The 56663-nt window shown below is 66.0% G+C and carries 50 protein-coding genes and 1 riboswitch (1 of these 51 running past the window's edge); of the genes, 19 read left to right on the forward strand and 31 right to left on the reverse strand.

Annotation, left to right across the window (positions count from 1 at the left end; all coding sequences use genetic code 11):
• Positions 1-150: 150 nt before the first annotated feature.
• A complete protein-coding gene (locus ACFW0B_RS16425) occupies positions 151-1566 on the reverse strand; it encodes an aminotransferase-like domain-containing protein (protein ID WP_449149940.1) in 1416 nt (471 codons plus the stop codon).
• 187 nt (positions 1567-1753) lie between these two features.
• On the opposite strand from ACFW0B_RS16425, the gene ACFW0B_RS16430 reads away from it, so the two are divergent.
• Positions 1754-1987, forward strand: a complete 234-nt coding sequence (locus ACFW0B_RS16430) for a DUF1127 domain-containing protein (protein WP_449149942.1) — start codon at positions 1754-1756, stop codon at positions 1985-1987.
• On the opposite strand, the gene ACFW0B_RS16435 is transcribed toward ACFW0B_RS16430, so the two are convergent.
• From ACFW0B_RS16435 to ACFW0B_RS16480, 10 genes are all read right to left on the reverse strand, one after another.
• Positions 1984-2874 carry a hypothetical protein gene (locus ACFW0B_RS16435; RefSeq protein WP_449149944.1) on the reverse strand — a complete coding sequence of 297 codons (891 nt, stop codon included), beginning with the start codon at positions 2872-2874 and terminating at the stop codon, positions 1984-1986. The two genes, ACFW0B_RS16430 and ACFW0B_RS16435, sit on opposite strands and share 4 nt — an antisense overlap.
• A gap of 113 nt (positions 2875-2987) precedes the next feature.
• Positions 2988-3743 carry a substrate-binding periplasmic protein gene (locus ACFW0B_RS16440; RefSeq protein WP_449149946.1) on the reverse strand — a complete coding sequence of 252 codons (756 nt, stop codon included), beginning with the start codon at positions 3741-3743 and terminating at the stop codon, positions 2988-2990.
• Between the two features lie 53 nt (positions 3744-3796).
• Entirely contained in the window at positions 3797-4291 is a 495-nt protein-coding gene (locus ACFW0B_RS16445) for a YgjP-like metallopeptidase domain-containing protein (protein ID WP_449149948.1), read from the reverse strand.
• Positions 4292-4493: 202 nt separating this feature from the next.
• Positions 4494-5558 (reverse strand): class II fructose-bisphosphate aldolase, encoded by a 1065-nt coding sequence (fba, locus tag ACFW0B_RS16450; RefSeq protein WP_449149950.1) that lies wholly within the window; start codon positions 5556-5558, stop codon positions 4494-4496.
• Positions 5559-5679: 121 nt separating this feature from the next.
• Positions 5680-5997, reverse strand: coding sequence for an MliC family protein (locus tag ACFW0B_RS16455; protein ID WP_449149952.1), 318 nt, complete (start codon positions 5995-5997; stop codon positions 5680-5682).
• A 46-nt stretch (positions 5998-6043) separates the two neighbouring features.
• Positions 6044-6238 carry a hypothetical protein gene (locus ACFW0B_RS16460; protein WP_449149954.1) on the reverse strand — a complete coding sequence of 65 codons (195 nt, stop codon included), beginning with the start codon at positions 6236-6238 and terminating at the stop codon, positions 6044-6046.
• A 66-nt stretch (positions 6239-6304) separates the two neighbouring features.
• Positions 6305-7465: a phosphoglycerate kinase gene (locus ACFW0B_RS16465; RefSeq protein ID WP_449149956.1), complete on the reverse strand. Its 1161-nt coding sequence runs from the start codon at positions 7463-7465 to the stop codon at positions 6305-6307.
• 28 nt (positions 7466-7493) lie between these two features.
• Positions 7494-8543, reverse strand: a complete 1050-nt coding sequence (gene epd / locus ACFW0B_RS16470; RefSeq protein WP_449149958.1) for an erythrose-4-phosphate dehydrogenase — start codon at positions 8541-8543, stop codon at positions 7494-7496.
• Between the two features lie 99 nt (positions 8544-8642).
• Positions 8643-10643, reverse strand: coding sequence for a transketolase (tkt, locus tag ACFW0B_RS16475; protein WP_449149960.1), 2001 nt, complete (start codon positions 10641-10643; stop codon positions 8643-8645).
• Between the two features lie 105 nt (positions 10644-10748).
• Positions 10749-11882: a TDT family transporter gene (locus ACFW0B_RS16480; RefSeq protein WP_449149962.1), complete on the reverse strand. Its 1134-nt coding sequence runs from the start codon at positions 11880-11882 to the stop codon at positions 10749-10751.
• Positions 11883-11992: 110 nt separating this feature from the next.
• Here ACFW0B_RS16480 and ACFW0B_RS16485 point away from each other — a divergent pair, with 110 nt between their 5' ends.
• The 4 genes from ACFW0B_RS16485 to ligB all read left to right on the forward strand — a co-directional run bounded on the left by ACFW0B_RS16485 (position 11993) and on the right by ligB (position 17050).
• Positions 11993-12874, forward strand: a complete 882-nt coding sequence (locus ACFW0B_RS16485) for a LysR family transcriptional regulator (RefSeq protein ID WP_449149964.1) — start codon at positions 11993-11995, stop codon at positions 12872-12874.
• 77 nt (positions 12875-12951) lie between these two features.
• Positions 12952-13953, forward strand: a complete 1002-nt coding sequence (locus ACFW0B_RS16490; RefSeq protein WP_449149966.1) for an ArsR/SmtB family transcription factor — start codon at positions 12952-12954, stop codon at positions 13951-13953.
• Positions 13954-13972: 19 nt separating this feature from the next.
• Positions 13973-15163 carry a methionine adenosyltransferase gene (gene metK, locus ACFW0B_RS16495; protein ID WP_449149968.1) on the forward strand — a complete coding sequence of 397 codons (1191 nt, stop codon included), beginning with the start codon at positions 13973-13975 and terminating at the stop codon, positions 15161-15163.
• A gap of 222 nt (positions 15164-15385) precedes the next feature.
• The gene (ligB, locus tag ACFW0B_RS16500; RefSeq protein ID WP_449149970.1) at positions 15386-17050 is read left to right on the forward strand and encodes an NAD-dependent DNA ligase LigB; all 1665 of its coding nucleotides are present in this window, start codon (positions 15386-15388) and stop codon (positions 17048-17050) included.
• Here the strand turns inward: ligB and ACFW0B_RS16505 are convergent.
• From ACFW0B_RS16505 to ACFW0B_RS16515, 3 genes are all read right to left on the reverse strand, one after another.
• Positions 17044-17496 (reverse strand): c-type cytochrome, encoded by a 453-nt coding sequence (locus ACFW0B_RS16505; protein WP_449149972.1) that lies wholly within the window; start codon positions 17494-17496, stop codon positions 17044-17046. The two genes, ligB and ACFW0B_RS16505, sit on opposite strands and share 7 nt — an antisense overlap.
• Positions 17497-17632: 136 nt before the next feature.
• Positions 17633-19207: a methyl-accepting chemotaxis protein gene (locus tag ACFW0B_RS16510; RefSeq protein ID WP_449149974.1), complete on the reverse strand. Its 1575-nt coding sequence runs from the start codon at positions 19205-19207 to the stop codon at positions 17633-17635.
• Between the two features lie 155 nt (positions 19208-19362).
• On the reverse strand, positions 19363-19767 hold the full coding sequence (locus ACFW0B_RS16515; RefSeq protein ID WP_449149976.1) for an acyl-CoA thioesterase: 405 nt from the start codon (positions 19765-19767) through the stop codon (positions 19363-19365).
• A 185-nt stretch (positions 19768-19952) separates the two neighbouring features.
• Positions 19953-20056, forward strand: a riboswitch (S-adenosyl-L-homocysteine riboswitch).
• Positions 20057-20078: 22 nt separating this feature from the next.
• Here ACFW0B_RS16515 and ahcY point away from each other — a divergent pair.
• Both ahcY and metF read left to right on the forward strand, forming a co-directional pair.
• Entirely contained in the window at positions 20079-21488 is a 1410-nt protein-coding gene (gene ahcY, locus ACFW0B_RS16520) for an adenosylhomocysteinase (protein ID WP_449149978.1), read from the forward strand.
• 85 nt (positions 21489-21573) lie between these two features.
• Positions 21574-22419 (forward strand): methylenetetrahydrofolate reductase [NAD(P)H], encoded by an 846-nt coding sequence (metF, locus tag ACFW0B_RS16525; protein ID WP_449149980.1) that lies wholly within the window; start codon positions 21574-21576, stop codon positions 22417-22419.
• On the opposite strand, the gene ACFW0B_RS16530 is transcribed toward metF, so the two are convergent.
• Positions 22403-22606: a hypothetical protein gene (locus ACFW0B_RS16530; RefSeq protein WP_449149982.1), complete on the reverse strand. Its 204-nt coding sequence runs from the start codon at positions 22604-22606 to the stop codon at positions 22403-22405. The genes metF and ACFW0B_RS16530 overlap by 17 nt on opposite strands.
• Here ACFW0B_RS16530 and ACFW0B_RS16535 point away from each other — a divergent pair.
• Both ACFW0B_RS16535 and ACFW0B_RS16540 read left to right on the forward strand, forming a co-directional pair.
• The gene (locus tag ACFW0B_RS16535; RefSeq protein ID WP_449149984.1) at positions 22605-23360 is read left to right on the forward strand and encodes a substrate-binding periplasmic protein; all 756 of its coding nucleotides are present in this window, start codon (positions 22605-22607) and stop codon (positions 23358-23360) included. The genes ACFW0B_RS16530 and ACFW0B_RS16535 overlap by 2 nt on opposite strands.
• 190 nt (positions 23361-23550) lie before the next feature.
• Positions 23551-25464, forward strand: coding sequence for a DEAD/DEAH box helicase (locus ACFW0B_RS16540; protein ID WP_449149986.1), 1914 nt, complete (start codon positions 23551-23553; stop codon positions 25462-25464).
• A gap of 279 nt (positions 25465-25743) precedes the next feature.
• Here ACFW0B_RS16540 and ACFW0B_RS16545 read toward each other — a convergent pair whose 3' ends face one another.
• The 3 genes from ACFW0B_RS16545 to ACFW0B_RS16555 all read right to left on the reverse strand — a co-directional run bounded on the left by ACFW0B_RS16545 (position 25744) and on the right by ACFW0B_RS16555 (position 28611).
• Positions 25744-26319: a YceI family protein gene (locus ACFW0B_RS16545; RefSeq protein ID WP_449149988.1), complete on the reverse strand. Its 576-nt coding sequence runs from the start codon at positions 26317-26319 to the stop codon at positions 25744-25746.
• A gap of 31 nt (positions 26320-26350) precedes the next feature.
• Positions 26351-26905, reverse strand: coding sequence for a cytochrome b (locus ACFW0B_RS16550; RefSeq protein ID WP_449149990.1), 555 nt, complete (start codon positions 26903-26905; stop codon positions 26351-26353).
• 233 nt (positions 26906-27138) lie between these two features.
• Entirely contained in the window at positions 27139-28611 is a 1473-nt protein-coding gene (locus ACFW0B_RS16555) for a flavin monoamine oxidase family protein (protein ID WP_449149992.1), read from the reverse strand.
• 161 nt (positions 28612-28772) lie between these two features.
• On the opposite strand from ACFW0B_RS16555, the gene ACFW0B_RS16560 reads away from it, so the two are divergent.
• Both ACFW0B_RS16560 and ACFW0B_RS16565 read left to right on the forward strand, forming a co-directional pair.
• On the forward strand, positions 28773-30179 hold the full coding sequence (locus ACFW0B_RS16560) for an adenosylmethionine--8-amino-7-oxononanoate transaminase (protein WP_449149994.1): 1407 nt from the start codon (positions 28773-28775) through the stop codon (positions 30177-30179).
• A 65-nt stretch (positions 30180-30244) separates the two neighbouring features.
• Positions 30245-30964 carry a 16S rRNA (uracil(1498)-N(3))-methyltransferase gene (locus ACFW0B_RS16565; protein WP_449149996.1) on the forward strand — a complete coding sequence of 240 codons (720 nt, stop codon included), beginning with the start codon at positions 30245-30247 and terminating at the stop codon, positions 30962-30964.
• A 93-nt stretch (positions 30965-31057) separates the two neighbouring features.
• On the opposite strand, the gene ACFW0B_RS16570 is transcribed toward ACFW0B_RS16565, so the two are convergent.
• The 8 genes from ACFW0B_RS16570 to pilG form a co-directional block, all read right to left on the reverse strand.
• Entirely contained in the window at positions 31058-31528 is a 471-nt protein-coding gene (locus ACFW0B_RS16570; protein ID WP_449149998.1) for a chemotaxis protein CheW, read from the reverse strand.
• A 13-nt stretch (positions 31529-31541) separates the two neighbouring features.
• A complete protein-coding gene (locus ACFW0B_RS16575; RefSeq protein WP_449150000.1) occupies positions 31542-32561 on the reverse strand; it encodes a chemotaxis protein CheB in 1020 nt (339 codons plus the stop codon).
• Positions 32558-40435: an Hpt domain-containing protein gene (locus ACFW0B_RS16580; RefSeq protein WP_449150002.1), complete on the reverse strand. Its 7878-nt coding sequence runs from the start codon at positions 40433-40435 to the stop codon at positions 32558-32560. Before ACFW0B_RS16580 ends, ACFW0B_RS16575 begins: the two co-directional genes overlap by 4 nt.
• 9 nt (positions 40436-40444) lie before the next feature.
• Positions 40445-41305, reverse strand: coding sequence for a protein-glutamate O-methyltransferase (locus ACFW0B_RS16585; protein WP_449150124.1), 861 nt, complete (start codon positions 41303-41305; stop codon positions 40445-40447).
• 62 nt (positions 41306-41367) lie between these two features.
• Positions 41368-43416: a methyl-accepting chemotaxis protein gene (locus ACFW0B_RS16590; RefSeq protein WP_449150004.1), complete on the reverse strand. Its 2049-nt coding sequence runs from the start codon at positions 43414-43416 to the stop codon at positions 41368-41370.
• Between the two features lie 137 nt (positions 43417-43553).
• On the reverse strand, positions 43554-44090 hold the full coding sequence (locus tag ACFW0B_RS16595; protein ID WP_449150006.1) for a chemotaxis protein CheW: 537 nt from the start codon (positions 44088-44090) through the stop codon (positions 43554-43556).
• Positions 44091-44152: 62 nt separating this feature from the next.
• Positions 44153-44518 carry a twitching motility response regulator PilH gene (gene pilH / locus ACFW0B_RS16600; protein WP_151131354.1) on the reverse strand — a complete coding sequence of 122 codons (366 nt, stop codon included), beginning with the start codon at positions 44516-44518 and terminating at the stop codon, positions 44153-44155.
• Between the two features lie 45 nt (positions 44519-44563).
• Positions 44564-44971, reverse strand: a complete 408-nt coding sequence (gene pilG, locus ACFW0B_RS16605) for a twitching motility response regulator PilG (RefSeq protein WP_003455569.1) — start codon at positions 44969-44971, stop codon at positions 44564-44566.
• A 267-nt stretch (positions 44972-45238) separates the two neighbouring features.
• On the opposite strand from pilG, the gene gshB reads away from it, so the two are divergent.
• The 7 genes from gshB (at position 45239) to ACFW0B_RS16640 (ending at position 51161) form a co-directional block, all read left to right on the forward strand.
• The gene (gene gshB, locus ACFW0B_RS16610) at positions 45239-46210 is read left to right on the forward strand and encodes a glutathione synthase (RefSeq protein ID WP_449150009.1); all 972 of its coding nucleotides are present in this window, start codon (positions 45239-45241) and stop codon (positions 46208-46210) included.
• Positions 46211-46297: 87 nt separating this feature from the next.
• A complete protein-coding gene (locus ACFW0B_RS16615) occupies positions 46298-47191 on the forward strand; it encodes an energy transducer TonB (protein ID WP_449150011.1) in 894 nt (297 codons plus the stop codon).
• Between the two features lie 113 nt (positions 47192-47304).
• On the forward strand, positions 47305-47871 hold the full coding sequence (locus tag ACFW0B_RS16620; protein WP_449150013.1) for a YqgE/AlgH family protein: 567 nt from the start codon (positions 47305-47307) through the stop codon (positions 47869-47871).
• Entirely contained in the window at positions 47871-48311 is a 441-nt protein-coding gene (gene ruvX, locus ACFW0B_RS16625) for a Holliday junction resolvase RuvX (RefSeq protein ID WP_449150015.1), read from the forward strand. Before ACFW0B_RS16620 ends, ruvX begins: the two co-directional genes overlap by 1 nt.
• Before the next feature lie 22 nt (positions 48312-48333).
• A complete protein-coding gene (pyrR, locus tag ACFW0B_RS16630) occupies positions 48334-48846 on the forward strand; it encodes a bifunctional pyr operon transcriptional regulator/uracil phosphoribosyltransferase PyrR (RefSeq protein WP_449150017.1) in 513 nt (170 codons plus the stop codon).
• Positions 48847-48882: 36 nt separating this feature from the next.
• Positions 48883-49890 carry an aspartate carbamoyltransferase catalytic subunit gene (locus tag ACFW0B_RS16635; RefSeq protein WP_449150019.1) on the forward strand — a complete coding sequence of 336 codons (1008 nt, stop codon included), beginning with the start codon at positions 48883-48885 and terminating at the stop codon, positions 49888-49890.
• The gene (locus ACFW0B_RS16640) at positions 49890-51161 is read left to right on the forward strand and encodes a dihydroorotase (RefSeq protein WP_449150021.1); all 1272 of its coding nucleotides are present in this window, start codon (positions 49890-49892) and stop codon (positions 51159-51161) included. Before ACFW0B_RS16635 ends, ACFW0B_RS16640 begins: the two co-directional genes overlap by 1 nt.
• A 55-nt stretch (positions 51162-51216) precedes the next feature.
• Here the strand turns inward: ACFW0B_RS16640 and ACFW0B_RS16645 are convergent, their stop codons facing one another.
• The 3 genes from ACFW0B_RS16645 to ACFW0B_RS16655 all read right to left on the reverse strand — a co-directional run bounded on the left by ACFW0B_RS16645 (position 51217) and on the right by ACFW0B_RS16655 (position 55115).
• Positions 51217-52251: a sensor domain-containing diguanylate cyclase gene (locus ACFW0B_RS16645; protein WP_449150023.1), complete on the reverse strand. Its 1035-nt coding sequence runs from the start codon at positions 52249-52251 to the stop codon at positions 51217-51219.
• Positions 52252-52333: 82 nt separating this feature from the next.
• Positions 52334-54613, reverse strand: a complete 2280-nt coding sequence (gene ptsP / locus ACFW0B_RS16650; RefSeq protein WP_449150025.1) for a phosphoenolpyruvate--protein phosphotransferase — start codon at positions 54611-54613, stop codon at positions 52334-52336.
• 22 nt (positions 54614-54635) lie between these two features.
• A complete protein-coding gene (locus ACFW0B_RS16655) occupies positions 54636-55115 on the reverse strand; it encodes an RNA pyrophosphohydrolase (RefSeq protein WP_028629542.1) in 480 nt (159 codons plus the stop codon).
• A gap of 145 nt (positions 55116-55260) precedes the next feature.
• Here ACFW0B_RS16655 and ACFW0B_RS16660 point away from each other — a divergent pair, with 145 nt between their 5' ends.
• Positions 55261-55914 carry a histidinol-phosphatase gene (locus ACFW0B_RS16660; protein ID WP_449150027.1) on the forward strand — a complete coding sequence of 218 codons (654 nt, stop codon included), beginning with the start codon at positions 55261-55263 and terminating at the stop codon, positions 55912-55914.
• Positions 55915-55928: 14 nt separating this feature from the next.
• On the opposite strand, the gene ACFW0B_RS16665 is transcribed toward ACFW0B_RS16660, so the two are convergent.
• Together ACFW0B_RS16665 and ACFW0B_RS16670 are read right to left on the reverse strand one after the other, a co-directional pair.
• Positions 55929-56396 (reverse strand): DUF2269 family protein, encoded by a 468-nt coding sequence (locus ACFW0B_RS16665; protein WP_449150029.1) that lies wholly within the window; start codon positions 56394-56396, stop codon positions 55929-55931.
• Between the two features lie 19 nt (positions 56397-56415).
• Positions 56416-56663: the 3' portion of a DUF2269 family protein gene (locus tag ACFW0B_RS16670; protein WP_449150031.1), read on the reverse strand. 211 nt of this gene lie beyond the right edge of the window; the window shows 248 of its 459 coding nt (coding positions 212-459); its start codon lies off the right edge, out of view — the gene reads right to left on this strand; it ends in the stop codon at positions 56416-56418.

Consider the following 56663-nt stretch of genomic DNA (forward strand, 5'->3'; position numbering starts at 1 on the left):
GAATTGAGCAAGATCAATAGGATGCACGGCGGCAGCAGGGAGTGGGGGTTGGTTCGTTTGGCGACTGCCAATTTACCCACTTCCCTGACTGTCAACTCGCTCTTCCCCCAGACTCCGCGAAGAACCAGAAAAAAGCGGTCTGCCCATCCTTTACTCCCCCATCAACTCCCTCACCGTCTCCCCCACGATCCGCACGGCGGCTTCGATGCTCGGGGTGGGTTTGGAGGAGTAGTTCATCCGCAGGCAGTTCCGGTACTTGCCGGAGGCGGAGAAGATGCTGCCGGCGGCGATCTGCACGCCTTTGGGCAACAGGACGCGGTTGAGCAGCAGGGTGTCGAAGTCCTCGGGCAGTTCCACCCAGAGCATGAAGCTGCCCTGGGGGCGGCTGGCGCGGGTGCCTTCGGGGAAGTAGCGCATCACCCAGTCGATCATCTGGTCGCGGCTGTGCTGGTACTGGCTGCGCATGCGCCGCAGGTGCGGCTCGTAGTGGCCCTTGCCGATGAAGTCGGCCAGCGCCAGCTGCGGCTGGGTGGCGGTGGCGCCGGTGGAGATGTACTTCATGTGCAGCACCCGGTCGAGATAGCGGCCGGGGGCGATCCAGCCGACGCGGATGCCCGGCGCCACGGTCTTGGAGAAGGAACTGCAGAGCAGCACGCGGCCGTCGGCGTCGAAGGATTTGATGGTGCGCGGGCGCGGGTAGTGGTAGGCAAGGTCGCCGTAGACGTCGTCCTCGAGGATCGGCACGTCGTAGCGCTGGGCCAGGGTGACCAGGGCGCGCTTGCGGGCCTCCGGCATGATGTAGCCGAGGGGGTTGTTGCAGTTGGGCGTGAGCTGGATCAGCTTGATCGGCCACTGCTCCAGGGCCATTTCCAGCGCCTCCAGGCTGATGCCGTTGAGCGGGTCGGTGGGCAGTTCCAGGGCCTTCATGCCGAAGCCCTTCAAGGTCTGCATGGCGCCGTGGAAGCTCGGCGAGTCCACCGCGACTATGTCCCCCGGCTCGCACGTGGAGCGGATCGCCACCGACAGCGCCTCGTGGCAGCCGGTGGTGATGACGATATCGCTGGCGGGAATCTGGCAGCCGGAGTCCAGCGCCAGGCGCGCCACCTGTTCGCGCAGGGCCTGGGTGCCGTAGATGCTGTCGTAGTAGAGGCCGCTGCCGTCCTGGCGCCGGCTGATCTGGCCGAGGCTGCGCAGCAGCGGCTTCAAGGTCGGGCTGGTGATGTCCGGCATGCCACGGCCGAGTTGCAGCACGTTGTCCTTGGCGCTGCGCTTGATCAGGTCGAGTACGTCATTCCACTGCGAGACATCCACCGGTCGCTGCGGGGCGCGGCTGACCGCCGGCAACGCCGGAGCCTGACGGCGCGGCGGCACGAAGTAGCCGGACTTCGGCCTCGGTTCGGCCAGGCCACTGTCTTCGAGGATCCGGTAGGCCTGCTGCACCGTACTCAGGCTCACGCCGTGCTCCAGGCTCAGGGCACGTACCGAAGGCAATCGGTCGCCGGGGCGGTAATAGCCCTGTTCGATGCGTTCTCCCAGGGTTTCGGCCAGCTTGATGTAGAGCTTCATGACAGTCTCCCGAATCGGAACTTATCCCCGGCAGAACCATTACAGATGGTCCTGAAACGGACGATTCAGATAGGAAATCACGCAATCTGTATGAAAAAAATATACAGATCGTGAATCTGTATTGTGATTTCGCCGACGGACATCATGGTTCCACCCCGATCCACCACAGGGCATGAGGAACGCGATGATGAACGGCATGAGCGACGTACGCCTGACTCTCCAGGCACGGGAACTGGAACAGGAGCAGCGCGCCACTGTTTCCCTCACACCGGCACGGCTGGGTGATCGCTGGAACCGTTTCTGGATGCGCCTGCACACCCGTCGCCGGCTCCTGGAGCTGGACGATCACGCCCTGAAGGACGTCGGCCTGAGCCGCCAGCAGGCGCTGGAGGAAGCCCTCAAACCGTTCTGGAAAGTCTAGGGCCAGGGTTTCCAGTCGCTGGACGACCGGTTCAGCGGCGCCTGCAACTTCGCGAATCCCGGCTGCTTCTGGAGCTTGCCCAGCGCCTCCATCAGGTGCCGGTCCACATGGGCGCCGCGCAGGTTGTCCGGCACCAGCCAGCGCACCGGATAGAGACCGAAATCCTCGGCCCGCAACTGTTCACGCAGGCCCAGGCGGTCGATTTCGTGCTCGGTCTGGTTCACAGAGAACACGTAGCCGTCGATGCGCCCGCGCAGCAGCTTTTGCAGGCTGGCCTCGATGTTGTTGCCGGAGAGGGCCGGGAACCCCAGCCAGGGGGCGTGGGCGCGATCGGTCTCGATCCGATAGGGATAGGCCAGGGCGCGCAAGGCCGGGGGTACGGTGGGCGCGGCGAGTTGTTCCTGCAATTCGTCCAGCCGCCAGCTCCGCCCCAACAGGGGCTTGAGCTGCGTCTGCTGAGCGGCGTCCATGCCGCTGGCGGCCAGTCGCTCGGCACTGAGCACATGGGCCGGGTCGAGCAACTGGGCGACGCTGAGGTCACTGCCACGCTGGGTGAACAGGCCGAAGCGCACCTGCCAGAGGCGGCCCGAGCCATAGCGCAAACCGGCCGGCAGGCGCGGCAGATTGCCAAGAAAGGGCACCTGGAATTCGCACTGGCCGTTCTGCAGCAGATGGAAGGTGCGGGCGAAGGGGGTGATCTGCAGCTCGAAGTCGATGTCCGGCAATTGCGCGTCCAACGCGCGGAGCAGATCCGGCAGGGGGCCACTGCCGTTCGCCTCGGCCAGCCCCGGCATCTCGGCCACCGCCACTCGCCACTGCTCGGCGCCCGTGACCACGTGGGCCCAGGCCAGGCACAGGCTGAGGCAGAGCAGCGGAAGTCGGCGCATGGAACCCCCGGGAGCGAGCGGTACGCCTGAGTATAGGTGCGCCCTTCAGCGCAGCAGGCTGGCCATGCTCCGCCCCAACGCCCACGGCGACTGGAGGCATTCGCGCGATCTGCTCAGGGAAGCGGCACGCCGTAAGGCTTTGCGAGTTTCGCCAGCCGACCATCGGCACGCATTTGCCGCAGCATCCGGCCAATGTCATCGCGGAGCTGGCGGTGGGCTTCGCCCCTGGGCAGGGCGAAATAGCCCACCTGGGTGTCGATGGTGGGCGTGAGGCGATGCACCTTGTCGGCGATACCCAGCACTTCGATGCACGCCCGCGAGTCCCGTTCGTTGGTGGCGGCCAGGTCGACGCGCCCTGCCATCAGCAGCTTGAACGCATGCTCCACCGAGGGCGCGACGTGATGGTCGAGCTGGCCGCGCATGGCCTCGAAGCGTTCGCCGTAGATCCAGCCGTGGATGATGGCGATGCGTTTCCCCATCAGGCTGGCCAGGGTGCCGTCCCAGCTGCTGGCCGAATCCGTGCGGGCATAGAAGACGACGCTGTCGCGGTAGAAACCGGGTTCGGCGAACTGGAAGCGACGCTCCCGCGCCGCAGTCCGGTAGGGGCCGATCAGCACGTCGGCGCGGCCCTCCTCCACCAGCTTCTGCGCGCGTGCCCAGGGGTAGAGCTCGAAGCGCACCTGATGGCCCAGCTCATCGGCGATCACGCGCAGGGCATCGACGCCCAGCCCACGTGGCTCACCGCTGCGGTCAAGGACAAAGAGTCCGGGGAAATCGGTGCCGACGGCGAGCAATTCCCGGCCATTGGCGAAGGGGACCAGGCCCAGCACCCAGAGGATGAAACAGAGGGTGCGGAAAGTCAGGCGCATGTCCGCGAGCCTCGGTCGACTGCTATTTCAGAGCCTAGCAGCCGGCACCGGGCTCAGCCCGGCAGCTCGCGCCAGGTGAGGTACACGCGCAGGTCGAATTCCAGCTGGTGGTAGCCGGGCAGCATGTGCTCGCACAGCTGATAGAACGCCTTGGTGTGGTCGCGTTCCTTCAGGTGCGCCAGCTCGTGGACCAGAATCATCCGCAGGAACTCCGGCGCAGCCTCCTTGAACAGCGAGGCGACGCGGATTTCCTTCTTCGCCTTGAGCTTGCCGCCCTGCACCCGCGAGATGGCCGTGTTGAGACCGAGGGCCTTGTGCACCACATCCAGCTTGTTGTCGTAGAGCACCTTGTCCGGGGCCGGGGCGTTGCGCAGATGCTCCTGCTTCAGGGCCATCGCGTAGCTGTACAGCGCCTTGTCGCTCTGCACGTCGTGGCGCCCCGGATACTTGCGTTCCAGGTACTCGCCGAGGCGGCCGGCGGCCATCATCTGCGCCACCTGTTCCTGAAGGTGGGCCGGGTAGCCGCGGAGGTACTTGAGACTGATCATGGCAAAGCAGATGGGAATGGAAAGCGCGACAGTCTACCCGAGCACAGCGTTGTGCGAGCACCTGCCGGACCACTAGCCGGCGACGTGGCTGCCCGCTGACTCGTCTCGCCCTACGCCAACCTGTGTTTTCCCTGCGGGTTTCCGGTGTTCCCGGATACGAAAGAGCCCCGCAATGCGGGGCTCTTCGTGAAGCACTACGGGATCAGTTGACCTTGGCGGCCAGCTCGCCCTTGGCGTAGCGCTGGAACATGCCTTCCAGGGAGATCGGCTTGATCTTGGAGGCATTGCCGGCAGTGCCGAAGGCTTCGTAGCGGGCGATGCAGATGTCGCGCATGGCTTCGATGGTCTTGGCGAAGTATTTGCGTGGGTCGAACTCGGCCTTGTTCTGCGCCAGGAAGCGACGGATGGCACCGGTGGAAGCCAGGCGCAGGTCGGTGTCGATGTTCACCTTGCGCACGCCGTGCTTGATGCCCTCGACGATTTCCTCGACCGGCACGCCGTAGGTTTCCTTAATGTCGCCGCCGAACTCGTTGATGATCGCCAGCCAGTCCTGCGGAACCGAGGAAGAACCGTGCATCACCAGGTGGGTGTTGGGGATGCGCTTGTGGATTTCCTTGATGCGGTCGATGGCGAGGATGTCGCCGGTCGGCGGCTTGGTGAACTTGTAGGCGCCGTGGCTGGTGCCGATGGCGATGGCCAGGGCGTCCACCTGAGTCTTCTTGACGAAGTCGGCGGCTTCTTCCGGATCGGTCAGCATCTGGCTGTGGTCCAGGATGCCTTCGGCGCCAACGCCGTCTTCCTCACCGGCCTGGCCGGTTTCCAGGGAACCCAGGCAGCCCAGCTCACCTTCCACGGACACGCCACAGGCGTGGGCGAAGGCAACGGTCTGCTGGGTGACGCGCACGTTGTATTCGTAGTCGGACGGGGTCTTGCCGTCTTCGCGCAGGGAGCCGTCCATCATCACCGAGGAGAAGCCCAGCTGGATGGAGCGCTGGCAGACGTCAGGGCTGGTGCCGTGGTCCTGGTGCATGCACACCGGGATGTGCGGGAATTCTTCGATGGCAGCCAGGATCAGGTGGCGCAGGAAGGGGGCGCCGGCGTATTTGCGGGCACCGGCGGAGGCCTGCACGATCACCGGGGAATCGGTCTTGTCGGCCGCTTCCATGATGGCGCGCATCTGTTCCAGGTTGTTGACGTTGAAAGCCGGTACGCCGTAGCCGAATTCGGCGGCGTGATCCAGCATCTGGCGCATGCTGATGAGTGCCATGGTGTTTCAGTCTCCCGATTGGGTGGGCTGTCAAATTGCAAAGCCTGCCGCAGGGGCAGGCCGGGTTCAAGTTCCGGTGAGGAGCGGTCATCCGCCGACGCCGGGGAAAATCAAAATCGAATCAGGGCGCCTTGCAGCCGCGACCGATCAGGTCGTCGGTCGAGGCCCAGTAGACCAGGCCCTCATCGCCCTTGGTGTGGAAGGCCAGGTTGCCGTCGCTGTAGAGCGCACCGGAGGCTGAAGCTTCCCGCTTCAGGCGGTGGACGATATCGCCGCCGCCCAGACGCAGGTCGACGCTCTCCCTGCTCGCATCGGCAAAGCGCCAGAGCACTTCGGCCTGGCTGTCGCAGATCCAGTGCGTCCAGTCATCGCTGGGCGCCTGCCGACCGGCACAACCGGCCAGCAATGCGAAGCCCGCGAGGGCGAACCATCCTTTCATCCATGTCTCCTTGGGGACGGCTCCGGCCATCCGCGCACTGCGCCAATCACGGGCAATGCTGTTGTCCTTCGTTGCGCTCAGCGGGATCGCCACTGGCCTGCGCCTCTACCCGCTGGTCGTCCTGATTGCTCGGGAGCACGATCTGAGGCGGGCTCACCACTTCGCAAGTGCTGGACGGCCTGCCGCCGGTACAACCGGCAAGTCCACCCCAGAGAATCAGCAGAATCGCAGCGTAACGCATGGCAGGTACTCCTTTTCGCGGGCCCTGTTCAAGGGACCGCGGGGCCCTGCCATGGTTTAGGCCGTTTTACTTGGCGCGCTGTTCCAGCACCTCGACGGCCGGCAGCACCTTGCCCTCGACGAACTCGAGGAAAGCACCGCCGCCAGTGGAGATGTAGGAAATCTGCTCGCCCACGCCGTACTTGTCGATCGCCGCCAGGGTGTCGCCACCACCGGCGATGGAGAAGGCCGGGCTCTCGGCGATGGCCAGGGCCAGGGCCTTGGTGCCGTTGCCGAACTGGTCGAACTCGAACACACCCACCGGACCGTTCCAGAGGATGGTGCGGGAGGACTTCAGCAGCTCGGCGAACTGGGCGGCGGTCTGCGGGCCGATGTCCAGGATCATGTCGTCGTCGGCCACGTCCGCGATGGCCTTGACGGTAGCCGCGGCGCTTTCAGCGAACTCCTTGGCAACCACCACGTCCACCGGCAGCGGCACGCTGACCTTGGCGGCGATGGCCTTGGCGGTGTCCACCAGGTCGGCTTCGTACAGGGACTTGCCCACCTTGTAGCCGGCAGCGGCGAGGAAGGTGTTGGCGATGCCGCCGCCGACGATCAGCTGGTCGCAGATCTGCGACAGCGAGTTCAGCACGTCGAGCTTGGTGGAAACCTTGGAGCCGGCAACGATGGCGGCCATCGGACGGGCCGGGTTGCCCAGGGCCTTGCCCAGGGCTTCCAGTTCGGCGGCCAGCAGGGGGCCGGCTGCGGCCACCTTGGCGAACTTGGCCACGCCGTGGGTGGAGCCCTCGGCGCGGTGGGCGGTGCCAAAGGCGTCCATCACGAAGACGTCGCACAGGGCGGCGTACTGTTGGGCCAGCTCGTCGGCGTTCTTCTTCTCGCCCTTGTTGAAGCGCACGTTCTCGAACAGCACCACCTGGCCGGGGGCAACGTCGACGCCGCCCAGGTAATCGGCCACCAGCGGAACCTCACGGCCCAGGGCCCTGGACAGGTACTCGGCCACGGGCTTGAGGCTGTTCTCTGCGGAGAACTCGCCCTCGGTGGGACGGCCCAGGTGGGAGCAGACCATTACCGCCGCGCCCTTCTCCAGTGCCAGCTTGATGGTCGGCAGGGACGCGAGGATGCGCGCATCGCTCTTCACGACGCCGTCCTTCACCGGCACGTTGAGATCCTCACGGATCAGCACGCGCTTACCCTGGAGGTCGAGGTCGGTCATTTTCAACACGGTCATGGGGTCAGTCCTTCACGGGGGCTGGTGGTTAACGAGAAGCAGCGGAAACCCGCAGATAGTGCTCTGCGGTGTCGAGCATACGGTTGGCGAACCCCCATTCGTTGTCGAACCAGGCCAGCAGGTTGACCAGGCGCGGGCCGGACACGCGGGTCTGGCTGCCGTCGACGATGGCGGAATGGGGATCGTGGTTGAAATCGCAGCTGGCGTGAGGCAGCTCGGTGTAGGCCAGCAGGCCCTTCAGCGGGCCGCTTTCGGCGGCCTCGCGAAGCACCCGGTTGATCTCGGCGGCCGAAGTGTCGCGGGCGGTCTGCAGGGTGATGTCCAGACAGGACACGTTCACCGTCGGCACGCGGATGGCCTTGGCCTGGATGCGCCCGGCCAGTTCCGGCAGCAGGCGCTCGATGCCACGGGCCAGGCCAGTGGATACCGGGATCACCGACTGGAAGGCAGAGCGGGTGCGGCGCAGGTCTTCGTGGTGGTAGGCGTCAATCACGGGCTGGTCATTCATCGCCGAGTGGATGGTGGTAATGGAGACGTACTCCAGACCCACGGACTCGTTGAGAAGTTTCAGCAGGGGCACACCACAGTTGGTGGTGCAGGACGCGTTGGAGACCAGTTTCTCGGCGCCGCTCAGGCTGTCCTGGTTGACGCCGTAGACGATGGTGGCGTCGATATCCGATTCGCTGGACATGGGCTGGGACAGGAGCACGCGGGGTGCGCCGGCGGCCAGGAAGCGCGCGGCCTGCTGGCGATGGGTGTACTGGCCGGAGCATTCCAGCACCAGGTCCACGCCCAGGGCGGCCCAGTCGATGCCTTCCGGTTCGGCACTACGCAATACCTTCACGCAGTCGCCGTTGATGTGCAGGCAATCGCCGTCCACCCGCACTTCGCCGGGGAAGCGGCCGTGGGTGGAGTCGAAGCGGGTCAGGTATTCGATGCTGGCCTGGTCGGCCAGGTCGTTCAGCGCGACGATCTCGAAGCTCGCCCCGCCACTGCGCTCATGGAGCGCGCGCAGCACGCAGCGGCCGATGCGGCCGTAGCCGTTGAGGGCGACTTTGAAGGGGCGATTGCTTGGCATGGTGCGCTCGCAGGACCGGGAGAGGTAGGAAACCCTGCAGGAGCGAGCTTGCTTACGAAGCACAAGGCTTCGCGAACAGAGCTCGCCCCTGCGAACGGGTCAGACGTCCAGCAGTTCTTCGGCGGTGGCGACGATGTTGTCGACGGTGAAGCCGAAGTGCTCGAACAGCGCGGCGGCCGGGGCGGACTCACCGAAGCTGGTCATGCCGATCACGCGGCCTTCCAGGCCGACGTACTTGTACCAGAAGTCGGTATGGGCAGCCTCGATGGCGATGCGCGCGCCAACCTGAACCGGCAGCACGGCCTGCTTGTAGGCGGCGTCTTGCTGGTCGAACTGGCTGGTGGACGGCATCGACACCACGCGAACCTTGCGGCCGGCGGCGGTCAGCACGTCATAGGCCTGGACGGCCAGGCCCACTTCGGAGCCGGTGGCGATCAGGATCAGCTCGGGCTCCCCAATGCTGTCCTTCAGCACGTAACCGCCACGGGCGATGTTCGCCACCTGGGCGGCGTCGCGCGGCTGGTGGGGCAGGTTCTGGCGGGAGAAGATCAGCGCGCTCGGGCCGTCGTTGCGCTCGATGGCGGATTTCCAGGCCACGGCGGATTCCACCGCGTCAGCCGGACGCCAGGTGTTCAGGTTCGGGGTGCAGCGCAGGCTGGCCAGCTGCTCGACCGGCTGGTGGGTCGGGCCGTCTTCACCCAGGCCGATGGAGTCGTGGGTGTAGACGAAGAGCACGCGCTGCTTCATCAGGGCGGCCATGCGCACGGCGTTGCAGGCGTATTCCATGAACACCAGGAAGGTGGCGCCGTAGGGAATGAAGCCGCCATGCAGGGCGATGCCGTTCATGATGGCGCTCATGCCGAACTCGCGAACGCCGTAGTAGAGGTAGTTGCCGGAAGCATCCTCTGCGGACACGCCCTTGCAGCCCTTCCACAGGGTCAGGTTGGAGCCGGCCAGGTCGGCCGAGCCGCCGAGGAACTCCGGCAGCAGCGGGCCGAAGGCGTTCAGGGCGTTCTGGCTGGCCTTGCGGCTGGCGATGGTTTCGCCCTTGGCGGCGACTTCAGCGATGTAGGCATCGGCCTTGGCGGAGAAGTCGGCCGGCAGCTGGCCCTTGATGCGGCGCTGGAACTCGGCGGCCAGTTCCGGATAGGCGGCGGCGTAGGCGGCGAAGCGCTCGTTCCACTCGGCCTCGCGGGCGGCGCCGGCAGCCTTGGCATCCCACTCGGCGTAGATCTCGGCCGGAACTTCGAAGGGCGCATGGTTCCAGCCCAGGGCAGCGCGGGTCAGGGCGATCTCGTCATTGCCCAGGGGCGCGCCGTGGCACTCTTCCTTGCCCTGCTTGTTCGGCGAACCGAAGCCGATCACGGTCTTGCAGCAGATCAGGGTCGGACGGTCGCTGGACTTGCGCGCGGTCTCGATGGCGGTCTTGATCTCTTCGGCGTCATGGCCGTCGACATTGCGGATCACCTGCCAGCCATAGGCCTCGAAGCGCTTCGGCGTGTCGTCGGTGAACCAGCCGTGGACTTCGCCGTCGATGGAAATGCCGTTGTCGTCGTAGAAGGCGATCAGCTTGTTCAGGCCCAGGGTGCCGGCCAGGGCGCAGACTTCATGGGAAATGCCTTCCATCATGCAGCCATCGCCGAGGAACACGTAGGTGTTGTGGTCGACGATGGTGTGGCCTTCACGGTTGAACTGGGCGGCCAGGGTCTTTTCGGCGATGGCGAAGCCAACGGCGTTGGCGATGCCCTGGCCCAGCGGACCGGTGGTGGTCTCGACGCCGGCGGTGTAGCCATATTCCGGGTGGCCCGGGGTGCGGCTGCCGAGCTGGCGGAAGTTCTTCAGGTCTTCGATGCCGAGGTCATAGCCGGTGAGGTGCAGCAGCGAGTAGTTCAGCATCGAGCCGTGGCCGTTGGACAGCACGAAGCGGTCACGGTTGGGCCATTTGGGGTTGTTCGGGTTGTGCTGCAGGTAATCCCGCCAGAGCACTTCGGCGATATCGGCCATTCCCATGGGGGCGCCGGGGTGGCCGCTGTTGGCTTTCTGCACCGCATCCATGCTCAGGGCACGAATGGCATTGGCACGCTCACGACGGCTGGGCATCGCTTATCTCCTGCAGGTCTGAATAGACGGCTAATCGAAAAAAGGCCGCTATTTTCGCCCAGCCGGCAGGTCGCGGGCAATCACAGATGGTCGCAGTTTCACCGCTCAGGTGCGGGAAAGCCTTGCGGCAGCCGCAAGACAGGGCGCCTGGAACAGTTCACCATGCCAGAGTCCGGCCAGCGTGCGGGCCATCACCTGCAGCCAGATCAGCGCCAGCCCGAGGGCCAGGGCCACCCCCACGGGAGCGAAAACGGCGATGCCGGTGCGCTGCTGCAGCTCGAAGGTGGCCAGGGTGAAGACCGCCAGCGGGAAGGTGAAGCCCCACCAGCCGAGGTTGAAGCGCATGTCCTGGCGCAGATGGCTGCGGGTGCACAGCAGCGCCATCACCAGCCACCAGAACGCCGCGCCCCAGAGCAGCAGGCTGCCGATCAGGCCGACATCGCGGGCCAGCTCCGCCACACCGGCCAGGGCCGTACCGGCGAAGGCCGCGGGCATCGCCTTGCCCAGGCTCAGCAGGCCCAGGCAACCGGTGGCCAGCGGGCCGACCGGCAACCAGCTGGTGGCGGCGAACTCGCTGCCCGGCAGCTTGTGCAGGGCCAGGCGCAGCAGCACCAGGGTGATCAGGGAGAACGCCAGGCTCAGGGACACGCCCCAGAGCAGATAGCCCGTCACCAGCATCAGCCGCGCGGCTTGCGGTTCCAGGTGCGGCGCCAGCACGCCGGCCGCGGCCGCTGCCACCTCGGGTGCGACGATGGGCAGCAGCCAGACCGCGGTGAGCTTTTCCAGTGCGTGATCCTGGCGGGTGAACATCAGATAGGGCACCAGCAGGGCCACGCCCAGCGCCAGCGCCACGTCCAGCCACCAGAGCCCATGGGCCAGGGCGAGCATGCCTTCGCCCCAGTGCGGCACGCCGAACAGCACCAGGCCGTTGATCAGGGTGGCCAGCCCCATGGGAATGGCGCCGAGGAACATCGACTGCACCGGGTGCAGCAGCATCGGCCGCAGGGTGTCGCGGAACATCAGGATGCGCGCGATGAACAGCAGGGCGAAACCGGCGAAGAGGACGGCATTGAACAGCCAGAAGACTTCGCCCAGGCGCCGCTCCAGCGCCCCGCCCCAGGGCAGCGCCGCGATCACCAGTGCCAGCGCGCCGGTGCCCATGGTCACGGCGAACCAGTTGGGTGTGAACTGGCGGACGAAGGCGAGGGGTTCGGCAAGGCGGGTAAAGGGGCGAGGCATATCGAAGGCTCCGGTCGGGTGGTCCCGTGACGGGAAGAACGGAGCCAGCCTAGGCAAGGCTGTGCTATATGAAAAATACATATTCAGCATCATTGGCATGCCTTACGTTTATGAATCTGCATCACCTCAAGGTCTTTCTCGCCGTCGCCGAGAGCGGCAGCATCAGCAACGGCGCCGCCCGCCTGTTCATCAGCCAGCCGGCCGTCACCCGGGAAATCCGCGACCTGGAAGCCAGCATCGGCCTGCCCTTGTTCAACCGCCAGCCACGCGGGGTCAGCCTGACCGAGGGCGGCGAACGCCTGCTGCAGTACGCCCAGCGCATCTTCGCCCTGGAGGCCGCCGCCGAACGCGACCTGCGCGGCTTCGCCAGCCTGGAGGACGGCGAACTGCGCCTCGGCGCCAGCGCAACCCTGGGCAGCTACCTGCTGCCGGAACTGATCGAGCGCTTCCACCAGCTGCATCCCGCCATGACGTTGGACCTGGCTGTCAGCAACACCCGCGGGGTGGCCGCGCAACTGGAGGACGGGCGCATCAGCCTGGGCTTCGTCGAAGGCGCCTTCGATAACCAGGCCTTCGCCAGCCTCCTGCTGGACCGCGACCGACTGCTGCCGGTGGTCGGCCCCGGGCACCCGCTGACCGGGCGCGGAGAACTCGGTGCCCGCGACCTCGCAGGGCAGGACCACTACCTGCGCGAACAGGGTTCGGCCACCCGCGCCAGCGTCGAGCAGGCCTATCGCGAACGGGGCATCGAGTTGCGCGTACGTATGTCCATCGGCAGCACCGAAGCACTCAAGCGCCTGGTTCAGGATGGCCGCGGCATCGCCTGGCTGTCGCCGCACATGGTCCGCGAGGAACTGGCCAGCGGGCGCCTGGCGAGCCTGGAGGTGCGCGATCTGACCATCGAACGCGAGTTCCACGCCCTCTGGCGTCCCGGCCAGAGCCTGAGCCCGGCGCCGGCCGCCTTCCTCGAACTGGCGCGAAAACCCGGCTGACCGTCGATCACCCAATATCAAAACTTTTTGATATTGGCATTGCAGCACCGGAAAGCGGGGGCTAAACTGCGCGCCCTATGAGCCTGCGCGTACCCCAGATCCGTCATGACGACAGCGACGAGCTGGCCGCCCTGTGCAAGGCTGGCGGCGACCCGCTGCGTCTGAACGTGCTGCGGGTGCTGGCCAACGATTCCTTCGGCGTGCTGGAACTGGCGCAGATCTTCGCCACCGGCCAGTCGGGCATGAGTCACCACCTCAAGGTGCTGGCCCAGGCGAACCTGGTGGCCACCCGCCGCGAAGGCAACGCGATCTTCTACCGCCGCGCCCTGGCGCAGAACGAGCGGGTCGGCGGCATGCTGCACGCGGCCCTGCTGGCCGAGGTGGACGAACTGGAACTGCCGGCCGAGATCGCCGGGCGCATCGCCGAGGTGCACGCCCAGCGTGAAGCGATCAGCCGCGACTTCTTCGCCCGTGCGGCGGAAAAATTCCAGGCCCAGCAGGACCTGATCGCAGGACTGCCGCAATACCGCGACAGTGTGCTGGCATTGCTTGATGCGCTGGGTTTCGAACCCGGCGCCACCGCGCTGGAAGTCGGCCCCGGCGACGGTGGATTCCTGCCGGACCTGGCACGGCGCTTCAGCCGGGTCACGGCGCTGGACAACAGCCCGGCGATGCTGGAGCTGGCACGGATGCGCTGTAACGAAGAGGGTCTCGGCAATGTCGAATTGCGACTGACCGATGCCCTGAATGACGAGCAGGCCGCCGCCGACTGCGTGGTGCTGAACATGGTCCTGCACCATTTCGCGGCGCCGGCCGATGCGATGAAACAATTGGCCCAGCGGGTGCAGCCAGGCGGCGCGCTGCTGGTGACCGAGTTGTGCAGCCACAACCAGAGTTGGGCCAGGGAGGCCTGCGGCGATCTATGGTTGGGCTTCGAACAGGACGACCTGGCCCGTTGGGCCAATGCCGCGGGGCTCACGCCCGGCGAGAGCCTCTACATTGGCTTGCGAAACGGCTTTCAGATTCAGGTAAGGCACTTCGCCAAACCGGATTCACGAAGCGAACTCACCCACCGGTAACGAATAGGAAAACCGATAGATGAGCGAATACTCCCTGTTTACCTCCGAATCCGTGTCCGAAGGCCATCCGGACAAGATCGCCGACCAGATTTCCGATGCCGTCCTCGACGCCATCATCGCCCAGGACAAGCACGCCCGCGTTGCCTGCGAAACCCTGGTCAAGACCGGCGTTGCGATCATCGCCGGTGAAGTCACCACCTCCGCCTGGGTCGACCTGGAAGAGCTGGTGCGCAAGGTCATCATCGACATCGGCTACGACAGCTCCGACGTCGGCTTCGACGGCGCCACCTGCGGCATCCTGAACATCATTGGCAAGCAGTCCCCGGACATCAACCAGGGCGTCGACCGCGCCAAGCCGGAAGACCAGGGCGCCGGTGACCAGGGCCTGATGTTCGGCTACGCCAGCAACGAAACCGACGTGCTGATGCCGGCCCCGATCTGCTTCTCCCACCGTCTGGTGGAGCGCCAGGCCGAAGCCCGCAAGTCCGGCCTGCTGCCGTGGCTGCGTCCGGACGCGAAGAGCCAGGTCACCTGCCGCTACGAGAACGGCAAGGTGGTCGGCATCGACGCCATCGTGCTGTCCACCCAGCACAACCCGGACGTGAAGTACTCCGACCTGCGCGAAGGCGTGATGGAGCTGATCGTCAAGCACGTGCTGCCGGCCGAACTGCTGCACAAGGACACCCAGTTCCACATCAACCCGACCGGCAACTTCGTGATCGGCGGCCCGGTGGGCGACTGCGGCCTGACCGGCCGCAAGATCATCGTCGACTCCTACGGCGGCATGGCCCGTCACGGTGGTGGCGCCTTCTCCGGCAAGGACCCGTCCAAGGTTGACCGTTCCGCTGCCTACGCCGGCCGCTACGTCGCCAAGAACATCGTTGCCGCCGGCCTGGCCGAGCGCTGCGAGATCCAAGTGTCCTACGCCATCGGCGTGGCCCTGCCGACCTCCATCTCGATCAACACCTTCGGCACCGGCAAGATCAGCGACGAGAAGATCGTCCAGCTGGTCCGCGAGCACTTCGACCTGCGTCCGTACGCGATCACCACCATGCTCGACCTGCTGCACCCGATGTACCAGCCGACCGCGGCCTACGGCCACTTCGGCCGCAATCCCTTTGAAATGACCTACGGTGACGACACCTTCACCGCATTCACCTGGGAAAGGACCGACAAGGCCGAAGCCCTGCGCATTGCCGCCGGCCTCTAAGCCTCGACCGTTCAGCAGGAAGCCCCGCCACGTGCGGGGCTTCTTGCTTCTGGGGGCGATGCCCGGCAGGGTTTCGTACCTCTACCCAACCTGCAGAGATACGAAGCCTTCCTCGGCGATCCCTCCACACTTGTCGCGGCCTGGACCCACAGGGGATTCAGCGCCCGCCGATGCGCCCGCTTCCTAGACTGGCCGCCTCCCCCACGAGCACGGAGGCTCGCCATGAAAACCTGGATGTCCCTGCCCTTCCTCCTGCCCTGCCTCGCGCTGGCAAATGCCTGTCCGGACTGGCCGGCCGCCCGCGCCAGCGCCGAACTCTCGGCCCTCGACCAGCGCATCGCCGTTTGGGACCGCGCCTACCACCGCGAAGGCCGCTCGATGGTGGACGACGAACTCTACGACCAGGCCCGCGCCCGTCTTGCGCGCCTGAACCAGTGCTTCCCCACTGTCGCATTGCCGCTTCGCGATCCTCTGGCCGCCAGTGACGGCAAGGTCCGTCACCCGGTCCCCCAGACCGGCCTGGACAAGCTGCGGGACCTCGACGACCTGCGCCGCTGGCTGGGTCAGCGCCGCGACCTCTGGGTCCAGCCCAAGGTAGATGGCGTGGCCGTCACCCTGGTTTACCGCCAGGACCGGCTGGTGCAGGCCATCAGCCGCGGCGACGGCAGCCACGGCCAGGACTGGACCGCCCAGGCCCGGCGCATCCCGGCGATTCCCACGCACCGGCCCGGCATCGGCGACGGCGTGCTGCAAGGCGAGCTCTACTGGCGACTGGACGGCCACGTACAGGCCGAACGGGGCGGCCAGGGTGCACGCGGCAAAGTGGCCGGGCTGCTCAATCGGCGCACGCTGGCCGAGCAGGATGCCGCCGGCATCGGCCTCTTCGTCTGGGACTGGCCGGACGGCCCGGCACAGATGCAAGAGCGCCTGCACGGCCTGCAGGCCATGGGCTTTGCCGACGCCAGCGCACTCACCCAGCCCGTCGCCGGCGCAGACGACATCGCCACCTGGCGCGAACGCTGGTACCGCTCGCCGCTGCCGTTCGCCAGCGACGGCATCGTGATTCGCCAGGGCGCGCGGCCTGCGGCCCGGCAGTGGAAGCCGCAACCACCGAACTGGGCCGTGGCGTGGAAGTACCCGTTCGGCAAAGCCCTGGCGGAGGTGCGCTCGGTAGAGTTCAAGGTGGGACGCACCGGCCGCGTCACGCCCCTGCTCAAGCTGAAACCGGTCGAACTCGATGGCCGACGCATCCAGCGCGTCGGCCTCGGCTCCCTGAAACGCTGGAGGGAACTGGATATCCGTCCCGGCGATCAGGTCGCCATCGCCCTGGCCGGACTGACCATTCCGCAGCTGGATTCCGTGGTACTGCGTGCCACCTCGCGCCCGCCGGTGGAAGCGCCGGAGCCCGGCCGCTATCACGCCCTCAGCTGCTTTCGTGCGGAGCCCGGCTGCCGCGAGCAGTTCCTCTCGCGCCTTGAGTGGCTGGGCGGTCCCAAGGGCCTAGGCCTGAACGGGCTGGGGCGCGGAACCTGGGCGCGCCTGGAGCTGGATGGACTGTTGGACTGGCTTGATCTGGATGTCGCTGCACTGGAGTCCAGGCCGGGCATCGGCACGACTCGCGCGGCTTCGCTGGCACAGGTTTTCCAGGAGGCCCGGAGTCGGCCTTTCGGGCAATGGCTGAGGGCCCTGGGATTACCGCCGTCCACGAAACCGGAAGGGGACTGGACAACGCTGGCGGGCAGGACGCCAGCGCAATGGCAGCGGCAGGCGGGAATCGGGCCGGGCAAGGCGCGGCAACTGGCGGAGTTCTTCCAGCATCCCGAGGTACGAATGCTGGCCGAACAGCTTGAAGCGGCCGGGGTGGACGGATTTTCCGCGCTTCAGTAGGCGCGGAACTCCTTGTGGCAGGCTTCGCAGTTGTCTTCCACCTTCTGCACCAGCGGCGCGATGCCCTGGGCGGTGAACGGACCGGCCTGGGCGGCGCTGGCGAGCTGGCCGGTACTGGCTTCGAGTTCGCGCACCAGTTCCTTGAAGCGCTCCTGGCGCTGCCAGACCTCATCGCGGGCGGCGCTGTCGGCGTCGCCTTCCGGAGCCTGTGGGAAGTGCTGCCAGGGCTGGCGGGAAAGCTCATCGAGCCTGGTGGCGCCGGTGGCGAAGCGCTGCTCGTCGAAATTGACGCGGCCACGCAGCATGCCGCCGAGGTCTTCGCTGGTGCGCAGCATTTCCTTGAAGATCGCCTGGCGCTTGCCCAGCGGCGAATTGGGGTCCACGCCACCGCAGGCGGCAAGGCTCAGGCAAACGGCAGCAAGGATGAAAATCTTATTGGCATTCATCGGCAGGATCACGGGTCGGACTTGAGGCGGGCGACAGGGTACTCCCAGCCGCCCGGCAATTGCCAAGCCAGGCGACAGTTTGTCGCACCGCCCATGCCGTGCAGCGCGGAAATCCGACGAACCGGGCACACCGGCCTCAGGTGCGGAACTGGTCCAGATGGCCGTTGAGTTCCAGCACCTCTCCCCGGATCCGCTCGCTGGCCTGCATCACGCTGCAGGCGTCATCCCGGCTGCGCTCGGCCAGGCTGGAGATTTCCGTCACCCGCTGGTCTATGTCCTGGGCCACTTGGCTCTGCTGTTCGGCGGCGGTGGCGATCTGGGTGTTCATGGCACTGATGTTGTCCACCGCAACCACGATGCTGCCGAGCACTTCGCTGGCTTGCTCGATGTGATCGAGGTTTTCCCGCACCAGCCGGTTGCTGTCCTGCAAGGCGGCAACGGCCTGCTGGGCACCGCCCTGAAGGCGCTGGATCATCGCCTGGATCTCGCCGGTGGATTGCTGGGTACGGCTGGCCAGCGTGCGCACCTCATCGGCCACCACGGCGAATCCGCGACCGGCCTCGCCGGCACGGGCGGCCTCGATGGCGGCATTGAGCGCCAGCAGGTTGGTCTGCTCGGCGATGCCGGTGATGACTTCCAGCACCTTGCCCACGCCTTCGGTCTCATTGCGCAGGAGGTTCATCTGCCCGGCGCTAGCCGCCATCTGCTCCGATAGCTCGCCGATCAGCTCGGCACTGCGTTGCACGGCCCGCTGGCCGGACTTGGCGCAGCTATCGGCATTGCGCGCCGACTCGGCGGCATGGGCGGCGTGGCGGGCCACCTCGGCCACGGTGGCGCTCATCTCGTTCATCGCGGTGGCGACCTGGTCGAGGTTCTCGTGCTGCAGGCGCACCCCGTCATTGGCCGCATGGGCGGCGGCGACCACGGTTTCCACGTGCTGGCGGGTATGGCCGCCGGTCTCCTTGACCTGGCCCAGCAGTCCGCGCACCTGCTCGCGCATGCGGTTGTAGCCGGCGACGATCCGGCCGATTTCGTTGTCCTGGCGCCTGTTCTCCAGAGGCTGGGTGAAGTCACCCTGCCCCACGCGGGTCAGCGCCGCCTCCAGCCCGGTCAGGCGCTGGATCAACGGCCGCAGGCCGAATTGCCGCCCCAGCACCACCAGCAGGAGGAGGCCGATCACACAGGCGAAGGCCAGCCACATCTGCCGGCGCTGCGAGCTTTCCGCATGGGCCGCCATCAGCCCGACCGCCTTGTTCATTTCCTTCAGCAGTTCGAGCGAGGCGCCTTCCAGAGCTGCGAGGTCACTGTCCGGACGCTCCAGCTGCGGTCGGAAATCCGCCCAGAGCCGGCCCACCAGGCGCATTTGCTCTGCCACCGCCGGGACCTGGATAGCGCTGATGTTGCGCGCCGGGTTCCCGCTCAGCAGGTCGCGATGGGCCTGGTCGAACTGGGCAATGGTGGCGTCCAGGGTAGAGCGGGCAATGGCGCCCTGGCGCAGCAGCAGCGCCTCCTTGGTCATCTTCTGGCTGAGCATGCGCTGGGCACCGGCGACGTTGATGGTCTCCGGCGACACCGACATGCTCAGGTAGAGCGCCACCGAGGCGGTAACCGCCAGCAGGAACATCAGCGCGTAGGAAAAGAGAAATTGCTGGTTTAGGGTACGCAGCCCCACGCAACGGAGCAGCGAATCGAAAGCGGATGTGGCGGACATGGGTGCCTCCTTGCCGGGCCTGCCCCGGAACTTCAGTCAGGGCTGGCGGCTGCACAGCAAGAAGGCGGCCAACATCGGCCTAGAGCGCCTGGCCGGCGGCGACAAGCGTGAAGCGCCCCATTACAGGGCAGCCCCACGCAGCAGGCGCACCAGATTCAGGCAGACGACTCGTCGTCCTTGAAACGGTCCTTGATGTAGGTGATCTCCGTCTTGCCGTGGGGCGCCGGCAGGCCGTCCTCGCCGATGTTGACGAAGACCATCTTGTCGATGGTCAGGATGCTCTTGCGGGTGATCTTGTTGCGCACTTCGCAACACAGGGTGATCGAGGTGCGGCCGAACTCGGTTGCGGTGATGCCCAGCTCGATGATGTCGCTCTGGCGCGCCGAACTGACGAAGTTGATCTCGGAGATGAACTTGGTGACCACGCGCTGGTTGCCGAGCTGGATGATGGCGTAAATGGCCGCTTCCTCGTCGATCCACTTCAACAGACTGCCGCCGAACAGCGTGCCATTGGGGTTGAGGTCTTCGGGTTTGATCCATTTGCGCGTATGGAAATTCATGCAGCGTCCTCCTTCTGTGGGATGGGACGCATCATGACCGGCCCCGCGAGGCTTGTCCCGACAAGGCTTTCAATGGCCCCCATAGATGCCTGCGCGGGCGACGGAAAGCCTTGGGCTTGCCCGCCGGCGCCGCTATAATCCGCAAGTTTTTCAAACGGTCGGCGCTGCCCGGCCGTTCCCGCCTCCCTTCCGAGGGGCGCTGCAGCAAGTGGGGCCTGATTCGAATCAGGCGCCGCCTGTCAGGCTCGGAAGGGGCGTTGCCAAAACGCATCAACGGCGCCCATTCGCACACTACGAATGGAGACTCTTACATGAGCGCTGTCATGACGCCTGCCGGTTTCACCGACTTCAAGGTCGCCGACATTTCCCTGGCCGCCTGGGGCCGCCGCGAGCTGATCATCGCCGAATCGGAAATGCCCGCCCTGATGGGCCTGCGCCGCAAGTACGCCGCCCAGCAACCTTTGCGCGGCGCGAAGATCCTCGGCTGCATCCACATGACCATCCAGACCGGCGTGCTGATCGAGACCTTGGTCGCGCTGGGTGCCGAAGTGCGCTGGTCCTCCTGCAACATCTTCTCCACCCAGGACCAGGCCGCCGCCGCCATCGCCGCCGCCGGCATCCCGGTGTTCGCCTGGAAGGGCGAGACCGAGGAAGAGTACGAATGGTGCATCGAGCAGACCATCCTCAAGGACGGCCAGCCCTGGGACGCCAACATGGTGCTGGACGACGGCGGTGACCTGACCGAGATCCTGCACAAGAAATACCCGCAGATGCTGGAAAAGATTCACGGCATCACCGAAGAAACCACCACTGGCGTGCACCGTCTGCTCGACATGCTCAAGGCCGGCACCCTGAAAGTCCCGGCGATCAACGTCAACGACTCGGTGACCAAGAGCAAGAACGACAACAAGTACGGCTGCCGCCACAGCCTCAACGACGCCATCAAGCGCGGCACCGACCACCTGCTGTCGGGCAAGCAGGCCCTGGTGATCGGCTACGGCGATGTGGGCAAGGGCTCCGCCCAGTCCCTGCGCCAGGAAGGCATGATCGTGAAGGTCTCCGAAGTCGACCCGATCTGCGCCATGCAGGCCTGCATGGACGGCTTCGAAGTCGTTTCCCCGTACAAGAACGGCATCAACGACGGCACCGAAACCAGCGTTGACGCCGCGCTGCTGGGCAAGATCGACCTGATCGTCACTACCACCGGCAACGTCAACGTCTGCGACGCCAACATGCTCAAGGCCCTGAAGAAGCGCGCCGTGGTCTGCAACATCGGCCACTTCGACAACGAGATCGACACCGCCTTCATGCGCAAGACCTGGGCCTGGGAAGAGGTCAAGCCGCAGGTGCACAAGATCCACCGCACCGGCAAGGACGGCTTCGATCCGCTGAACGACGACTACCTGATCCTGCTGGCCGAAGGCCGCCTGGTGAACCTGGGCAACGCCACCGGCCACCCGAGCCGCATCATGGACGGCTCCTTCGCCAACCAGGTGCTGGCGCAGATCCACCTCTTCGAGCAGAAGTTCGCCGACCTGCCGGCCGACGAAAAGGCCAAGCGCCTGACCGTGGAAGTGCTGCCGAAGAAGCTGGACGAAGAAGTGGCGCTGGAAATGGTCAAGGGCTTCGGCGGCGTGATCACCCAGCTGACCAAACAGCAGGCCGAGTACATCGGCGTGACCGTGGAAGGCCCGTTCAAGCCGGATACCTACCGTTACTAAAGCCACAGGCGGCAGGCTACAGGCGGCAGGCAGAAGCCAGTCCTGCAGCCTGCGGCCTGAAGCCTGCAGCTCCGAAGGAATCTCTATGTCGCAAGAACGCCGTTACAGCTTCGAATTCTTCCCCGCCAAGACCGAAGCCGGGCACGAAAAACTGATGGCCACCGCCCGCAACCTGGCCGCCTACCAGCCGGATTTCTTCTCCTGCACCTACGGTGCCGGCGGCTCCACCCGCGACCGTACCCTGCAGACCGTCCTGCAGCTGGACGGCGAAGTGAAGGTGCCCACCGCGCCGCACCTGTCCTGCGTCGGTGACAGCAAGGCCGAACTGCGCGCCCTGCTGGCCTACTACAAGGATGCCGGCATCCAGCGCATCGTCGCCCTGCGCGGCGACCTGCCCTCGGGCATGGGCATGGCCAGCGGCGAGCTGCGCTACGCCAACGAGCTGGTGGAGTTCATCCGCGCGGAAACCGGCGACCACTTCCACATCGAAGTCGCCGCCTACCCGGAAGTGCATCCCCAGGCACGCAGCTACGAGACCGACCTCGCCAACTTCGTGCGCAAGGTCAAGGCCGGCGCCAGCAGCGCGATCACCCAGTACTTCTTCAACGCCGACAGCTACTTCTACTTCGTCGAGCGCGTGCGCAAGCTGGGCGTGGATATCCCGGTGGTACCGGGCATCATGCCGATCACCAACTACAGCAAGCTGGCCCGCTTCTCCGACGCCTGCGGCGCGGAAATCCCGCGCTGGATCCGCAAGCAACTGGAGGCCTACGCCGATGATGCGCAGAGCATTCAGGCGTTCGGCGAGCAGGTGATCACCCAGATGTGCGAACAGCTGCTGCAAGGCGGCGCCCCCGGCCTGCACTTCTACACCCTGAACCAGGCCGAACCCAGCCTGGCGATCTGGAAGAACCTCAACCTGCCGCGTTGAGTTCGCCGTGGAAGTCGAAAAGGCCGGGCATTGTCCTGGCCTTTTTCTTTTCCGCGTCCCGTGCGACTTCAATCGCCGATGAATGCTCTCCCCGAGCGGAGTCGTTGGCGACGGCGATCACAGCCTGGAAATCTTTGCTCTTCGGCTTACTTTCCAGCGCGCCTGCCGCCACGTAATCTGGCCACATGCCACTGTTTCGCATCCTCCTTGTCGTCCTGTCCGCCTGCCTTGGCCAAATCGCCTGGGCCGATGCCCTGCGTATCGTCAGCGAACCCTGGGCGCCCTATGTCTATGAGGAGGAAGGCAAGCTCCGGGGCCTGGACTACGAGGCCAGCAGCGTCGTCCTCAAGCGTCTGGGGATCGACGTGCAGTGGAACCTGATGCCCTGGAAACGCTGCCTGACGGCGCTGGAAAGCGGACAGGCCGACGGGGTGCTCGACATCTTCCGCACGCCGGAGCGCGAAGCCTGGATGGCCTTTCCCGGCGAGCCGCTTTCCGACGTGCAGTTCGTCCTGTTCTACGCCCGGCAGCGCCCCTACCCGTTCCGGCGCATGGCCGACCTGCAGGGGCTGAAGGTCGGGGTTTCCCCTGGCTACTGGTACGCCAACCAGGTCTTCCGGACCTCCCCGCTGTTCATCCGTGAACCGGCGCCGACCCACGAGGCGAACCTCGGCAAGCTGGTGCGCGACCGGGTCGACCTGGTGGTGAATGATCGCCGCGCCGGTCGTTACCTGATCCAGCAGATGGGGCTCGCGGCGGAAATCGGCCAGCACCCGCAAGTGGTCAGCCGTGACCGCCAGTACCTGGCATTTCGCCGCACGCCGCACCTGGAAAGGCTCGCCGTGCGTTTCGGCGAGGCGCTCAGGCGCTTCAAGCGGGAGCCCGCCTACGCCGAGCTGGTGGCGCGCTACCGTGAACCGGGTGCGGGAAACCTTCGGTAACCGTTGAGCAGCGTGAGGGCTGTACATTCTCGCGGAACTGTTATACTCGGCGCTCCGTCAGGCATACGCCCGGATGCTGAGCCACCCCAGAGCCAGCAGGACCGGTCGGGATCACGCGCCATCGCCGTGATTCGAGCCAGACACGATCACCCTATCGGGCCAGCCCCTTAGCACTCACACAGGATCTCCCATGTCCTTTGCCTCCCTCGGTCTCTCCGAGGCATTGGTCGGCGCCGTCGAAGCCGCCGGCTACGCCCAGCCCACTCCCGTGCAACAGCGGGCAATTCCCGCCGTGTTGCAAGGTCGCGACCTGATGGTTGCGGCCCAGACAGGCACCGGCAAGACCGCCGGTTTCGCCCTGCCCGTCCTGGAACTGCTGTTCCCCAACGGGCACCACGACAAATCCCAGCGTCATGGCCCGCGCCAGGCGCGCGTACTGGTCCTGACACCGACCCGCGAACTGGCGGCCCAGGTCCACGACAGCTTCAAGCTCTACGCCCGTGACCTGAAACTGGTCAGCGCCTGCATTTTCGGTGGCGTCGGCATGAATCCCCAGGTGCAGGCCCTGTCCAAGGGCGTGGACCTGCTGGTGGCCTGCCCCGGCCGCCTGCTCGACCTGGCCGGCCAGGGCAACGTCGACCTCTCCCATGTGGAAATCCTCGTGCTCGACGAAGCCGACCGGATGCTCGACATGGGCTTCATCCACGATGTGAAGAAGGTCCTCGCCAAGCTCCCGCCCAAGCGCCAGAACCTGCTGTTCTCGGCAACCTTCTCGAAAGACATCGTCGACCTCGCCAACAAGCTGCTGCACGATCCCGAACGCATCGAAGTGACCCCGCCGAACACCACGGTGGAGCGCATCGAGCAGCGCGTGTTCCGTCTCCCCGCCAGCCACAAGCGCGCCCTGCTGGCGCACCTGATCACGGTCGGCGCCTGGGAGCAGGTGCTGGTCTTCACCCGTACCAAGCACGGCGCCAACCGCCTCGCCGAGTACCTGACCAAGCACGGCCTGGCCGCCGCCGCGATCCACGGCAACAAGAGCCAGAACGCCCGCACCAAGGCCCTGGCCGACTTCAAGGCCAACGACGTGCGCATCCTGGTGGCCACCGACATCGCCGCCCGTGGCCTGGACATCGACCAGTTGCCCCATGTGGTCAACTTCGAGCTACCCAACGTCGAGGAAGACTATGTGCACCGCATTGGCCGTACCGGCCGTGCCGGGCGCAGCGGTGAAGCCATCTCCCTGGTCGCTCCGGATGAAGAGAAACTGCTGAAGGCCATCGAGCGCCTGACCAAGCAGAAGATCCCGGACGGCGATACCCAGGGCTTCGACCCGGCGACCGTCGAGGCCGAGCGCCCCGAGGCACGCCCGCCACGCCCCGAGCGCCAGCCGCGCGCCGACAAGCCCAAGCGCGAAACCAAGGCCGCCGCACCGCAGGCACCCGCCGAAGGGAAAGAAGCCAAGGCCGAAGGCAGCGCTGAAGGCAAGCCGCGCAAGAGCCGTAATCGCCGTCGTGGCAAGGGCAAAAGCCAGGATCAGGAGCAAGGCCAGCAGGCCGCCGGCCAGCGTCAGCAACAGCAACAGCAACAGCAACAGCCCAGGCAGCCGAAGCCGGTGTTCCCGCCGCAACCGGCCGCCGACCGCGATCCGGAAGAGTTCCTCGACGACGAGATCGACAACTTCGGCAATCGTGTCGACTACGTCAGCCCCTATCCGCCCAAGGACCAGGTCCGCGGCCAGCGCCGTGGCGGCCAGGGCCAAGGCCAGGGCCGTAGTGGTGGCGCTCAGGGTCAGGGTCGCAGCGGCGGCGGTCAGGGCCGTGGCAGCAACCAGGGCCAACGCCAGGGTGGCCAGAAGCAGGGCCAGCAGCGCCAGGGCAAGGCGGCCAAGGGCCGTGGCCCCCGCCGTGGTGACGATCAGCTGGTGTCCCGTGGTCGCGACGAACCGGCCGTGCAGGATCCCCGTGCCAACAAGCCGGCACCGAAGATCATCATGAAAGAGTCCCGCGCCGACCGTTTCCCAACTCCGGAGCAACTGGACGAACTGCAACAGAGCAGCCGCCCGCGCGGCGAGAAACCGGCCTTGCTGACCCGCAATCGCTGAGTTCCCCCCGCCCACGAAAACGCCGGCCAAGCGCCGGCGTTTTCGTTTCCGCAAATTTCAATCGCGATGCTGCGCGTAGCCGCGAGCAAGCGTCCACGTTCGTGGATTCTGGACTTTCGGTAGCCGCCGCTTCAGCTTGGCCCGAATCGTACAAGGGTGCGCCGCGCGCCCCCTACCGGATTGCTCCCAGGGACATGGTTCCCGGGTTCAAATGAATTCGTTCCTGCAATGCAAAACGCCGGCACTTGGCCGGCGTTCTGCTGCTGCGGGAAGGCAGGCTCAGGAGCGCACGCCCTCGAAGGAGATGATCAGCTGGGCTTCCTGGGAGGCCGGGCCGAGGTCCTTCTGGATGTCGAAGTCCTTCAGCTTGATGGTGGTGGTGCCTTCGAAGCCGGCACGGTAGCCGCCCCAAGGGTCGTCGCCCTGGCCAACGAACTTGGCATTGATCACCACCGGCTTGGTCACGCCGTTGAGGGTCAGGTTGCCGGTCACGTCGGCGGTACCCTCGCCGGTGGACTTGACCGAGGTGGACTCGAAGGTGGCGGTGGGGTTCTTGCTGACGTTCAGGAAGTCACCGCTCTTGATGTGCTTGTCACGCTCGGCGTGGTTGGTGTCGACGCTGGCGGTCTTCAGGGTGACCTTGATCTTGCTGGCCTCCGGGTTCTTCTCGTCGAAGCTGAAGGTGCCGTCGAAGTCCTTGAAGGAACCGTAGATGTAGCTGTAGCCCAGGTGGCCGATCTTGAAGTTGACGAAGGCGTGCTGGCCTTCCTTGTCGATCACGTAGTCAGCGGCCATCGCCTGGCCAGCGAAGAGCGCGGCACCCAGGGTCAGGGCAGCGAAGGTTTTCTTCAGCATCGATGAATCTCCTTATTGAGAGGTTGCGACGTTACTTGGCGGCGCGACCGAGCATGCGGGTCAGGGTCGCGTCGCGATCAATAAAGTGGTGCTTGAGGGCGGCCAGGGCATGGACGCCAGCGAAAATCAGCAGGCCCCAGGCAAGGTATTCGTGAATCGCACCGGCGACATCCTCCTGGTCGGGGATGGCGGTCAGGGTGGCGGGCACCTCGAACAGACCGAAGACCGCGATGCCGCGCCCTTCGGCGGTGGAAATCAGGTAGCCGGAAATCATCAGGGCGAACAGGCCGACGTAGAGCACCAGATGGCCGACCTTCGAACCCAGGCGAGTCATCGGACCGTGGTTGGGCAGCGCGGGCGGCGGTGGGCTGACGAAACGCCAGGCCAGTCGCGCCAGCATCACCAGGAACAGCAGGATACCGACGCCCTTGTGGATATCCGGCGCGGTCTTGTACCAGCTGCTGTAGTAGTTCAGGCCGACCATCCACAGGCCCAGGGCGAACAGGCCGACGAAGACGATGGCCACCCCCCAATGCAGAACGATGCTGACCAGACCGAAGCGGGACGGGGAGTTACGCCATTGCATGAAATGAATCCTTGGAAACACGGGCCGGGTAAATACGGGTGATTTAGCCTAGCGGTTAATCTATCGAATTAAAGCGGAAAATTTTGCTTTGAAATATCGAGCAATACGATCTTTACGGCCACTGAACCTTTGCAGGATTTTGTCGAAGGGAATGCCTGAAAGTTCGTAGGACGCGACCGAGCGGCGCGTCGGAGGAGACAGGCGGCGAGGTGGCTCGCCGCCCGGGGCCGGGATCAGTTGAAGAAGCGGGAGAAGAAGCCCTTCTTCTCTTCCCGGGTGGACGTGGAGGAGGCCTTGGGCGCGGCTTCGGCCACAGTTTCCTGCGGAGCGACGGTCTTGCCGGCCTTCAGGTCGATGACCTGGCCGGCGGCGCGCTGGCCGCTGCGCAATGCGCCTTCCAGGGTGCCCGGATAGAGCGCATCGGTGTGTTCGCCGGCGAACACCACGCGCCCCAGGGGCTGCTCCCACATGCGCCAGTAGAGGCTGATCTCGCCCGGACCGTAGGCCAGGTAGGCACCGCCGGCCAGAGAGTCCTTGCCGTAGCGGCGCAGCTCGTAGCCCTTGAACTGTTCGCGGGCGCCGGGGAAATGCTTGTCGAAGCGGATCAGCACCTGGTCGACCATCTGCCGGTCGCCGAAGGCCTGCATCAGACGCGCATTGTCGCCGGACAGGTTGATCAGCAGGTTGGCGCCACCCTTCAAGGCCGGCTCGACCCAGAGCATGCCCAGGCCCTGATCGCTGTAGACCTCGCCGGAAAGCCGGCTCTTGCCCCAGACCGGCTTCTTGAACTTCAGCAGCATCTGGTCGCGCCAGCCGTAGTTGATGTCCTTCAGGGCGCGCAGCTGCAGCGCGGACAGGGAAGGGGTCATGCTGATCTTGCCCAGCGCCGGCAGCGGCACGGCGAGCACGACGTAATCGGCCTTGTAGCCGGTGCCGCCGACCTTGACGGTGACGCCTTCCTGCTCCTGCACGATGGCGGAAACGCGGGCGTTGGTCTTGATGGTCCTGATCTGCCTGGCCATGGCCTGGGCCAGGCCCTGGCTACCGCCGGGCAGGCGCGCAGCACGCATTTCGGTATCCGGCAGGCCACGGTAGACGCGGGCCTGCTGGGCCAGGTAGAGCAGCGACAGGCGCGACGGCTCGTCATAGCGCGAGCGGATGCGCTGCACCACCAGGGCCTTGGCGGTAGGCGCCAGGTTCAGCTTCTCCAGCCAGCGGGCGACGGTGATGGAGTCGAGGGTCTGCAGGGTGTAATTGGCCAGCGGCTTGAGCGGGTCATCGATCGAGGCGGCCAGGTCATCCAGGCTCTTGTCGAAGCGCTTCAGGCCTTCCACGGTGCTCGGTGCTTCCTTGAGCAGGTCGGCCTCGGAGAAGTAGCGGCCGTTCACCAGGTAGCCGGGAGTGCGCACGTAATCGGGGGCGGGCACGGCCTTCACTTTGAACTGATCCAGATAGCGATACAGGCTTGGCTGCAGCCTGGCGCTGCCGATCCACTCGCTGGAGGCCAGACCCGAACGGCCACCGATGTTCGGCTTGGCCTCCAGCACGGTGACCTGCCAGCCCTTCTGCTGCAACTCGTAGGCCGAAGTGAGGCCCGCTATGCCGCCGCCAATGACGATGGCCGACGGCTGCTTGTCCTTGGCCAGCGCTGTCGCACTGAGCCCCCCCACAATGATCAGCGCCAAGGCGCGCCAGGCTGCAGACATGAAGAATCCCCCTGTGAAGCAGCGTCGTTCGAAATTGGCGCGCAGGATACGCCAGCCCCGACGGCCGGACCAGAAGTGCCTTGCCGGTAGCCAATGGCGTTCTGCTTGTCCGGGCCGGCCGCATTGCATAGGCTTCGCCGATCGCAACAGGAGAACGAGTCATGGGCCTCAATGCCGACTGGATGCAACGCGACCTCGCCGTGCTCTGGCATCCCTGCACCCAGATGAAAGATCACGAACGCCTGCCGGTGGTACCGATCCGCCGTGGCGAAGGCGTCTGGCTGGAGGACTTCGAGGGCAAGCGCTACCTGGATGCCGTCAGCTCCTGGTGGGTCAACGTCTTCGGCCACGCCAATCCGCGCATCAACCAGCGCATCAAGGATCAGGTGGACCAGCTGGAGCACGTGATCCTCGCCGGCTTCAGCCACCAGCCGGTAGTGGAGCTGTCCGAGCGCCTGGTCAGGATCACCCCCAAGGGCCTGGACCGGGTCTTCTATGCCGACAACGGTTCTTCCGGCATCGAAGTGGCGCTGAAGATGAGCTACCACTTCTGGCGCAACCAGGGTCTGGATCGCAAGAAACGCTTCGTCACCCTGACCAACAGCTATCACGGCGAAACCGTTGCGGCGATGTCGGTGGGCGACGTCGCGCTGTTCACCGAAACCTACAAATCGCTGCTGCTGGACACCCTCAAGGTGCCGAGCCCGGACTGCTTCCTGCGCCCGGACGGCATGTGCTGGGAAGAACACTCCCGCGCCATGTTCGCCCACATGGAGCGCACCCTCGCCGAACACCATGATGAGGTCGCGGCGGTGATCGTCGAGCCACTGATCCAGGGTGCCGGCGGCATGCGCATGTACCACCCGGTGTACCTCAAGCTGCTGCGCGAAGCCTGCGACCGCTACGGCGTACACCTGATCCACGACGAGATCGCCGTCGGCTTCGGCCGCACCGGCACCATGTTCGCCTGCGAGCAGGCCGGCATCGCGCCGGACTTCCTGGTGCTGTCCAAGGCCCTGACTGGCGGTTACCTGCCGATGGCCGCGGTGCTCACCTCCGAGACCGTCTACCAAGGCTTCTACGACGACTACCAGACCCTGCGCGCCTTCCTCCATTCGCACACCTACACCGGCAACCCGCTGGCCTGCGCCGCCGCCCTGGCGACCCTGGACATCTTCGAGCAGGACAAGGTGATCGAGGCCAACCGCAAGCTGGCCATGCGCATGGCCACCGCCACGGCCCACCTGGCGGACCACCCGCACGTGGCGGAAGTACGCCAGACCGGCATGGTGCTGGCCATCGAAATGGTCCAGGACAAGGCCAGCAAGACGCCCTTCCCCTGGCAGGAACGCCGCGGTCTGAAAGTCTTCCAGCACGCCCTGGAGCGCGGCGCGCTGCTGCGTCCGCTGGGTAACGTGGTGTATTTCCTGCCGCCCTACGTGATCACCGGGGAACAGATCGATTTCCTCGCCGAGGTGGCCAGCGAAGGCATCGACATCGCCACCCGCGAGTCGGTGAGCGTGCCGGTGGTGGCGGACCTGCATCCGAACCATCGCGATCCGGGCTGACAGGTAACACGGACGGCGCGCCAGGCCTTAAACTGCGCGCCCGTCTCCTCTGTTCCCGAATGCCCATGCGCCTTTCCCGCTTCTTCATCGACGCCCGCCTCTCCCTCGGCCAGCACGACCTGCCCGAAGCCCAGGCCCACTACATCGGCCGCGTCCTGCGCCTGGCCGCGGGCGATGCCGTGCAGCTGTTCGACGGTTCCGGGCAGGAATACCTCGGCGAACTGATCGAGGTGGGCAAGAAGAGCGTCAGGGTGGAACTGCGCGAAGCCTTCGCCGGAATGGCCGAGTCCCCCCTGCGGGTGCACCTGGGCCAGGGCCTGTCGCGCGGCGAGCGCATGGACTGGGCGATCCAGAAGGCCACCGAACTGGGCGCGGCCGAGATCAGCCCCATCGTCAGCGAGCGCTGCGAAGTGCGCCTGAAGGACGAGCGCGCCGACAAGCGCCTCGCCCACTGGCGCCAGGTCGCCATCAGCGCCTGCGAGCAATGCGGCCGCTCGGTGCTACCGATCATCCATGCGCCGGTTGCCCTGGCCGACTGGCAGCGCCAGGTCGAAGCCGAGCTCAAGCTGGTCCTGCATCCGGTGGCCGAGCCCCTGGCCAGCCATGCCCGACCGGGCAGCCTGGCCTTCCTGATCGGGCCGGAAGGCGGCCTCTCTGAAACGGAGGTCGAAAGCGCGAAAGCGGCGGGTTTCCATGCCGCACGCCTGGGGCCGCGCGTATTGCGCACCGAAACGGCGCCGGTGGTGGCACTCAGCGTGGCGCAGCAGCTCTGGGGTGATTTCTAGCTTACGCAGGTTGGTCTGAGCTACGCGAAGCCCAACACGCGGGATAACCGGAACAACGTCGGGCCTCGCTGCGCGAGGACCGACCTGCGGCGCTCAGATCAGTCCGGCATCCGCCAGCATCTGCTCCAATGCCACCAGGTCCGGGATCTTCGCCACGTCGGTGCCCAGCTGCACCGAATCCAGCTCCAGGATCGACAGCGGCGCATTGGCGCGGCGCAGGTCCTGCTCCACCTTCAGCGAGCGGGGAATGCCTTGCAGCAGCAGGGCGATGAACTTCACGTGGGGGCGACCACCGAGGGCGTTGAGTACCGCCACCCGGGCACCCGGCCCCACCTTCACCTCGCCACCGGCAGCGGCCTCGAAGGACAGCAGCGGCAAACGCAGGTCACGCCAGGCCACCTGGCCCAGCAGCCAGGCGGGCAGCCCCGGCGTTGCCTGGGGCGCGCGGTAGGGGATGAGTTCGGCCAGGGCCACGTTGGGCACCAGCAGGGTACGGTCGGACAGCGGCAGCAGCAGCCCGGTGAGGCTGGCGGCACTGTTCTGGTCGGTAACGGCTTGGCTCATGGGAAATCCTGGGTTAGCTGACCTGGGCGGCCAGATGTTCGACCAGCTTGGCGGCCAGCTCGCGCGGGTCGCCGCTGAAGCTGCTGTAGCCACCTTCGCGCAGGCTGTCGGGCATGCTCGAACAGGCGCAGGACTCGGCGCTCTGGGTCCAGATCAGCCCGCCCTGGCGGCGCAGGTAGGCGGCGGCGGCACTGCCGTCGCTGCCCATGCCGCTGAAGGCGATGACGCCGCACTGGGCGCCAAAGTGCTGGGCGAGGTTGAGCATGGCCTGGTCGATGGACGGGCTGTAGGGTTCCGGCCAGGGGCGTTCGCTCACCTGCATGCGGCCGTCGTCGGAGAAGTTCAGTTCGCGGCTGATGGGCACCACCACCACTTCACCACAGCGCACCGCATCGCCAGGGCGGACCTGGTTGACGTGCCACTGGCTGTGACGGCCGACCGCCTGGGGCAGCGCGCCTTCGAAGCTGGGGTCGATGTGCTGGGCATAGATGAAGCCGATGGGCAGGCCGCCAGGTAGCGCATCGAGGAACGCCTTGACCGCCGCCGGCCCGCCGAGGGAAGCGGCCAGCAGCCAGACCTGGCGCGCGGGCTCGCCGGCCACCAGCGGGGTATCGGCAAGCGCCCTGGGCAGTTCCAGGCGCGAAGGCCGTTGCGCCTCGGCCAGCAGGGTTTCCAGGCTCGGCCCCACCGCTACCGCCGGGTCGCCCACCAGCTTCTTCAGCTTGCCGAACAGGCGCCGTTCCCAGCGCGGGTAGTGCTCGGAGTGGCGCTCGGGGGCGTGTCCCTCGCCGAACAACACCGGTGCGGTGGCGCGCTCCAGCAGGCTGTCCACCAGGGGCGAGTCTTCGGACTGGGCCAGATCCACCAGCCAGAGGTCCGTTTCGCAGGCCTCCAGGGCCTCCTCGTCCAGGCGCGCAGGGTCGCTGTTGAGCACCACCTGATAGCCGTTGCCGGTCAGCGCCTGCTGCAGCACATGGCGCTGCAGCGAGGTGTCGGCGAGCACGGCGATGCGTGCGGAAGTCTTCTGTGTCATGTCCGTTTGACCAGATGCTGGATGGTTTCGAGCAGCAAGGATTCCTGGTAGGGCTTGCCCAGGTAGTCATTGACGCCGATGGCCATGGCGCGCTCGCGGTGCTTCTCGCCGGTACGCGAGGTGATCATGATGATCGGCAGGTCCTTCAGGCGTTCGTCGTGGCGCACCAGGGTCGCCACTTCGAAGCCGTCCATGCGCGGCATTTCGATGTCCAGCAGCATGATGTCCGGACGCTGCTCCTGCAGCAGGGCGATGGCGTCCACCCCGTCCTTGGCGGTGAGCACGTTCATGCCGTTGCGCTCCAGCAGGCGGCTGGTGACCTTGCGCACGGTCACCGAGTCGTCCACCACCATCACCAGCGGCGGACGCTCCACCTCCACCTCCACCGGCAGCAGATTGACGCTGGCCGGACGCGGCAGCGGCTGCACCAGGTGCGCGTGACGGGTACGGATGGTCGCCAGCAGGTCGAGGATCACCACGACGCGACCGTCACCTAGGATGGTGGCGCCGGAGATGCCGTGGACCCCGGCGAACTGCGCGCCCAGGCTCTTCACCACGATTTCGCGGGAACCCACCAGGGCGTCCACCTGCACGGCCACGGCGTGCTCGGAAGAGCGCACCAGGATCACCGGCAGCGGCAGGCTCTGTCCCACCAGCTTGGGATGCTGGCCGTTGTCCAGCAGGTCGCCCAGGTACTTCAGTTCGTAGTTCTGCCCGGCGTACTCGAAGCGCGGCCCGTCCGGCTGGTAATAGGTTTCCAGCTCGTAGGGCGACACCCGCACGATGCCTTCGATGGTGTTCAGCGGGATGGCGTAGAGGTCCTCGCCGGAGAGCACCATCAGTGCTCGGTTCACCGACACGGTGAACGGCAGGCGGATGAGGAAGCGGCTACCCTCACCCGGCGTCGAGTCGATGCTCATGGTGCCGCCGAGCTGTTTCACCTCGGAATGCACCACATCCATGCCGACGCCACGACCGGAAATCTGGGTGACCTTGTCGGCGGTGGAGAAGCCCGGTTCGAGGATGAACTGCAGGACTTCGTGGTCCGACAGGTCGGACTCGGCGTCCATCATGCCGCGCTCGATGGCCTTGCGGCGCACGGCCTCGAACTTGATGCCGGCGCCATCGTCGGCCAGGGTCAGGACGATATCCCCGCCCTCGCGGCTGAGATTCAGGCGAATGGTACCGACCGGCGGCTTGCCCGCGGCGCGGCGTGCCTCGGCACTCTCGATGCCGTGGTCCACCGCGTTGCGCAGCATGTGTTCCAGCGGCGCCACCATGCGTTCGAGCACGGTACGATCCATTTCGCCCTCGGCGTTGCCGACGACGAATTCCACCTGCTTGTCGAGCTCGCTGGCCACCTGCCGGACGATGCGGCGCAAGCGCGGCACGAGGCGGTCGAAGGGCACCATGCGGGTGCGCATCAGGCCTTCCTGCAGCTCGGTGTTCACCCGCGCCTGTTGCAGCAGCAGGGTTTCCGCGTCGCGGTTCTTCGCCGCCAGGGTTTCCTTGAGGTCGAGCAAGTCGGAAGCGGATTCGAAGAGCGCCCGCGACAGCTGCTGCAGCTGCGAGTGGCGGTCCATTTCCAGTGGGTCGAAGTCCTCGTAGCCGGCGCGCTCGGCCTCGGCCTGGTAGCGGCTGAGGATCTGCGCCTGGGTCTCGGTATCGAGACGGCGCAGCTGGTCGCGCACCCGCTCGATGGTGGCTTCCATCTCGTTCAGGGTGAAGCTGAAGTCGCTGACCTGCTGTTCTACGCGGCCACGGAAGATGGAGGTCTCACCGGCCAGGTTGACCAGGCCTTCGAGCAGCTCGGCCGGCACCTTCACCAGTTCCTGCGGGGCGCGACGGGCAGCGGCTTCCTGGGCGGCTTCGCGCGCCCGCTGAACGAAGGGCAGCACGCGCTCTTGCCCAGCCACCACGGGCTGGGCGCTGGCCGCGACGATCGGCGCCGCCAGTTGTGGCGGTGCTGGCTGGCGCGGTGCCGGGTCAGGCGCCGGCAGCTCTTCGGCCAGGCTGCGGTCGAGTTGCTGGCGCAGCTCTTCCAGTTCCGCCTGCAGGCCTTCGTAGCCCGATTGCACGTCGAGGAACAGGCTTTCCGGCCAGGGCGCGCCTTGTTGCTGTGCCTCGATCAGGTGTTGTTCCAGGTCGTGGGTGAGGTCGCCGAGGCGCTTCTGCCCGGACAGGCGCGCACCGCCCTTGAGGGTGTGCAGCACGCGCAGCAGTTCGTCCACCTGGGCGCTGTCGTCGCGGGCCTCTTCCCAGCGGCCGATGGCGACTTCCATGGACTCCAGCAGGTCGTCGGCCTCTTCCAGGAAGATATCGAGGATGTCCGCCTCGGCCACGGCCTCCGGCTCGTCCTCGGCTGCCGGCTGCAAATGGACGGCGGTGGGCACGCTCAGTTGCTCGCCGGGGTTGGCGCGCCATTGCCTGATGGCTTCGATCAGCGCCTGGCCATCCGGCAGCGGACGACGCGCGCGCACCGCATCGAGCATTTCGCTCAGGCGGTCCTGGCAGGCCTGCAGCAGGCCGAACAGCGCCGGGCTGGCGCGCAGGCGGCCAGCGCAAAGACCTTCGTAGAGGAATTCCAGTTCATGGGCGAGATCGCCGATGGGACCGATCTCGGCCATCCGCGCGCCGCCCTTGAGGGTGTGCAGGTCGCGCTGCAGGGCTTCGACTTCGAGGCTGTTGTCCGGCTCCTCCATCCAGCGCTGCAGGGCGGCGCCGGCACTGTCGAGGATGTCGAAACCTTCCTCAAGGAAGATTTCCACCAGTTCCGGGTCCTGGTCACCGTCGAAGGCCTGGGGCACGGCATAGGCAGCCGGCTCTTCGGCGGCCCGGATGGCTGGCCGCTCGGCCTCGGGCACATCGGCGACCAGCTCGGTGAGGACTTCGTCGTCTTCCTCCGCCTGCGCATCGTTGGCAGCGTCCGGCGATTCGCCCAGCTCAGCGCCCCGCTCTGCCTCGAAGTCCAGCGCTTCGAAGGTTTCGGACTCGGCCAGCGGCTGCACCACGGCGGCCGACAGGCTCTGCGCACCGCCCTGGCGGAAGCCACGGATGTCCTGGATCAATTGCAGCGGATCGGACAGGGCACGGCGTGCCTGGAGCTGCTCCACCAGAGAGGCCAGGCAGTCATGGCTGGCCTGCAGCAGGCCGGCAAGACGCGGTGAATGGCTGTAGCGACGATCCACCAGCCCCTCGTACAGGGACTCCAGTTCGTGGGCGAGATCGCCGATGGGGCGGATCTCGGCCATGCGCGCACCGCCCTTGAGGGTGTGCAGATCACGTTGCAGGGCCAGCAGCGCCGGGTTATTGCCCGGCTCGCCCAGCCAGCGTTCCAGGGCCTTGCCCGCGCTGTCGAGGATATCCACCGCCTCTTCGAGGAAGATGGACACCATTTCTTCGTCCAGCGTGGCCGGGACCTGATCCAGCGGCGCAGCCTCGGGCAGTTCCTCGGGGTCGAAGGACGCCAGTTCGGGCAGTGCATCATCTTCCGGCGCCGGGGGTTCTGCCACCTGTTCCGGCAACGGCGTGCTGTCTTCAGCGGGCGCCCGGTCGGCGGCATCCGCCTTCAGCGCTTCGATTTCCAGGTCCGGGATGCCGGGCTCCAGCAGCGCCAAGGCCGCCGGGTCGACCACGTCCTGCAACAGTTCGCGCAGGGCCTGGGCGCGCTCGGGCTGGGGCGTGACCTCCAGCGCGGCGGCCACCTGGTCCATCATGCCGATCAGGGCCTCGTGGGCCGCTTCGGCTTCGTCGAAGAAGCGCTCGCTAACCGGCAGGCTGCCTTCATCGACGGCGCCATAGACATCCAGCAGGGCCTCGCAGAGTTCTTCGATCTGCGGCAGCTCGGCCATCTCGGCGCCACGGCCGAGGGTGGCCAGCTCTTCCAGCAGCGCGCCCAGTTCCTGGCGCTCGGCCGGATGCTCGCGCCAGCGGCGCAGCAAGTCTTCGGCGTCCAGCAGGATATCCATGCCCTCGGCGAGGAACAGGGAGATCATCTGCGGATCGCGGGTCTCGCCCTTGTCGTCGCGGCGCGCGGCGTTGGCAGCGGCCAGGCGCTCCTGATGCAGCTTGCGGATGCGTTCCAGCAGCGCCTCGGTGCCGGGGACCGGCGCCAGCGGCGTGCTGTCCAGCTGGGCCACGCCCTGATGCAGCAGGTCCAGTGCCTCGCGCAGCAGCTCGGCCTCGGACAGGTCGATGCTGAGCAAGTTGGTCTTGTATTCCTTGGTCAGCTTTTCCAGCGGTGTGGCGATTTCGGCGATGGGCATGATGCCGGCCATGTGCGCACTGCCCTTGAGGGTGTGCAGGGCGCGCTGGAGGTCATCGTTGACCGCCTGGGGCAATTCCTGGGCGCAAGCCTTGACGAAGCCGGCGAGGGTTTCCAGGTGCAGCTCCGCCTCGTTGCGGAAGATTTCCAGCAACTGCGGGTCCATGGCCTCACCGGATTCGGTGATGACAGGAGCATGCAGCTCGCCCGCGGGCTCGACGGCCTGTTCTGAACCCGGGGCTTCAGGTTTTGGGAGGTTCTGCCCCTTGGCCAGGGCATGGGCCGTGGCGGCCAGCAGGTCGACGTCGTCGCGCTGGCGCTGGGCCTTGGCGGCATACTCCTCGACCAGTGCGGGCAGCAGGTCGACCACGTCCTGGACCACCTGATACACCGGCTCGTCGGTTTCGATGCTGCGGTCCAGAACACGGTTCAACAGGTTCTCGATCGACCAGGACAGCTCGCCGATGACCAGCGCACGGACCATGCGGCCACTGCCCTTGAGGGTGTGGAAGGCGCGGCGCACTTCGCCCAGCGAGTCGCGGTCGTTGCTGTCGGCGCGCCAGCGCGGCAGGTATTCGGCCAGGGTTTCCAGCACTTCACCGGCTTCTTCGATGAAGACTTCCTGCAGTTCGTCGTCCACCGGTTCTTCGTCGGCGGGCGGCGGCAGCAGGCTCGGTGGCACGTCGCGGGCCGGCGGATTGAAGGCCGGGACCGGCGCGGCCATCACTTCGGCAAGGGACAGCGGGCGCTCGGCGGCGGGCTCCACGGCAGGTTCTTCCAGCGGCGCACTGGGCAGTTCCACCTCGGGCAGGCCTAGCTCGGCGAGGGCGGCTTCGTCCCACTCCAGCGGCGCCGGCAGGTCTTCCAGATTCAGGGAGTCCAGCTCAGCCACCGGCTCGGCGCCGGGCAGGCTGTCCAGCTCATCGAAATCCAGGCTCGGCAGCGCTTCGAAGCTCTCCAGCGGCATGTCCAGCGCCGGCGGATCGCCCGGCAGGGCAGGCGGCCGTTCTTCCAGGTCGGCCAGGTCGAAGCTCGGCAGCGGTTGGCCTTCGTCGAACTCCAGCGGCTCGTCGAGGCCGAGGTCCAGCAGTTCGTCCTCCCCGGCGACCGGTATTTCGGCTTCGATGGGCAGGCTTTCCAGTTCGTCCAGATCGAGGCTGGGCAGGGCTTCGCCTGCCGGCAGCAAGCTGGGCTCCGGCTCCAGGGAGACGATGGCCTCTGGGTTGGCTGGGGCAGGCGCGCTAGCAAGGTCCGCCGCGTCGACGGTCAGTTCGTCCAGGCTCCAGGCTTCTTCCTCGGCCAGGGGGGCAGCCGTTTCAGTCGGTTCCAGCGGCATGTCCAGGCTGAGGTCGAGGCTTTCGGCAGCCGACTCGGTTTCCAGTTCGCCCAGGTTCCAGTTGTCGTCGGAAACCAGCAGTTCGCTCTCGACAGCCGGGGACACAGGGGATTCGGTCAGCTCCAGCGGCGCGTCCAGGCTGAGGTCGAGGCTTTCGGCAGCCGACTCGGTTTCCAGTTCGCCCAGGTTCCAGTTGTCGTCGGAAACCAGCAGTTCGCCCTCGACAGCCGGGGCCACGGGGGATTCGGTCAGCTCCAGCGGCGCGTCCAGGCTGAGGTCGAGGCTTTCGGCAGCCGGCTCGTTTTCCAGCTCGCCCAGGCTCCAGTTGTCGTCGGAGACCAGCAGCTCGCTCTCGGCGACCGGCACTTCGGCGGCCGGGGCCGGTTCGAGCGGTGCCTGCAGGTCAAGGCCGTCCTCCGCCAATTCGAAGTCGGTGGCCTGGGGCATGACGGCTTCCGGCTCATCTTCCGGGTCCAGGTGCTGGTGCAGTTCCGACTCTTCGGCGGCCAGCACTTCGATTTCCTGCAGCGGATCGGCCAGGGGCGCCGGGGCTTCTTCCTCTTCCACGCGGTCAAGGATGGAAGGCTTCTCCTGCAGCGGATACCCCAGGGCGGCGAGGCTTTCCTCGGCCACGTCGAGGATCAGGTCGCCCTGGGCGGCATGATCCTCGGACAGGCGTTCGAGGTAGTACTCGACGCTGGTAATGGCGTCGGCCAGGGTGTCCAGGCTCTGCCAGTTGGGCACGGCCTTGCGCGCCAGCAGTTGTTCGAGGATGTAGCGGTTGCAGGCTTCCAGCAGGGCGGCGGCGCGCGGCAGCGGGATCATCGCCATGCCGCCGCGGGCCTGGGTCAGCAGCTCCGGCACACGGGCCAGGTGCTCGTGGTTCCACTGCGAAGCGATGAACTCGATGATGGCGTCCTTGGCCTGCTCCAGGCCATTGCGCGCCTCCTTGATCACCAACTGGTGGATCTGCGCCACGTCGGTGGTGGGCAGATGGTTTTCTTCCGTCGTGCCCTGCTCCGCCGGGCCGACCATGCCGGCCAGGGTGGCTTCGACGTAGAGCAATGCACCGGCCACATCCATCAGCACCGCATCGCTGGGATCACGCTGCCCCAGGGAGAGGCCGTGGATGACGTCGATCTGGTCAAGGATCACCCGGCGCGGCTGGCCGAAGCCGAGCACCGCCAGCGTGTCGGCGATCTGCTTGAGCGGCGGCAGCAGGGAATCCAGTTCGGCGATGCCGGAGCGGTCGCTGCGCACGAACAGGTCGAGGCTGTCCTTGACCCGCACCAGCTCTTCACAGAGGGCGGTGACCACCGAGCGCATGGCGTCGCGGTCGGGACCGGCGAGACGGGCACGCTCCTCGTCCACCACCGTGGTGTCGGGCAGGGCCTCGTCGAGGCGATAGCGTTCTTTCAGGGCGCGGATGCGCGGCGACTGGGCCGGGGCCTTGGCGATATAGAACAGCAGATTCTTCACCAGCTCTTCCGGGGCCGCCTGGTTGAAACCGTCGGCGCCCTCGTCGAGCAGGCGCTTGAGTTCCTTGTCGACCTGGCGCAGCAGGTTGCGCACCGAGGAACCATTGACCACGGAACCATTGGCCAGGCCTTCCACCAGGCCGGAGGCGATCTGCCAGAGCGGGCCGAGCGGCGCGTCCTGGCAGAGGGATTCGAGACGCGCGAAGACTCGCGCCATGTAGCCCAGGTTGGTGGCCAGGTCCTGGTTGCGGATCACGCCCACCAGGGCGGTCTGCAGCATCTGCCGCAGTTTGCGCAGCAGCACCGGCAGGTCGGCGGTCCGCATGCGCGCCAGGGTGTCCACGGACAGCGCCGGCAGCACGCCGGAAAGGTCCGGAGCGAACAGGCTGGTTTCCGAGAGCAGGTTGTCGCCGCGGGCAGCGCGCAGGTCGTTCAGCAGCGGCAGCAGGACCATTGGCAGGTCGCGGCGGGCACTCTGGATGCGGTCCAGGTAGGGCGGCAGTTGCAGGATGGCCTGCATCAGCACTTCCTGGGCTTCGCCGCGGTTGGCCGCACGGCCTTCCATCAGGGCTTGGGCAAGGCGCTCCATTTCTTCGGCGAGCAGGGCCGCGCCATAGAACTCGACCATCTGCAGCGTGCCCTGGACCTGATGGATATAGGTCAGGCAGAAACGCATGCGCGTCGGGTCCTGGGGGTTCTCGACGAAGTCCTCCAGGGCTTGCCGCGCCTGCTTCAGGGTTTCCGCGATTTCGCCCTTGACCCACTCGAGGGCGACGTAGTCGTGCCGATCAGTCATAGCCGTCTGCTATCCCTTCCGGGTGAATGCCAGAACCTGTTCATTGGGCACCGGATCGAGATCCGGGTGCTGCCACCCCACCACTTCGCCGACACCCAGCACCATCAGGCCTCCCGGCGCCAGGCGCTCGGCCAGGCGGTTGAGGATTTCCCGGCGCCGCCAACGGCGGAAGTAGATCAACAGGTTCTGACAGAAGATTACGTCCATGCCGGATATTGGCGCCTTCGCCAGTTCCAGCACATTGAGCCGTGCGCAGCACACCCGTGCGGCCAGGCTCGGCACTATCTTGTAACGGCCATCGTCCTGGACCTGGAAATAACGCTCGACGAGCGCCGCTTCCAGTTGTTCCAGGCGTCGTGCGCCATAGCGGCCCTCGCGGGCCTTGGCCAGGGCGCTGAGGCTGATGTCGGTGCCGGTCACGCCGAAGTAGTCCGGTCGTTCTGTACCGCCGAGGGCCTCGGCTGCCAGCATGGCCAGGGAATAAGGTTCTTCGCCGCTGGAGCAACCCACGCTCCAGATTTCCAGGGGCCGGGCAAGGCCTGCCTCGATACGCCCCCGCAGGTAATCGGAGAGCAGCTCGAAGGACGCCGGGTGACGGAAGAAACGGGTTTCCTGGACAGTCAGCCGATCCAGCAGGGTCGACCACTCCACCGCGCCACGCGGTCCATCGGTGACCTGGCGGTAGTAGCTGGCGTAGTCCTGCACCCCCAGTTCACGCATGCGCGAGCTGAGATTGGCCTGGAGGAAGGCGCGGCGCTGGTCGCTGACCACCACACCGGTGCGCTCCTCCAGCAACTTCCGCCAGTCATGGAATTCCGCTGTCGTCATGTCGGCCAGGGGTTTCAAGGCCCAGACGCCGCCTGGCTGCATGCTGTCGTGCCCTTGATTCATGGCCGTCGTGCCGCGGCCTCAGGCCGCGGCGCCTCCCCTGCTCAGGCTATGTCCTGCGCTTCCGGCAGCTTGAAGCCGGAAACCGACTTGCGCATCTCGCTCGCCATCTTCGCCAGGTTGCCGATGCTCTTCGCGGTAGCGGTGGTACCAGCGGAGGTCTGCGAGGTGATCTCCTGGATCACGTTCATGGTGTTGGAGATATGGCCAGCGGAGGACGCTTGCTGACGAGCGGCGTTGGAAATGTTCTGGATAAGGGCCGCGAGGGTCTTGGATACCTTCTCGATCTCTTCCAGGGCCACACCGGCGTCCTGGGCCAGGCGGGCACCACGGACCACTTCGGAGGTGGTCTGCTCCATGGAGATGACCGCTTCGTTGGTGTCGGTCTGGATGGTCTTCACCAGCGCCTCGATCTGCTTGGTCGCGGCGGAGGAACGTTCCGCGAGGCGCTGTACTTCGTCCGCTACCACGGCGAAGCCGCGGCCCGCGTCGCCGGCCATGGACGCCTGGATCGCGGCGTTCAGTGCAAGGATGTTGGTCTGGTCGGCGATGTCGTTGATCAGGCTGACGATGTCGCCGATCTCCTGGGACGATTCACCGAGGCGTTTGATCCGCTTCGAGGTGTCCTGGATCTGCTCACGGATGTTGTCCATGCCGGTGATGGTGTTGTGCACCACTTCGTTGCCCTTGTTGGCGATGGCTACGGAACGTTCCGCTACCGCCGAGGACTCGGAGGCGTTCGCCGATACCTGGTCAATGGACACGGCCATCTCGTTGATCGCGGCGGAGGCGCCGGCGATTTCCTGGGCCTGGTGCTCGGAAGCCTCGGCCAGGTGCATCGCGGTGGCCTGGGTTTCCTGGGCGGCGGCGGCCACCTGCACGGCGGTCAGGTTGATGGTTTCCACCAGCTCGCGGAGCTGGTCGATGGAGTAGTTGATGGAGTCGGCGATCGCACCGGTGAAGTCCTCGGTCACGGTCGCGGCTACCGTCAGGTCACCGTCGGCGAGGTCGGCGATTTCGTCCAGCAGTCGCAGAATCGCGGCCTGGTTACGTTCGTTCTTCGCGGCGGTCTCGGCCAGTCGGTTGCGAGTGCTCTGTACCATCACCAGGCCGATGAGGATGATCGAGCCCAGGGCGAACACGCCCAGCACGTAGCCGGCGAAGGTGTTCAGGCCACGGCCGGCGGCCAGGTTCTCGAAGCCGGTGGTCAGGGCGGAGGCCTTGTCCAGCAGGGTCTGGGAGCCGGAGAAAATGGTGTTGGCTGATTCGCGGACCTGGAAGAGTTCGGGCGAGGTTTCGAGGATCTCGTCCACCGAGCCGGATACGAACTCGAAGAGTTCGGAAATCTCCTGCAGCCGCTCGAGGGCCTCGGTGTTGGTGACCTTGGAGATCTCCATCGCCGCGTTGCCTTCGATCATGGCGTTCAGTACGCGGCCGAACAGGCTGGCGTCGCGGCCAAACATGTCGGCGGCCTGAACCGAGTCGTCGTCACCGGCCAGCACCTTGTTCACCGAGCCGAGGATACGTTCGGCCAGCAGCGACTGGCGCTGGGCCACGGAAACCTGGCTGGCGGGGGCACCGCTTTCGAGGAGGATGTCCACGACTTCCTCGTACTCGACCTGGAGCTGCGGAATGGTTTCGGCCAGGGTGGCGGCTACCTGGTGCAGCGAGAGTACGGTCTGCTCGCTGGCCAGAATGGCGTCGGCGTTCTTGCGCAGGCTGTCCCAGTCCTTCTGCACCACATCCATCTCGTCCTTCACGGCGACGGGAGCGGCAGGCAGGCCGGTGGCGGCGTCGCCCTGTTGCAGGAAGTTCCAGCGCTTCTCGAAGTCGTTGCGCGCGTCTTTCAGCAAGGCGAAGGCTTCGGCCTTGCCCGCGGCGGCTTCACTGGAGTTCTTGGCGATACGCTGGGACAGCACGCGCAGTTCACCGGCGTGGCTGATGTATTCCTTGTCGTAGTTCGCCTGGGTGTTGAGGTACGCGAAGTTCGCGAACAAGAGCACGATGGCGACGATCAGGACCACGAAGAGTCCGGCGATCAGCGACGTGCTGCGCACCCCGGAAAACAGATTGCCTGCGTTAAGTCTTTTCATTATCGGGCCCCCGCCTGGACCAACCACTTGATTCCCATGTAACGCCAAAGGGCCGGCAAAGCCGGCCCGACCTTGAAGCCCCGGCCGGAGACTCTGCCCCGGTGGCCGGTACGGAGCGCCAGGCGCCCCGCGTCGAACTAGACCGCCACCTCGATGAACGCCTGGTGCTGCGCGAGCGCGTGCGGGCTGAACACCAGCCAGGGTTGCTCGCGATGGAAAACGCCATGAATGAACGGCTGGATGCTGGCCTCCAGCGGAGGAAGCGTCTCGCTGAAGGCGTCCACCAGGAAATGCTGCATGCCGAAGACTTCGTCGACGATCAGCCCGGCGAAGATCTCCTGGTAGTCCACCACCAGCACCCGGCGCTGCTTGCGCAACGGCGAAAGCTCGCTGCCGAAGAAGCCGCACAGGTCCATGACCGGCAACAGGCGGCCACGCACGTTGGCAACGCCCTTGACCCAGCTCTTCACCCCGGGGAGCGAGGTATAACGCGGCTCGTGCAGCACTTCGCTGACCTCGCCCATGGGCGCCACGAACAGGCGCTCGCCCATGCGGAAGCCGATGCCGCTCCAGCTCTGCACCACCTGCTGTTGCGCAGGCAGGCCAGCCGCCAGCGCACGACAGCGCTGGTCGATCTCGAAGAGGAGCTGGAAGGGAGTCTGCGAATCCGACATGGCGACCGGCCTTGGCCTACTTCTGATTTCTAATAGTTATGTTTCGGGAAGCGGCGCGGCAATCAGCCGGCCAGTACCGTGTTCAAGGTCTTGATCAGCGTGTCTTCTTCGATCGGCTTGGTCAGGTAGTCGCGCGCCCCCTGGCGCTTGCCCCAGACCTTGTCGGTTTCCTGATCCTTGGTGGTGACGATGATCACCGGAATGTGGCTGGTGTCGGCGTCCTTGGTCAGTTGACGGGTCGCCTGGAAGCCATTGAGGCCGGGCATCACGATGTCCATCAGGACAGCGTCCGGCTTCTCCTGGCGGGCCAGGGCCACGCCATCGGCGCCATTCTCGGCCTTGAGTACCTGATGGCCATGCTTCTCGAGCATGGCAGTCAGCTTGTACATCTCGGTCGGAGAGTCATCAACAATCAGAATACGAGCCATGGTGTTCCCCATACGGAAAGGCTTCACCGGCCATCAGGCCGGACTTCAGGAGGCTTGCTCCACCGGGGTGAAATCGGGGACGTGAGTCTTGATCGCGCCGAGCAGCTCTTCCTTGCTGAAGGGCTTGGTGAGGTACTGATCGGAACCGACGATGCGACCCTTGGCCTTGTCGAACAGGCCGTCCTTGGAGGACAGCATGATCACCGGGGTGGACTTGAAAGCGCTGTTGTTCTTGATCAGGGCGCAGGTCTGATACCCGTCCAGGCGCGGCATCATGATGTCGACGAAGATGATGTTCGGGTGGGAATCGGCGATCTTGGCCAGGGCATCGAAACCATCGACTGCGGTGATGACCTCGCACCCCACTTTCTTGAGCAGAGTCTCGGCTGTACGACGAATCGTTTTCGAATCGTCGATCACCATGACCTTCAAACCCTCGGAATGCTGTTCCATGTTCGCCCTACCATCGCCTCGGTGAGTCGTTATTCTGCTTTATATATGTGCCTGAGGCCCTGCAACCGACGGGCTGCGACCCAATCGTCGGGCCTTTTTAGCACAGTCTCCAGATGCAGGCTACACGGCCTCTGCATCTGCGATTCTTCCCCTTGGAGAGAAGGATTTTTCCTTGACCGCGGTCAATGCCGGCGCCACCCTGAGCGCCTTATCCAACCGGCCCGCCCGCTTTGGCGCGCCCCTTGAAACCTGTTGCGGAGACCCCCCATGAGCGTTCGCCTCGGGATCGTCATGGACCCCATTGCGCAAATCGCCTTCAAGAAGGACAGCTCCCTGGCCATGCTGCTGGCAGCCCAGGAGCGCGGATGGTCGCTGTTCTACATGGAACAGCAGGACCTGTACCAGAAAAACGGTGAAGCGCGCGCACGCATGCGCCCCCTGAAGGTGTTCCTCGACCCGGAACGCTGGTTCGAGCTGGAGGCGGAGGCCGATACCCCGCTGGCCGAGCTGGACGTGATCCTGATGCGCAAGGACCCGCCCTTCGACAACGAGTTCGTCTACTCCACCTACCTGCTGGAACAGGCCGAACGGGCCGGCGTGCTGGTGGTGAACCGTCCGCAGAGCCTTCGCGACTGCAACGAGAAGTTCTTCGCCACCCTGTTCCCCGAGTGCACACCGCCAACCGTGGTCAGCCGGCGAGCGGACATTCTGCGCGAGTTTGCCGAAGAACAGCGTGACATCATTCTCAAACCCCTGGATGGCATGGGTGGTTCGTCGATTTTCCGTCACCGCGCCGGCGACCCGAACCTCTCGGTGATCCTCGAGACCCTCACCGCCCATGGCAGCCAGCAGATCATGGCGCAGCGCTACCTGCCAGCGATCAAGGACGGCGACAAGCGCATCCTGATGATCGACGGCGAACCGGTGCCCTACTGCCTGGCGCGCATTCCCGCCCAGGGCGAGACCCGTGGCAACCTCGCCGCCGGCGGTCGCGGCGAAGCCCGCCCGCTGAGCGAGCGCGACCGCGAGATCGCTGCGATCGTCGGCCCGACCCTGCGGGAAAAAGGCCTGCTGTTCGTCGGCCTGGACGTGATCGGCGAGCACCTCACCGAAATCAACGTCACCAGCCCCACCTGCATCCGCGAGATCGACAATGCCTATGACACGCGCATCGGCGAACGCCTCATGGAGGCCATCGACGGCAAGCTGAAAGCTGCGGGTCGCAAGCGCCAAGCTTGACGCAGCTAACAGCTTGGCGCTTGCAGCTTGCAGCTTGCAGCCCCAGTTCGGCAGACTTCGCCGCTAACTGAAGCAAGCTGACTGGCGATGAACGCAGCCGTGAATACCTCCGCCCGACTGGCCGCCGGCGTCCGCCCGGCGGATCGGCTGGGCTTTACCCTGTTCCTCGCCGCCGTACTGCACGTGGCGCTGATCCTCGGCGTCGGTTTCACCATTGGCGACCCGCAGCGGATCAGCAAGACCCTGGAAATCACCCTCGCCACCTTCAAGAGCGAGGAGAAACCGAAGAAGGCCGACTTCCTCGCCCAGGCCAACCAGCTGGGCAGCGGCACCCTGGAACACAAGGCCACGCCCAAGACCACCGAGCAGGCGCCGTTCCAGGACAAGGAAATCCGCAAGACCACGCCCCCGGCCACACCGCCCCAGGCGCCGAAGAAGGAGGCGCCCAAGGCCGCCGTGGCGACCAAAAGCCCGCAGCCGCAGAAAACCACGGTCAAGCGCGAGCAGGCCAGGCCCAAGCCCGAGGCCACTCCGGCGCCCTCCTTCGACAGCTCGCAGCTTTCCGCCGAAATCGCCAGCCTCGAGGCGGAACTGGACAAGGAACGCCAGCTCTACGCCAAGCGCCCACGCATCCACCGCCTGAACGCCGCGTCGACCATGCGCGACAAGGGTGCCTGGTACAAGGAAGAGTGGCGCAAGAAGATCGAGCGCATCGGCAACCTCAACTACCCGGATGAAGCCCGCCGCCAGCGGATCTACGGCAACCTGCGCCTGCTGGTGTCGATCAATCGCGACGGCACCCTGTACGAGGTGCAGGTGCTGGAATCCTCCGGCCAGCCGGTGCTGGACCAGGGCGCCATGCGCATCGTGCGCCTTGCCGCCCCCTTCGCCCCCTTCACCGGTGACCTGGCGGATATCGACCGCCTGGAAATCATCCGCACCTGGCGTTTCGAGCGCGGCGACCGCCTGTCGAGCAATTGAAAGCAACAGGACAGGATTGGCTCTAGGCTTCAGGCAGGGTCCCGGCTCAGCGCGAGGCCACGTCGCAGCCTTTTCGCTTGAAGCCTTGCGTCTTAAGACTGAAACTAACCGACATGAAAAGCGCACCGAGCTACCTCAAGCACCATTTTCTGATCGCCATGCCGCACATGGCCGATCCGAACTTCGCCCAGACCGTCACCTACCTGGTGGAGCACAACGAGCAGGGCGCCATGGGCCTGGTGATCAACCGCCCGAACGGCCTGAACCTGAGCGACGTACTCGAACAACTGCGCCCGGAAATCACTCCGCCGGCACGCTGCCAGGACCTGCCCATCTATGCCGGCGGCCCGGTACAGACCGACCGCGGCTTCGTCCTGCATCCGACCGGCCAAAGCTTCCAGGCCACCCTGGAACTGGGCGAACTGGCCCTCTCCACCTCCCAGGACGTGCTTTTCGCCATCGCCGACGGCGGTGGCCCTGAGAAGAGCCTGGTGGCCCTCGGCTACGCCGGCTGGGACGCCGGCCAACTGGAAGCCGAACTCAGCGACAACGCCTGGCTGACCTGCCCGGCGGACCTGTCCATCCTCTTCGACACCCCGTCCGAGCAGCGCCTTTCGGCAGCTGCCGCGCGTCTGGGCGTGAACCTCAGCCTGCTCACAGCCCAAGCCGGGCACGCCTGATGGCTGAACCCAAGCCCCTGCGCCTGCTGCTCGGTTTCGACTACGGCACCAAACAGATCGGCGTTGCCGTCGGCCAGGCGGTGACCGGCCAGGCCCGCGAGCTGAAGGTGCTGAAAGCACAGAACGGTGTGCCGGACTGGCAACAGGTGGAAGCGCTGATCCGCGAATGGCAGCCCGACGCCATGGTCGTCGGCCTGCCGCTGAATATGGACGGCACCCCCAGCGACATGAGCGCCCGCGCGGAAAAGTTCGCCCGGCGCCTGAATGGCCGTTTCAATCTCCCGGTATTCACCCACGACGAACGCCTGACCACCTTCGAAGCCAAGGGCCACCGCCTGACCCAGGGTCAACGCGACGGCTACCGCGACCGCCCGGTGGACGCCCTGGCCGCCGCGCTGCTGCTGGAAGGCTGGCTGGCCGAGAATTCCGCAACTTCCTGATTCCAGAACGCGAGGACCGCCGATGACCCTGCCCAATCCCGCCGAACTGCTGCCGAGGATGGCCAGCGACCTGCAAGCCCACCTGAAGGCCCGCGGCATCGACGAACCGCGCTACATCGGCATCCGCACCGGCGGCGTATGGGTCGCCCAGGCCCTACTGGAACAACTGGGCGAAAAGGCCCCCATGGGCACCCTCGACGTATCCTTCTACCGCGACGACTTCACCCAGAGCGGCCTGCACCCGCAAGTGCGCCCTTCCGACCTGCCCTTCGAGATCGAAGGCCAGCACCTGGTGCTGATCGACGACGTGCTGATGAGCGGACGGACCGTGCGCGCGGCCCTCAATGAGCTCTTCGACTATGGCCGCCCGGCCAGCGTGACCCTGGTCTGCCTGCTCGACCTCAATGCCCGAGAGCTGCCGATCCGCCCGGACGTGGTCGGTGCAACCCTGTCCCTGGGCACCACTGAACGGGTAAAATTGCTCGGCCCCGCGCCGCTCACCCTCGAGCGCCAGGATCTCGCTTCACCCGCCTGACCTACCGATTTCCCGTAACCTTTCAGGGCCTGCCCCATGCCGACAGACGCCAAGCGCCCGCTGCAGCTCAACGACCAGGGCCAGCTGCGCCATTTCCTCTCGCTCGACGGTCTGCCCCGCGAGCTGCTGACGGAACTCCTCGACACCGCCGACTCCTTCCTCGAAGTCGGCGCCCGCGCGGTGAAGAAAGTCCCGCTCCTGCGCGGCAAGACGGTGTGCAACGTGTTCTTCGAGAACTCCACCCGCACCCGCACCACCTTCGAGCTGGCGGCCCAGCGCCTGTCCGCCGACGTCATCACGCTCAACGTCTCCACCTCCTCCACCAGCAAGGGCGAGACGCTGTTCGACACCCTGCGCAACCTGGAAGCGATGGCCGCCGACATGTTCGTGGTGCGCCACGCCGACTCCGGCGCCGCTCACTTCATCGCCGAGCACGTGTGCCCGGACGTCGCCATCATCAACGGCGGTGACGGCCGCCACGCGCACCCGACCCAGGGCATGCTCGACATGCTCACCATCCGCCGCCACAAGGGCGGCTTCGAGAACCTCTCGGTGGCCATCGTCGGCGACATCCTGCACTCGCGCGTAGCCCGCTCGGACATGCTCGCCCTGCGCACCCTGGGCTGCCGGGACATCCGCGTGATCGGGCCGAAGACCCTGATCCCAGTGGGCGTCGAACAGTTCGGCGTGAAGGTCTACACCGACCTCGCCGAGGGCCTGAAGGACGTCGACGTGGTGATCATGCTGCGCCTGCAGCGCGAACGCATGCAGGGCGGCCTGCTGCCCAGCGAGGGCGAGTTCTACAGGCTCTACGGCCTGAACACCCAGCGCCTGGCGCTGGCCAAGCCGGATGCCATCGTCATGCATCCGGGCCCGATCAACCGTGGCGTGGAAATCGAATCCGCCGTGGCCGACGGCAGCCATTCGGTGATTCTCAACCAGGTCACCTACGGTATCGCCGTGCGCATGGCGGTGCTCTCCATGGCCATGAGCGGCCAGACCGCCCAGCGTCAACTGAACCAGGAAGCCGAGGAGCTGAACTGATGCGTATCCATATCCTCGGAGCCCGCCTGATCGACCCGGCCAGCGGCCACGACCAGGTCACCGACCTCTTCCTCGAACGCGGCAAGGTCGCCGCCATCGGCAAGGCCCCCGCCGGTTTCGAAGCGGACAAGACCCTCGACGCCAAGGGCCTGGTGGCCGCCCCCGGCCTGGTGGACCTGTCCGTCGCCCTGCGCGAGCCCGGCTACAGCCGCAAGGGCAATATCGCCAGTGAGACCCTGGCCGCCGTCAGCGGTGGCGTCACCAGCCTCTGCTGCCCTCCCCTGACCCGCCCGGTGCTGGACACTCCTGCCGTGGCCGAGATGATCCTCGACCGCGCCCAGGAAGCCGGCCACGCCAAGGTCTTTCCCATTGGCGCCCTCACCAAGGGCCTGGCCGGCGAGCAGCTGTCCGAACTGGCGGCCCTGCGCGACGTGGGTTGCGTGGCCTTCGGCAACGGCCTGGCAAGCTTCGCCAGCAACCGCGTGCAACGCCGCGCCCTGGAATACGCGGCCACCTTCGACCTGACCGTGGTCTTCCACTCCCAGGACGCCTCGCTGGCCGAAGGCGGCCTGGCCCATGAAGGCCCCACCGCCAGCTTCCTTGGCCTGGCCGGCATCCCGGAATCCGCCGAAACCGTGGCCCTGGCCCGCGACCTGCTGCTGGTCGAACAGAGCGGCGTGCGCGCCCACTTCAGCCAAATCACCAGCGCCCGTGGCGCCGAGATGATCGCCCAGGCACAGGCCCGCGGCCTGCCGGTAACCGCCGACGTGGCCATGTACCAGCTGATCCTCACCGACGAGGCGCTGATCGACTTCTCCAGCCTCTACCACGTGCAACCGCCGCTGCGCACCCGCGCCGACCGCGACGGCCTGCGCGAAGCGGTGAAGAGCGGCGTGATCAACGCCATTTCCAGCCACCATCAGCCCCACGAGGCGGATGCCAAGCTCGCTCCCTTCGGCGCCACCGAACCGGGCATGAGCGGCGTGGAGCTGCTGCTGCCGCTGGCCATGACCCTGGTGCAGGACGGCCTGCTCGACCTTCCCACCCTGCTCGCCCGTCTCACCGTCGGCCCGGCTCGCGCCCTGCGCCTGCCCGCCGGCCGCCTGGCGGTTGGCGCTCCGGCAGACGTGGTGCTGTTCGACCCGCAAGCCTCCACCCTGGCCGGGGAAACCTGGAAATCCAAGGGCGACAACTGCCCCTTCATCGGCCACTGCCTGCCGGGCAAGGTGCGCTATACCCTGGTGGACGGCCGGATCATCTTCGAAGCCTGACGCCCGCTCATGATAAGGCCCGCCATTCGGCGGGCCTTATCATTTCGGCGAGGCGCTAACAGTCGACGATGCAGTTGCGCCGCTGCTTGGCGCGGTAGAGACCATCGTCCAGGCGCTTGAGCAAGGATTCGATCCCCTCGCCGGCCTGCATCGTCGCCACCGAGAAGCTGGCGGTCAGCCCCAGTGGCAGGCTCGGATCGGCCTGGCTGACCAGCAGCCGCAGGCGTTCGGCGAGGAGCAGCGCCGCGCTGCGCTCGGTCTCGGGCAGCAGGACGATGAACTCCTCGCCGCCCCAGCGGGCAAAGCAGTCTTCATCCCGCAGCGCCGCACGCACAGTGCGGCTGACGGCCACCAGGGCGCGGTCACCGATCTGGTGGCCGTGGTTGTCGTTGATGCGCTTGAAGTGATCCAGGTCGAACATCAGCAGCGCGGTGGCATGCCCGTGACGCTGGAAGCGCTGCCATTCGCCGTGGAGGATGCGCTCGAAGTGCCGGCGGTTGGATATCTGCGTCAGCGGATCGGTCTCGCTGAGTCGCGTCGCGGCCTCCACCTGGCGAGCCAGCGCCTCGTTGGCCTGGCGCAAGGCCTCGGTACGCGCCTCCACCAGCGCCTCGAGCCTGCGATTGAGGGCCAGCAGCTCATCGTTCTTGCGCTGCAATTCCAGCGCGGCCATTTTGCGCCGGTGGATATTGCGGTGGGCACCGATCATGCGCGTAGGCTTGCCGGCCTCGTCGAACTCGACGAAGCGGCCGTGATCGCTGATCCACAGATAGCTGCCATCCCGGCAACGGCAACGGTAGTCCTCGGCGTAGATCAGGCTTTCGCCGTCCAGATAAGCCTGGAAGTTGCGCATCACCCGCTCGAAATCGCCGGGGTGGATCACCGATCGCCAGGTGTCCACGTTCTCCGGCAGGCTGTCCGGCGGATAGCCGAGCATGGAGTACCAGCCGGGGCTGCGCTTGACGTGATTGGTGCGGATATTCCAGTCCCAGATGCCGTCACTGACGATATCCAGGGCGTAGCGCAGGGTGCGCTCGATCTCTTCGCGGGTGGCGCCATAGCAGTGGTCGAGGGGTTCGAGCTTGTCCATAAGCTTCCTACGGGGCGACGCCCCGACTGGGACTACCACGCCCGGACAGTTGCCCGAACGCCACGAACACCTGTTCCCGACCTCAGGCCTGAATGGTCGCCGCCGGATTGATGACCCGGCCGAGCCCCAGGTTGCGCAGGGCCAGATGCAGCGAGCTGTGGATGACCTGCGGGTTGTCGATGGCCAGCAGTTGCTCCAGCAGCTCCTTGGCTTTGGTCATGGTGATCTGGCGCAGCAGCCACTTCACCTTCGGCAGGTTGGTGGCGTTCATCGACAGGCTGTCGAAGCCCATCGCCAGCAGCAGCACGGCAGCGGCCGGATCGCCCGCCATCTCGCCGCAGATGCTCACCGGCTTGCCTTCGGCATGGGCGTCTTCCACCACTTTCTTCAGGGCCTGCAGTACCGCTGGATGCAGGTAATCGTAGAGATCGGCCACACGCGGATTGTTGCGGTCCACCGCCAGCAGGTACTGGGTCAGGTCGTTGGAGCCCACCGAGAGGAAGTCCACCTGGCGCGACAATTCGCGGGTCTGGTAGACGGCTGCGGGGATCTCCACCATCACCCCGATCGGCGGCATGGGAATGTCCACGCCCTCGTCGCGCACTTCTCCCCAGGCGCGGTGAATCAGGTGCAGCGCCTCTTCCAGCTCGTGGGTTCCGGAAATCATCGGCAGCAGGATGCGCAGGTTGTCCAGGCCTTCACTGGCCTTGAGCATGGCACGCACCTGGACCAGGAAGATTTCCGGGTGGTCGAGGGTGACGCGGATGCCGCGCCAGCCGAGGAAGGGATTGCTTTCCTTGATCGGGAAGTAGGAAAGCGCCTTGTCGCCGCCGATATCCAGGGTGCGCATGGTCACCGGCAGCGGATGGAAGGCGGCAAGCTGCTCGCGGTAGATGGCGAGCTGTTCCTTTTCGCTGGGGAAGCGCTCGTTGATCATGAACGGCACTTCGGTGCGGTACAGGCCGACGCCCTCGGCGCCGCGCTCCTGGGCGCGGGTCACGTCGGCGAGCAGGCCGGTGTTCACCCACAGCGGCATGCGATGGCCGTCCAGGGTTTCGCAGGGCAGGCTGCGCAGCGCATCCAGCCCCTTGACCAGCTGGCGTTCCTCTTCCACCACTTCGCTGTACTGCTTGCGCAGCTCGGGCGAGGGGTTGGTGAAGACTTCGCCGTGGTAGCCGTCGACGATCAGCTCGATGCCGTCGACCTTGGAATACGGCAGGTCGACCACACCCATCACGGTGGGAATACCCATGGCGCGGGCGAGAATGGCGACGTGAGAGTTGCCCGAACCCAGCACCGACACCAGGCCCACCAGCTTGCCTTCCGGCACTTCGCCGAGCATCGCCGGGGACAGCTCCTCGCTGACCAGGATGGTATTTTCCTGGTAGACCAGATTCTGCTTGCGCTCTTCCTGCAGGTAGGCGAGCAGGCGGCGGCCGAGGTCCTTGACGTCCGAGGCGCGCTCGCGCAGGTAGTCATCGTCCATCAGCTCGAAACGGGTCACGTGCTCCATCACCACCTGGCGCAGGGCGCCCTGGGCCCACTGGCCCGTGCGGATCACGCGCTTGACCTCGAGGCCGATGGAGGCATCGTCGAGCATCATCAGGTAGACGTCGAAGAGCGCACGCTCTTCGGGGCGCAGCTGGGTTTCCAGCTTGCTGGAGAGGCGGCGCATGTCTTCGCGTACCGCTTCCAGGGCCTGCTTGAAGCGTTCGACCTCGGCTTCGATGTCATCGACCGTGCGATCAGGCACCACCTCCAGGTCAGCCGGCGGCAGCACCACCACCGCGGTCCCCACGGCGGCGCCAGGTGCGCCCGGCACGCCGACGAACTTGGCTTCCTGGGTGCCTTTACCCTGGCGGCCAAGACCGCGAATGGTGCCGGTGGCCTCGGCGTGGGCGATAACGCCAGCCAGTTGCGCGCTCATGGTGACGAGGAAGGCTTCCTCGCCCTCGTCGAACTGGCGGCGCTCCTTTTGCTGCACCACCAGGACGCCCATCACCCGCCGGTGGTGGATGATCGGGGCGCCAAGGAAGGAGGCGAAACGCTCTTCACCGGTTTCGGCGAAGTAGCGGTAACGGGGGTGATCGGCGGCGTGCTCGAGGTTCAGCGGCTCCTCGCGGGTACCCACCAGGCCGACGAGGCCTTCGTTGGGTGCCATGCTGACCTTGCCGATGGAGCGCTTGTTCAGGCCCTCGGTGGCCATGAGCACGAAGCGGTTGGACTCCGGGTCCAGCAGGTAGACCGAGCAGACCTGGCTGCCCATGGCCTCCTTGACCCGCTGCACGATGATCGCCAACGCCGCCTTCAGGTCCTTGGCGGCGTTCACTTCCTGGACGATCTTGCGCAGCGTGTTGAGCATGGCTAGTCAGCCTTTCTCCGGGTCAGTCTTGCGCCAGCAGGCGCGGTGCTAGTTCCTTGAGGGCACGACGGTAGACTTCACGCTTGAAGGTCACCACCTGACCCAAGGGGTACCAGTAGCTGACCCAGCGCCAGCCGTCGAATTCGGGCTTGCCGGTCAGGTCCATCCGTACCTTGTTCTCATCCGACTGCAAGCGCAGCAGGAACCACTTCTGTTTCTGGCCGATGCACAACGGCTGGCTGTTGGTTCGCACCAGCCGCTGGGGCAGACGATAGCGCAACCAACCGCGGGTGCAGGCAAGAATCTTCACATCCTGCTCTTCCAGGCCGACTTCTTCGTTCAATTCCCGGAAAAGCGCCTCTTCCGGCGTCTCCCGTGGATTGATACCGCCCTGCGGAAATTGCCAGGCATCCTGATTGATACGCCGAGCCCAAAGCACCTGCCCGACATCATTGGCGAGAATGATGCCGACATTCGGGCGGAAACCATCGGAATCGATCACGACACTCAACCTCGCAAACGCATGTTCCGGCATTGTTCCATAAAGGCCGCAAACGCAGCAATGCGAGCATTCCATGCAATGGGCAGGCCCACCCGAAGCGGCTACTCTGGCCGCCTTTCAAGGCCTCCATGCAAGGAAAAACGACGTGCGCTTGGCTCTTTTCGACCTCGACAACACCCTCCTGGCTGGCGACAGCGACCACGCCTGGGGCGACTACCTGTGCCAACGCGGGATTCTCGACGGAATCGCCTACAAGGCACGCAACGATGAGTTCTACCAGGACTACCTGGCCGGCCGCCTGAACATCCAGGACTACCTCAACTTCAGCCTGGAAATACTCGGTCGCACGGAAATGGTGCAACTGGAGCAGTGGCACCGCGAATTCATGCGCGACTGCATCGAACCCATCATCCTGCCCCGTGCCGAGGCCCTGCTGGCCGAACACCGCGCCGCCGGCGACAAGCTGCTGATCATCACCGCCACCAACCGCTTCGTCACGGCGCCCATCGCCACGCGCCTGGGGGTGGAAACCCTGCTGGCCACCGAATGCGAAATGGCCGATGGCCGCTACACCGGCCGCACCACCGACATCCCCTGCTTCCGCGAGGGCAAGGTGACGCGACTGGCACGCTGGCTCGCCGAAACCGGCCTCGACCTCGGCGACAGCACCTTCTACAGCGACTCGTTGAACGACCTTCCCCTGCTGGAACAGGTAACCCGCCCGGTGGCAGTGGACCCGGACCCGAAACTGCGCGCTGAGGCAGAGCGACGTGGCTGGCCGGTGATCTCGCTGCGCTAGCGCTCCCTGCCCGGTCAGAGCGGCTTGATCACCATCAACGCATGGATCGCCACCAGCACGCCCAGTACGAACACCGCCAGGCGCACGCGCAATGCCAGATGGGCGGCGATCTGCGGTCCGGGCGCCTGGCTGTCCCGCAAGGCCTTGCGGGCGCGGTTGCGAATGCGCACTTGCAGCCAGAAAAGCGGCAGCCAGCAGAGTGCCGCCAGCAGATAAAGCCCGGTGCTCCACAGCAACCAGAGCTGCCCCACGGGCCAGCCACCCACCTTGGCCAGGGCCAGGCCGGTCAGCGGCAGCAGCGCGGCGGAGCTGGCGATGAACCAGAGATCCAGCCTTACCAGCGAGGAAAAGGTGAGCGCAATCTGCTGGAGGTCGCCGCCTTTCCACGCCCGATAAGCGAAGAACAACCCGACCAGCACCGCGCCGAGCAGCACCGCAGCGAGCAGCCCGTGAACGGTCTTGAGCAGGAAATAGAGGCTCATGCCGGGCACTGACGCCGCATCAGAGCGGCTTGGCCAGCATCAGCGCCAGCACGGCGAGGAACAGTAGCAAGCCAACAACGCCGTAGGCGGCACCGAACCTGAGGCTGCGCTGCACCGCCGCCGAAACTGGCCCGCCCTCGGCCAGGGCCTGCTCCCGCAGGCGCGCAACACGACCGAACAGCAGCAGCCAGGCGATGCAGCCGAACAGGTAGAGGGTGGCGCCGCCCAGCAGCCAGGTCTGGCCCAGCGGGAGGCCGGCGAGGTTGA

The sequence above is a fragment of the Metapseudomonas phytobenefica genome (assembly GCF_043392685.1).
Classification (GTDB): domain Bacteria; phylum Pseudomonadota; class Gammaproteobacteria; order Pseudomonadales; family Pseudomonadaceae; genus Metapseudomonas.

Bases quoted from the DNA above. Each gene is read 5' to 3' on its own strand.
- ACFW0B_RS16425 (WP_449149940.1), bottom strand. From the start codon at position 1,566: ATGAAGCTCTACATCAAGCTGGCCGAAACCCTGGGAGAACGCATCGAA.
- ACFW0B_RS16430 (WP_449149942.1), top strand. From the start codon at position 1,754: ATGAACGGCATGAGCGACGTACGCCTGACTCTCCAGGCACGGGAACTG.
- ACFW0B_RS16435 (WP_449149944.1), bottom strand. From the start codon at position 2,874: ATGCGCCGACTTCCGCTGCTCTGCCTCAGCCTGTGCCTGGCCTGGGCC.
- ACFW0B_RS16440 (WP_449149946.1), bottom strand. From the start codon at position 3,743: ATGCGCCTGACTTTCCGCACCCTCTGTTTCATCCTCTGGGTGCTGGGC.
- ACFW0B_RS16445 (WP_449149948.1), bottom strand. From the start codon at position 4,291: ATGATCAGTCTCAAGTACCTCCGCGGCTACCCGGCCCACCTTCAGGAA.
- fba (WP_449149950.1), bottom strand. From the start codon at position 5,558: ATGGCACTCATCAGCATGCGCCAGATGCTGGATCACGCCGCCGAATTC.
- ACFW0B_RS16455 (WP_449149952.1), bottom strand. From the start codon at position 5,997: ATGAAAGGATGGTTCGCCCTCGCGGGCTTCGCATTGCTGGCCGGTTGT.
- ACFW0B_RS16460 (WP_449149954.1), bottom strand. From the start codon at position 6,238: ATGCGTTACGCTGCGATTCTGCTGATTCTCTGGGGTGGACTTGCCGGT.
- ACFW0B_RS16465 (WP_449149956.1), bottom strand. From the start codon at position 7,465: ATGACCGTGTTGAAAATGACCGACCTCGACCTCCAGGGTAAGCGCGTG.
- epd (WP_449149958.1), bottom strand. From the start codon at position 8,543: ATGCCAAGCAATCGCCCCTTCAAAGTCGCCCTCAACGGCTACGGCCGC.
- tkt (WP_449149960.1), bottom strand. From the start codon at position 10,643: ATGCCCAGCCGTCGTGAGCGTGCCAATGCCATTCGTGCCCTGAGCATG.
- ACFW0B_RS16480 (WP_449149962.1), bottom strand. From the start codon at position 11,882: ATGCCTCGCCCCTTTACCCGCCTTGCCGAACCCCTCGCCTTCGTCCGC.
- ACFW0B_RS16485 (WP_449149964.1), top strand. From the start codon at position 11,993: ATGAATCTGCATCACCTCAAGGTCTTTCTCGCCGTCGCCGAGAGCGGC.
- ACFW0B_RS16490 (WP_449149966.1), top strand. From the start codon at position 12,952: ATGAGCCTGCGCGTACCCCAGATCCGTCATGACGACAGCGACGAGCTG.
- metK (WP_449149968.1), top strand. From the start codon at position 13,973: ATGAGCGAATACTCCCTGTTTACCTCCGAATCCGTGTCCGAAGGCCAT.
- ligB (WP_449149970.1), top strand. From the start codon at position 15,386: ATGAAAACCTGGATGTCCCTGCCCTTCCTCCTGCCCTGCCTCGCGCTG.
- ACFW0B_RS16505 (WP_449149972.1), bottom strand. From the start codon at position 17,496: ATGAATGCCAATAAGATTTTCATCCTTGCTGCCGTTTGCCTGAGCCTT.
- ACFW0B_RS16510 (WP_449149974.1), bottom strand. From the start codon at position 19,207: ATGTCCGCCACATCCGCTTTCGATTCGCTGCTCCGTTGCGTGGGGCTG.
- ACFW0B_RS16515 (WP_449149976.1), bottom strand. From the start codon at position 19,767: ATGAATTTCCATACGCGCAAATGGATCAAACCCGAAGACCTCAACCCC.
- ahcY (WP_449149978.1), top strand. From the start codon at position 20,079: ATGAGCGCTGTCATGACGCCTGCCGGTTTCACCGACTTCAAGGTCGCC.
- metF (WP_449149980.1), top strand. From the start codon at position 21,574: ATGTCGCAAGAACGCCGTTACAGCTTCGAATTCTTCCCCGCCAAGACC.
- ACFW0B_RS16535 (WP_449149984.1), top strand. From the start codon at position 22,605: ATGCCACTGTTTCGCATCCTCCTTGTCGTCCTGTCCGCCTGCCTTGGC.
- ACFW0B_RS16530 (WP_449149982.1), bottom strand. From the start codon at position 22,606: ATGTGGCCAGATTACGTGGCGGCAGGCGCGCTGGAAAGTAAGCCGAAG.
- ACFW0B_RS16540 (WP_449149986.1), top strand. From the start codon at position 23,551: ATGTCCTTTGCCTCCCTCGGTCTCTCCGAGGCATTGGTCGGCGCCGTC.
- ACFW0B_RS16545 (WP_449149988.1), bottom strand. From the start codon at position 26,319: ATGCTGAAGAAAACCTTCGCTGCCCTGACCCTGGGTGCCGCGCTCTTC.
- ACFW0B_RS16550 (WP_449149990.1), bottom strand. From the start codon at position 26,905: ATGCAATGGCGTAACTCCCCGTCCCGCTTCGGTCTGGTCAGCATCGTT.
- ACFW0B_RS16555 (WP_449149992.1), bottom strand. From the start codon at position 28,611: ATGTCTGCAGCCTGGCGCGCCTTGGCGCTGATCATTGTGGGGGGGCTC.
- ACFW0B_RS16560 (WP_449149994.1), top strand. From the start codon at position 28,773: ATGGGCCTCAATGCCGACTGGATGCAACGCGACCTCGCCGTGCTCTGG.
- ACFW0B_RS16565 (WP_449149996.1), top strand. From the start codon at position 30,245: ATGCGCCTTTCCCGCTTCTTCATCGACGCCCGCCTCTCCCTCGGCCAG.
- ACFW0B_RS16570 (WP_449149998.1), bottom strand. From the start codon at position 31,528: ATGAGCCAAGCCGTTACCGACCAGAACAGTGCCGCCAGCCTCACCGGG.
- ACFW0B_RS16575 (WP_449150000.1), bottom strand. From the start codon at position 32,561: ATGACACAGAAGACTTCCGCACGCATCGCCGTGCTCGCCGACACCTCG.
- ACFW0B_RS16580 (WP_449150002.1), bottom strand. From the start codon at position 40,435: ATGACTGATCGGCACGACTACGTCGCCCTCGAGTGGGTCAAGGGCGAA.
- ACFW0B_RS16585 (WP_449150124.1), bottom strand. From the start codon at position 41,305: ATGCAGCCAGGCGGCGTCTGGGCCTTGAAACCCCTGGCCGACATGACG.
- ACFW0B_RS16590 (WP_449150004.1), bottom strand. From the start codon at position 43,416: ATGAAAAGACTTAACGCAGGCAATCTGTTTTCCGGGGTGCGCAGCACG.
- ACFW0B_RS16595 (WP_449150006.1), bottom strand. From the start codon at position 44,090: ATGTCGGATTCGCAGACTCCCTTCCAGCTCCTCTTCGAGATCGACCAG.
- pilH (WP_151131354.1), bottom strand. From the start codon at position 44,518: ATGGCTCGTATTCTGATTGTTGATGACTCTCCGACCGAGATGTACAAG.
- pilG (WP_003455569.1), bottom strand. From the start codon at position 44,971: ATGGAACAGCATTCCGAGGGTTTGAAGGTCATGGTGATCGACGATTCG.
- gshB (WP_449150009.1), top strand. From the start codon at position 45,239: ATGAGCGTTCGCCTCGGGATCGTCATGGACCCCATTGCGCAAATCGCC.
- ACFW0B_RS16615 (WP_449150011.1), top strand. From the start codon at position 46,298: ATGAACGCAGCCGTGAATACCTCCGCCCGACTGGCCGCCGGCGTCCGC.
- ACFW0B_RS16620 (WP_449150013.1), top strand. From the start codon at position 47,305: ATGAAAAGCGCACCGAGCTACCTCAAGCACCATTTTCTGATCGCCATG.
- ruvX (WP_449150015.1), top strand. From the start codon at position 47,871: ATGGCTGAACCCAAGCCCCTGCGCCTGCTGCTCGGTTTCGACTACGGC.
- pyrR (WP_449150017.1), top strand. From the start codon at position 48,334: ATGACCCTGCCCAATCCCGCCGAACTGCTGCCGAGGATGGCCAGCGAC.
- ACFW0B_RS16635 (WP_449150019.1), top strand. From the start codon at position 48,883: ATGCCGACAGACGCCAAGCGCCCGCTGCAGCTCAACGACCAGGGCCAG.
- ACFW0B_RS16640 (WP_449150021.1), top strand. From the start codon at position 49,890: ATGCGTATCCATATCCTCGGAGCCCGCCTGATCGACCCGGCCAGCGGC.
- ACFW0B_RS16645 (WP_449150023.1), bottom strand. From the start codon at position 52,251: ATGGACAAGCTCGAACCCCTCGACCACTGCTATGGCGCCACCCGCGAA.
- ptsP (WP_449150025.1), bottom strand. From the start codon at position 54,613: ATGCTCAACACGCTGCGCAAGATCGTCCAGGAAGTGAACGCCGCCAAG.
- ACFW0B_RS16665 (WP_449150029.1), bottom strand. From the start codon at position 56,396: ATGAGCCTCTATTTCCTGCTCAAGACCGTTCACGGGCTGCTCGCTGCG.